This is a genomic window from Enterococcus sp. DIV2419, from assembly GCF_051711865.1.
GTDB classification, from domain to species: Bacteria; Bacillota; Bacilli; order Lactobacillales; family Enterococcaceae; genus Enterococcus; species Enterococcus faecalis.
Window position 1 is genome coordinate 1 of the sequence record NZ_JBIONS010000002.1, and the last position, 57,671, is coordinate 57,671.

Consider the following 57,671-nt stretch of genomic DNA (forward strand, 5'->3'; position numbering starts at 1 on the left):
TTAGCTGAAGAAGAAAAAGAATTATTAATTGCAACTGAAGATACAACTTTAAACTCTTATAACTATAATAGTGATAAAAGGAAACCGTATTCGATGCCAGTTTTAAATGGTAATCGAGGAACATTTACTAGTGATGAAACGCAAAAAACTGCATCAACGACAAAGCGTTATTTTGAATCAGTTTGTGCACCTTATGAAAAACTTAGTCTGGATTCATTTAAACAATGGATAAGAACTAATACTCCTAGTTTAGAAGATAATACATTTAAAGGCTGGAGTGCTTCTAAAAATTTGGATTCTATTACTAATATAGGAGATTTGTTTGATGTAACCTTCAAAGCAGAATGGTTGCCCAACGATTCAAGTACTACTAATGATAATGAAGTTAATCCAGTTGTAAGTGATTTTGGTATTGCTTATCAGCCGATAGCATTTAATATTCCTAACGAGACCTTAAATGAGGATGGAAATCAAGAAATAGTATTTAATAAAGCTGAAAGTTTTCATGTTGGTGTAAGAGATGATTCAAAAAGAAACTGGACTTTAACCGCCAAACTGACATGGTCAAATGACTATTTAAAAAATGCAACAATCAAAACTACTAATGCTACAGGAGAAGTGAAAAAAAATATAAGTACTGGTCAAGTACCTATTAAAGATAGTGATTTAGAAGAATGTAATAGTGAGGTTGTTGGAAGAACTAATGTGGAAATAGGTACTACTCCAGTAGAAATAATGAAATCTAATACTGCAAAAAAACATATTGGTGTATATGATTACGATTTGGGAGAAGTTAAGTTAAATATTCCAAATGTAGAAAATGTTCCAGCTTCTACGTATACAGGAACAGTAACATGGGATCTTCAAGTTGTTCCCGAATAATTATAGTCTTATAATTCAATAACAATCATTGCATAACAGATTATAGAGAAGCTTCTTCATATGCTTTTGAAGTATATGAAGAAGAGCTCTAATAAGCATTATTTTTATGTAATATTCTTGTAGGATGTAAACTAGACTTAAAGATATTTTTTTTAGTTAATAGTATTGTATTTAATAAAAAGAAATTGCTTTTTTTGTATTAAAAGGTTAAACTTTTTTGTATTGCTAGTGCGCTATCGCTATATTAATACGATATTTAGTAGAACAATGAGATTTCCATCATATTTTTCGATATATAGTAAAAAATATATTAGAAAGAATAATTGATCATAGTCGTTTATTAGTTGATAGAGTATTAAAGATTAAGGAGCATAAACGCTATGATTGAAAAATATATTGAAAAAGATGTAATGCGTCAGATAAAAGTAATGGAATACTTGTTTGAATTAAAAAAGATAAAAATACAAGATATAGCGGATATTTTAGAAGTTAGTAAAATAACAATTAAACGTGATATAGAAAATATTCTAGTACTAAATTCAAAAATAAATGTTATTTTTGAAAGCTCTTCAATAATTGAAGTTTCTTTTTGGAAGGGTGCAACGCGTTATGAATTAATTAGTACGATATATCAACAATCACATTTTTTAAGAGTATGTGCGTTTTATTTTATGGGTAAAACGAATTATATAAAAATTGTTGAACAAGAACATATTTCCGTAGCTAAAGCTTTTAATTTAAAAAGAAAAGTAGAAGACTTTTTAAAAGAAAACGATATTATGTCTGAAAATGGTCAATTTATAGATGACGAATTTAAATATAGGTTGATTTATTTAACTATCTGGATGCGCATTGATTTATTTGATTCTCAAATTGATCAAAGAACGTATCAAGAAGCCAATCGTATTGTTAAAATGTTTGTAAAAAAATTTTCTAACAATCTTAACTATAGAGAATATCATTTTTTTCAATTAGTTATTTATTTGTCGCTCAAAAGAAAAGATAAAAATTTGATCGTTTCAGATACAGACATGAGTTATGTTCATTCAGGTATATTATTTAATGAAGTAAAGACTCTGTTAAAACAATACGAAATGAATGAACATGAAATAGCATATATCGCTATGATGTATCGTTTGTTGAATCAGAACTTGATCAATTATCAGTACTTACTAATGTCATACAACCAATTAAGAAAAGATCGTATTGATAAAATTCCAGCTTTAGGTGAATTAATTCATCGTTTTGAACATCACTTCAAAAGAGAGCTTTTCAAAGAAATTATGTTTGAGAAACCTTTTTTAAGATTTGTTGTTTCAATATTTTTAAATAGACAAATGTTTTTGGTAGAAAAGCATTATTTTCTTGGAAAACAACAAAGAAAATTAGTAAATGAAGTTCGGCCAATAGTACTTGATTGGGCAGATTCATATAATTTACCTATTAATATTTCAGATATTACTTTAGAAAAATTTTGTTTGCAAGTTTCTCCATTATTGTTAACAAATAGTTTAAAAAAATGGAATATTTTTATTGTTGCAGAAGATGAGTTTGGGCATATTACTTATCGAGAATGGATTACCAAAAAATTGAATATGGATTATATCTCAATAGATAATATTCTTTATTATTCTTTAGATTCTTTACCTGTCTATATTGATATTGATAGTAGTATTGTTATTTGTGAACGTTCGCTAATGAATATATCAGATGAAATAGTTAGACAAGTTAAAACATTTCCTATTTCTTTGTTTTCTATTACAGAAGATTTACAAGAATTTTTTGAATATATTTTAAAGTCTTGATTTATAGATGTGATTAATTGTCTATAATAAAATTTAACTAAGGAGAAAAAAGTATCTTTATTGAATAAATATTTACAAGAGATAATTATGCCGATAACAATATTTTTTTATAAAAAATTTAATTGGTTATATTAATAATGAAGAATATTTTATTGAATAAAATTCTTGCTTTTTTATTTTAAATAATAAGGAGGAGAGTTTATTTGAGTAATAATAAACTGAAGAATTATTTATTTCCATTTATGTTTTTGTCAACTTTTTTGTTTTCTTTACCAGCATACGGTGAAGAAAAAACAAATTATTATTATTCAGAAACGCGAGCGCCTATTTTTTATGGAGCTAAAGAAGTGTATTTGAGAACTGGTGAAAAGTTTGACATTAAAGATTCTAAGTATCGTGTATTTGCTAATGATTTTGAAGATGGTGACGTAACAAACAAAATTCAAGTACAAAGTACTAATGTTAATATGAATGTTGCCGGAACCTATAAAGTAGTATATAAAGTTCAAGATTCTAATAATAATGAGCAAACATTTGAAACAAAAGTAGTGGTATCGGATACAGATGATTCAAGAGTAATTCGTAAAGTGTATAATAACTTTTCAACTTGGAATACTACATTACAAGGTGTTGCTAGAGCAGATCATCAAGATAGACAAATGCTAGGGATAGAAATTCCTGCAGGAAAAAAAGCAGAAGTAAAAGTAATTAAAGGCCCTAGTTTAAAAGTTAGTGTAGTAACAAATGATTCACATACGGATGGGACGACTGTGATGATTAATTCTAATAGTCATACATCTTTATCTAGTAAGTCAGGGAAATCTGTTCCTTTTGTTTATACACCGTTAAATACAAAAGAAGAAGCTGATCAAGAAAAGGATATTTTACTTGAGGTTAAACTAAAGGATGTTGATTCGGTCCCTTACTATCATCAAGGTGATAATGAACAACAATTTTTTTCAAAATGGAATGATTCTGTAGATCAGTATGGTGTTATTCAGGGAGATGCATTAACTGTATTAGTTCCTTATATGGATAGAAATAAGCTAGTGAATCATTGGAAAAAGTCATTTAAAACTTTAGATGATTTTTTGACATATTATAAAAAAGTTAGAGATCGTTGTGATGAAATGATTGGATTGGAACAAAAACCAGAAAATATACTTGATCAAGTAGTTAAAACAAGATTCTTTGTTCGTGCAAATGCTCATGGAGCAGGTGCTGCATACTATGGTACTGATCATATTGGTGTAAATAATCCTAGTGTTGCTTCTTTTTTTGAGCCTAACTGGGGTGGTTTACATGAAGTAGGACATGGATACCAAGGAGGACTGTCACAAGGATCAATGAACTTGGGAGAAGTTTCTAATAATTTCTTTGGTTATGCAATTCAACATGATAAGGATATATATGCTTGGAACGATTATTACTTGGACATTACTAGAGATGAACAAAAATATAATAATCAACGATTAAATGAAAAGAAGAAATTTAAAGATATTGATGTGTCAGGACAATTTTATATTTTAGAAAATTTACTTCAGTCGTTTGAATTTAAAGATACTATATTAGCTGATATGTATAAATGGTATCGAAGACAAAAATTAGAAGGAAATAACCCTCCTAATGAAGAAGCTTGGGTTAGAACATTTGCTAATAATGGCATAAATATTATTCCTTATTTTGATAGTTGGGGAATTAATATTTCTGATGTGTTAAGAGAAGAAATATTTAATATGAAGAATTTAAAAAATGTTTCAATACTAGGCGATGTGGTGACTGATCCTGTCAAACTAGAAGAAATCAAAAAAATAAAACAAAAAGATAAATATTCAGGTATTCTAACGGATGAATTAGCCGAATTTGGTCTAACTGGTTCATTAACTATTAAAATTGAAGATGAGACTTTCAAGTTATTAAATGGAAAAACTATTCAATTAACAGATAAAAATAATAATATTAAGAATATTCAGATTACAGATAAAGAAATGACACTAACAGATATTCCAATAGGAATATATAATATATTTGTTCCATATGTAGGAGAAAATTATTTTATTGAGCCTCAATGGACAACAATTTATCAAAATAAAAATACAGAAGTAAATATAGTGTATGAAAAAAGGTCAGACTTTGAATATAATGGAGACCAATTTTTTATTAGAGGGATCTATAATACAGATGGTATTAGAGGAGTATTAAATAAGAAGTTAACTAAGTTAACTATTACTCTTGGAGCAGCTAATTTAGGTAATCAATCATGGCCTGAAGGTCAATTGTATTCTAGTGTAAGTATTATTGATGGAACAACTAATGAAATAAAAAAATCATATGAAGTTACTGGAAATGGGTACTACAGCTATCTTGAACCTAACAATTTAAAACAAGAAATCTCTATAAAAATTGGTGATAAGGTAAAAATTTATCATGAGAAACCTGAGAATGTTAATATTGTTAGTGGAATTACCAATAAAATAGATCCTTTTAATTCTACTACTCAAAAAGATACTGAGTATATACTTACCTCTACTGGCTTTAAAAAAGTTTCTATAAATGAAGAAAGCTATAATGAAAATTTATATGCGTTGAAAAAAGAAAGAGCAATAAATGATCTAAGAGAAGCTATGAAAAAATTAACTAATGAAGAAATAGAAAACAAACTTGTCTTGATGAATTATAAGAATAACTTAATTCAATTATATAATTCATTACGGGAAGAAGATAGAAGTGAATTTACTGATTTTATTAATCGAATAAAAAAAGGTGGATCACCTAAAATAACTATTTTAAATGATAATATAGTTATTAAACCAGCCAAGTCTATAGATCTGTACTCTTTAATTACTGCAACTGATCCAGAAGATGGTCCAATTGAGATAAACTCAAATAGCACAGAGATTGAAACTGAGTTTAATGCTTCTCAAGTTGGAGATTATAAAGTTAAATATATTGTTAAGGACTCTGATAATAATAAAACTGAAGCAGAACTTACTATTCGTGTAAGTAATGATATAGAGCAAGACGGTTCAGAAGAAGAAAACCAAGAAACGGACTTTTCAAAAGCTTCTACCAATGTAAATGTGACACTATTAGATAATATTCGCACAAATCCTAATCCAGTAGGTCCTAATGGTAAGCCATACACTGACCCTTTGAATGATAATGAAAAAATAGAGTTAAATTCTAATTTTGGATTAGTATATATGCCAAAAGCTTTTGATTTCGGAAGTAAAGTTTTATCTGATGAATTAAGTTTACAAATGCAAGCAACTAAAAATACTAGTTTTGACATTGGAATAAAAGATAAAGATAAAATAAAGAAAAAATGGGAATTAGGAGCATCATTATCAACTGTATTAAGAGATACTACGGAGTCAGTTCCAGGATTTTATATTTCTACTACATCTTCATCTGATATTAAATTAAATGAAAATGATGGTGTGAATAATTTTAATAATAATGATTTGAAAGTAAATACTGATAGTTCTGTTGTAAGTAAGAATAATTTTAAGATTACTTCTTCTGAAAATATTTTAGTTAATACAACAGAGAATAAACAAAGATATTCTGTTTATAACGTAAATTTAGGGGACGTATTCTTTAATCATGATAGTCCTCAAGAACTTCCAGCTGGGAACTATTCAGGAAATATCAACTGGAATTTACGAATGGTTCCATAATAAATAATCATAATAAAGCATAGTCATTACACTAATAAGTGGCTATGCTTTATATAATAAAAAGACTTGTGTAACAAGATAAAAAAATTTGAAAGGAGAGAAACGACAAAGTTGTATGATGTCATCATTATCGGTGGGGGATTAGGCGGATTAACAGCAGGTGCAAGGTTATCTATGTCAGGGAAAAAAGTTTTATTATTGGAACAACATTTTATTGTTGGTGGATGTGCCACTGCTTTTAAGCGCAAAGAGTATATAATGGATGTTGGGTTACACGAAATAGATGGATTTAATGACAGTGATAAAATTAAAAATAATCTATTTAAAGAATTGGATATAGGTAACAAAATTAATATGATAAAAATTCCCGAATTATTTGAGATAGTATTACCCAATGGAAAAAAACTTAGACTACCTCATGGTAAAGAAAATATTGAACAGTTTTTATTAGAAAAATATCCTAAAGAAAAAAAAGGAATTACTAATTTTATAAAGACAATTGAAAGTGTTCAACATGAATTTTATAAGTTACCGAATGAGGGTGTGATTCGGAATTTTATGCTACCTATTTTTCCACTAAAATTTCCTAATATTTTTAAAACATCTAAACTAACGGTAGGAGAGTGGATGGATAAAAATATCTTTGATGAAGAATTAAAGTTAGTTTTAACTGCTAATTTAGGTTACTACTCTGATAATCCGTATAAGTTAAATATGACTTATTTTTCTGTGGCTTGTGCTGGCTATTTTTTAGGTGGTGCTTGGTATATAAAGGGTGGTGGACAAAAATTATCCAATACTTTGGCGAATATTATCGAAAATAATGGTGGACAAATTTTAACGAATAAGACGGTTAAAAGAATAATAGTAGATGATTCAAAAATAAAAGGTATTGAATTTATAGATACATGTAATGAACATTATGGAATAACAAAATGTTATAGTCAATGCGTTATTTCAAATATTTCTATAGAATCTACAGGAAAACTTTTACCCACGATGTGGGGAAATAAAATAGTTATTCCCTATAAAAATTTTACACCTGCAGCTAGTCTAATAACAATTTATCTAGGAATAAATGCTCCCAATTTGAAAAAATATGGTGTGAAATCTTATTCTACTTTTATTCAAGGAAAAAATATCTCTAGCTTGAAAGATATTATTAATAGTTACGGAAGCTACTTTGATAATGAAAATAAAGGTTTTGTATTAGTAGATTATGGTCAAATTGATAGTGGTCTAACTCCAAAAGATAAGTGCTTTGCATGTATTTGTACGACAGATAAATTAGGAAATTGGGAAGGAATGTCTAGAAATTTATATATAAAAGAAAAAGAACGTATTGCCCAAATATTAATTAAGAGATTAGAAAATCATTTTCCTAACATTTCCGAAGTTATCGACTATATTGAAGTAGGGACTGCTAAAACTATTCAAAACTATATTAAAACGCCTAATGGAACTCCATATGGATTTGATCAGTCTGTAGCTCAAAGTAATTTTAAAAGACCAAAGTTCAAATCTAAAATTTCAGGATTGTATTTTTGTGGAAGCTGGACATTTCCTGGTGGAGGATTTACAGGAGCAATTTTAAGTGGAGAATTATGTGCTCAAAGAATACTTCAAACGATGGAATGGGATTTGAAAAAGAAAGATAAAAAATTGTTGGCAGATCCAAGAAAGGTTAAATTAATTAGCAAAAAGGAAATTGCAAAAGATACAGTTCTACTTACATTTGAAAAACCAAAAGATTTTATATTTACATCTGGACAATATGTAGAATTACAAATAGAAAATGAAAAGTATCATGATAAGGACTTAATGCATAGAGCGTTATCTATTGTTAGTCATCCTAATGAAAATACTTTATCGTTCGCTATGAGACTAAGTTCATCTATTTATAAAACCAAAATAAAAGAAATGAAAAAAAATGATATAGTAACAATTTTTGGACCAATGGGTAATTTTGAAATAAAAAATTTCGATTCAAACATTATGTTCATTATATCAGGAATCGGTATTACACCTGTTATATCAATGTTAAAAGAGCTAGTTGAAAAGAATTTCCAAAATAAAGTGGTATTGATTTACACTAATAAATCTGAGAAACAAGTAGCATTTGATTGAATATGAAGATTTCTATTTCTTTTATAGATGATTTTCTGTCGACTATTTATTCGATAAAATATTACAGTCAGCACATTGAGAAATTAGTGTGTATTAACAGTATAATTTTACTGTTAAACAAAGAAACTGAATTGCTGGGAAACCCTAAAACAAGTGAAACGACAACGTAGTTTTGAAAAATAGGCAAGCGTGAACGTAGCGAAAGCAGAAAAAATTTGCTTGATAGCACAAGGTTAAATCCTAAATGCAAAAAACAATGGGCAATCAGCAGCCAAGCTCCGAACAGGAGAAGGTTCAACGACTATTCCTCTTGCGGGAAGTACACACAAGTGTGTGGAAGTGGTTTCGCCGTACTGGGTAAAGCCAACGGATAAGATATAGTCTGTGCTTACGTGAAAGCGTAAGAAGTTCATCAGAGAACTGCATAGGAAGTAACGATTCTGTGTGAACACATATTTCCAAACGACTATTAATTTATTTTTTATATTTAAGTTGTAAGAAATACAGGAACTTTTAATAGATATGAAAAAAAAACTAGATTTAAAATATGTAAAGATTTTAACACAAGAAACTCATAGTCAAATAATAAGCAAAAGTTTGATAGAAGCCTATATTCCTAAATCGTTCTTTAAACCAGATTGTTATATTGTTGGGAATAAGAACTTCAATAATTTAATGGGGAGGTACTTATATGAACTAAACATTCCATTAATTAAAATATTTAAAGATGATTTTTATTAGAGTACAGATTTAAAAAAATATAAATATGACATCTTTTTGTAATTTATTGTATAGTATTGGAGGAAATTTTATGTTAAGAATGTATAGCGATTATTGGAAAAATACTTTTAATTATAAAACTAGATCTAATGTTAAAGATCTTATGTGTGCTGCTTTTTTCAATCTATTAATTCTTATGGGAATTAATCTTATTGGGTTGTTAGGTCCAATTTCTTTAGAAAATATCATTGTTAATCTATTTTATTTAACTCTTTTAATTATGCTTTTCCCAACTGTGTCGCTTTTAATTAGAGTGTTTAAAAGTTAAAAAGTATTATAAATAATTGAATCTGAATATAGATATAAAAACGAAAACACAAGGTGAGCGTAAAGTCTAAAAATGTACTTTTTGTTAAATAATATTGGTAAAGAAAAATTGTAGAATCGCGTTTTGTCCAGAGGAGTTTCTCCTCTGGATTTTTTATTGCTTGTTTTTATTGTACAAAAATCCATAATTAAACTTATAAAAGTTACGAAAACCATAGACATTCTGCTTTAACACTTATGAGCAACATAAAAACATCTTGGTAAAACGTGTAGCCTTGTGTTAACTCAAGAATATAGGAAAGTATGCTGTTTGAGTTTTTTCCATTGTCGTTTTTGATCAAAATTAAATTTTTTAATAGGTAATTTTACCAAGTCATTCGATGGTTTCGAAAAGTCTGATCGATGTGTTGTAAGATATAGAAGTGATTAATGATGAACTTAGTATAAGGGAAGTATTTTTTCCCGCACAGACAGTGGTAAATGGCTTAAATAACTTTATAATGAGCTAGTGACTTTAATTCTACAGGATTTCAGGGTATTTTTGTAATTCACAAAAAAGAGATGTTGATAAAAATACAAACATAGGAAAGTGTAAATCCAATTTTTTTTCCTATCATCTAAAAATGATTTTGCATAACTATATCCAAGTTGTGTTTTCTTTTTGGAATAAGCAATAATGAGATTATTTTTACGATAATTGTGGTCAATTTAAGGTATAGAATAAACATGCCAATAATCAAGGGCAACTCTTCTTTTTATGATTTTTTTGGAAATAAGTTTCAAGCTGAGTTTGAGTGATTAAATTATTCTATATTTTAAAATTTGAAAATATTCATATGTAAAAATAAACAAAAATTAAAAATGATAACAGACTAGTTTATTAAATTTTATAAAAATACTAACGGATTAGTTTATTAAATTTTGTAAAAATAGATAATATATTTATTTTTTTGTATTTTTGAAGTAAATTCACTTATTTTATTATTTTAAATTTGACAAATTATACTGTTTTTAACAGATTGTCAATATTTATTTTTGTAAATTTTTATATCAGAGATTGTTTTTATTTAGAGTCATCTCTATTTGTTTTCGTATAAGATGTAATTGTAAAGTTAAGTGATAAGTATCACTTGGCTAAAAAAATTCTATTGAAAGGAAGTAAGGTAAAAAATGAAAAGTATTCGATTACTTGGAACAACATTATTAGTTTCAACAACATTATTAGGAGCAGGAGGTGCATTTGCGCAAACTTCAGTTGATCAAACAACGCCAGATCCAGCTGCAGCTCAAACACCAATTACTGCAGAATTAACAATTAATCAAACTCCAGATGCACCAACATTGCCAAGTGGAGTAGATGGCGGCGGAGATAAAGGAACTGAAATTAGTGGCGTTTATGGGATTGCATATGTACCAAATACATTAAGTGGCCGTGCTACTTTAAAAGAATCAGGAGAACAACGAGTAGATTTAGCTAATAATTCTGCAACTAAATACAATGTAGGTATCCAAGACAAAACACGTAAAAATAATCAAAAATGGTCATTGAAAGCACAATTGGTATGGACAAATGATTCAAATGGATATATGAAAGGTACTAAAATTACTGCTACAGGTGGTAATGTAAAAGAAAATAAAGGAGGGGTTTTAAGCGATCTTACAAAAGGTCAAGTTACTACAACTGCAACTACTTTAAATATTGAGCAAAGTTCTCAAGTTGAAGTAATGAAAGCTGTTTCAGGAAAAACAATGAATGGTGTATACAACTACCAATTCACAGACCCTAAATTAGTTATTCCAGAAGTATCTACAGTAGCTGCAGGAACATATAGTGGGAACATCAACTGGAATTTAGAAGATACTCCAAGTGTTTAACATAAAATAATAAACTTATCACAAAGAAAGAGGGAGTTCTCTTTCTTTGTGATAAGAATACATATGAGTTTTAATATAAAAATATTCTACAAGAAAGGGTGAAAAATACAATGAAACGATGGATAGCGTATGGGGTAATAGCATTTTTAACGTTATTTGCTAACGCGTATGGTGTTCATGCGGAAGAAAACTCTACTGATTTGATGGGAGGATATACGATTGAAGGGGTACCGAATGAACGTCAAATTGATAAAAATGTAAGCTATTTTTATTTGGATGAACAACCTGGAGCACAAGATCAAATCAAAGTGAAGTTGATTAATGATTCTTCGATAGAGAAGATACTAGATATAAAAGTAACCAATGCAAATACAAATTTAAATGGTTTGGTAGATTATACAGGAACGCTGAAAGATCATACAAGTTTAAAAGTACCATTGACATCAATTGTTAAACCGCAAGTAGCAGAAGTAAAAGTAGCTCCCAAAAGTGAAGTTGAAACTACTTTAGATGTACAAATGCCTAAAGAAAAACAAGAAGGAATTATTTTAGGTGGTATTGTTGTTTCAGAAAAACAAAATGAAGCGAAAAAAAATCAAAGTGTAGCGGTGGGAAATACGTATAGTTATACATTAGGTGTTTTATTAACAAATGATCCATCGATAGAAATCAAACAAAATAAATCCGTTGAATTAGAAAGTGTAGGTGCAATTCTTTCAGATGGAAAGAAAGTGGTTCAAGCAAATATTTTAAATCCAAATCCGTACTTATTTGGAGAAGCAATTGTTTCGGGAAAAATTATGAATGAAAAAGAAACAGAAACAATTCAGGAAACGAAAAAAGAAAATGTAAAAATGGCGCCTCAATCTGTATATCCTTTCCAATTTGATTGGAAAAAAGAAGAATTAAAACCAGGATCATATGTATTTGAAGGAAAAGTAAAAACAAACGATAATGAATGGACGTTTAAAAAGAAATTTATGATTACTTCAGAAAAAGCAAAAGAAATCAATACTAAATCGGTATTTAAAGTTTATATTCCCAACTGGATAACTTATAGCGTATATATATTAGTCGTTATTAGTGTAGTAGGTACAATTTATATCATTGTACGGAGAAAACAAATAAAAACGAAATGAACATTAATGAATTGGTAATTGAATGTATGGTATATAATATAGCAGTATTGGGAGCTGGAGTGATTCATGCGATAGTGAAACAGATACAGGCAAATCGGGATTAATAATTAAGTTAACTCAACCTATAGTATTAGCTTACCAACTGTTAAGAATAATTAGTAGTGTAAATGCTATTACTCGAAGCGATGTTAACATAAGTGCAGTTGTGTAGCCAATCAAGTTGTAGGTGAAAAAGTATTTTTGCAAAGATTACTTAGTGTGAATGGAGAAAATAATCTCATATATTCTATTTAGGAAGAATTTTACTTGGAGTTAGTATATGTCCCTGTTTCTATAAAAAACAAAGAAAAGGAAGCGAAAGAATAATGTATAACTTACCAATTTGTTTATTAGTAGTAGGAATTAGTCTATTAGTGTTAAATAGTTTGCTTTTTTTCAACGACTACAAAACAACGTTTACGAAATCAATCAAAAAAAGTTATCTATACGTAAATGGTATCATGCTTATTTCTTCTGTAGGGGTGATTGTGCTAAGTATTGTATATATTTTTATGATTAACAGTCAACTGAACTAAAAAAATGGTTAAGAACTAGTCAATTTTCATGTAGCTGTTTATTTAATGGAAATTGACTAGTAAGAAATAGCATATAGTCTGAGACCTATTTATTAATAATATTATTTATAAATTGTACTTCGATTCACCTTTAACATGCGACATAACTTTGAAATCAAGTATTCTGTTTGTAGAAGATAAAAGGCTTTTAATTAGTGATAGAGTAGGATGTGAATACACAAACTATTTTTTAAGATAAAGTTTTTCTTTATAAAGCTTTCAGATATATTTGATTGTATGGAGTTCACTGAATTTTATTCCACTTCAGAACGTAGTTTAATTTTATTGCGAGATAGTTATCTGTAGAACATTACATTTGTATAAACTAGACAGAGTTTTCCCTCCATGATAAAGATTGATAGATTTTTTTGAAATTTCATCATATTTTTATGATTTATATAAATAAGTTGACCTTCATTTTATGTCTACTTATAGCTTGTATACCATTAATGAACCTTTTTAGTATGTATTAAATATGGTTAGAATAATGATGGAGTTTTTAAGAAAGAAAAGAAGTAGAATTTCAATTTTCTAAAAAATGTTTATTCAAAAGAGGGAGAATAGTAGTGTTAGTAAATTGCTTAAACACAATTTTTTTAGTACTAAAAGTTATTGGCGTATTGTTATTAGGAATATTATCTTTTCTATTAGTTTATCAGTATAACAAAAGATAGAATAGTTATTTATAAACCTATGTAATTACATAGATTGAAATTTACTTTGGCAAAATAAAATATGCAATTGGCATTAGATAATAAAAAAATATGTCAAAAATTTTAACAAGCATTAAAAATAAGATACTGGAGGAAGCAATGTGAAAAAAAGTAAAATACTATCCACGTTATTAGTAGTTAGTCAAGTATTTGGATATACGCCTGCTGTTTTTGCAAGAGAAGAATCTGTGTCAACGCCTCTTTCTACAGAATCTATGACAATAAAAAAAGAAGCTAATGAAGATCAAGCAGAAGGGAATGCTGATTCTAGTATAGAATCAGCACCAGAAGCCCCTCCTACAGATTCTTCAATAGGAGAAGAACAACCTGATATGCCTGAAAAACCGGAAGAACCAGAAATATCTATAGATTCAAATTCAAGCAATCCTGAGACAGAATCAGCAGAATCAGAACAAAAACCGGAAGAAAGTCAATCTGAGAAAGATTCAAAGCCAACGGATTCCTCAACAACAGAAATGCCTGCGAGCCAACAAAACCTAGCAACACAATCTTTTACTTCTACTAATACAGAAGTAAGCACAACAAATCAAGGAACAACCTCTGTTGTAGAAGAAGAATACCATCAAGCGTCTTCAGAACCTATTCAAGGGTTAGTATCAGAAAGTACACTTTCTTTTGATGGAACTATTCGTTTTGAAAGAAATGAAAGTGTAGAACAATTTATTCAAAAGATTGGTGAAGTAGCAAGAAAAGTTGGTCAAGAAAATGATTTATATGCTTCCGTAATGATTGCGCAAGCGATTTTAGAATCTGCTAGTGGTCAAAGTTTATTATCAAATACACCATATTATAATTTATTTGGGATTAAAGGAACACATAATGGAAAAGGAGTTTCTTTTGCAACACAAGAAGATTTAGGTAATGGAATACTTTATACTACCCAAGCTACTTTTAGACAATATCCAAGCTACGAAGAAAGCCTAAAAGACTATGCTAAACTCTTGAAAGAAGGACTAGTTGGGAATAATACTTATTATGAAGGTGTTTGGAAAAAGAATGCAAAAACGTATCAAGAAGCTACTCGTTATTTAACCGGGCGTTATGCGACAGATAGTCAATATGACCAAAAATTAAATAGCTTGATTGAAACCTATGAGTTAACGATGTATGATCATCCGAAAGCAACGGTAGAAATGACAGAATCTAATTTTCCTGCATATAACGGTGAAAACTATGATACATCAAATATTTATGCTTGGGGAAATTGTACGCAATATGTCTATAATCGAATTACTCAATTAGGTAAACACATTGATTTAACTATGGGAAACGGAAAAGATTGGGGAGTGACAGGTCAAGAACGAGGTTATGTAGTTAGTCGTACACCACAAGCTGGAACAGCTGTTTCTTTCCCTGCAGGTGTGTTGGGTGCAGACCCAATCTATGGCCATGTAGCATTTGTTGAGAAGGTGAATCAAGATGGATCTATTTACATTTCTGAAATGAATGTGCAAGGCTTAAATGTCGTATCTACTCGTACTATTGCAGCAAATCAAACTAGTATGTTGAGTTATATCACACCAAAATAATTGTGAAAAAACAACCTTATGATTAATCAAATAAGGTTGTTTTTTTGTAATGAAGTTGAAGTAGAGCTGAATTAAAAAATGATGCATTTTACGAACAGTTTAAGGTAACTACATTTACTGAAAAGGATGTGAATATAAGATGAATAGGCGTTTGGTTGTGGTAATGATTTTATGTGGCATGTTGATGCAATTTTTACCATTACTGATTAAATTAGGCATATTCTTTTTGTTGTTTATCTATTTGTTTACTACATGGGATGAGTATAGGTATCAATGTTCAGTTAGAGAAGATAACCTTATTTTAGTAAAAAAAGAATGTGTATATAAAATGAATAGACGATTAGTTGTGGTAATGATTTTATGTGGCATGTTGATGCAATTTTTACCGTTATTGATTAAATTAGGGATATTCTTTTTGTTATTTATCTATTTGTTTACCACATGGGATGAGTATAGGTATCAATATTCGGTGAGAGAAAGAAAGGTTAAAAATGTTCAGAAATAGAATAAAAGATTAAATAAAGAGGAAGTATTTGAATGTAAGCGCCTTTCTTTTAAGATACAAGTTAGGGATTTTGTAGTATATCAAGATAAGCTCCCAGAAAATTTAATGGTTCATCGTTCAGCTACATTTTATGGGAAATAAATTAGATGTATGAATCGTTTCATTATGTAAAAGATGTATTTCTTATTGTACGAGAATTTAAATAATTTAGATAAAAAGATTATCAGAAAGAAAGAGTGAGAAAAGCATGTTTATATACGGCCGTGAATGTGGCAATACATTTGGTTGTACGTATTTTTTACAAATTCGGAACGTAGAATTAATAGTAACATTGATATGGAAGGATGATTCTTTTGTATATAATGAGAAAGAAGTAAAAGAAACAATTAATCAAATACAAGGGATAACAGATATGTTGAGAATGGCAATCTATCAATATATTGAACAAACAAATAAATTACTTTATATTTCATATAAAGAAAAAATGCAAAATAATTAAGTTAAATTGAAATTGAGAAACCAAGTAATCTTCATAGAAAAAGATATTTGGTTTCTCAATTGTAATGTATTGTTAGTTAAACTATTTATCCGTTTTAGGAATATTATCCATAAAAAGTAAAAACTATATTTTCGGAGATAACATTTTTATCCGTTTATTTTTTTCTTTTTACAAAAGTAACATTTAAGTATAGAATGTTTAGAGTTTCTTTTATAAGCTTAGTATAGGACTTATTGATTTCTCCTTAGAATGGGTTCGGCGACTTTAATTCTACAAGATTTCGAGGTGTTTTTTTGTGAATCAAAAGGACGTTGGGAAACCAGCAACATTAGAAAGTATTTTGTTGTTTTCTTAATAACTAATTATAATTATCACTCAATTTTTTTATCAATAATTGAACGTAAGACTTTTTCTCTTAAATCCAATGAATTAATCTTGTTATTTTGTTCATATTCATGTACTAACAAATCACAAATATAAAGTTGTACCAGTTAAGCAACCTCTTATTAGAAAACGAACTGAATGGAGAACTAGAGTTGATTCAGCAAAAACTGAAAACATTGTTACCGGACGCAACACTTGCGGAATTTTCTTATGAAGATGTTCGAGGGGAAATAGAAGCAATTAAAACCAGTCAATCTCTGTTAGAGAATAAATTGGAACGAACGCGAAATGAAATCAATCAACTTCATGAAATTCAAGCTGTACAAAAAAAGAAACCGCAAACCAAAATAATGTCAAACCAAAATTATAAAAACAACTGTTAAGGTATGAAAGGAGAGTTTTATGCTTATTTTGAAACGAGGATTGTCTGTAGTGTTATTTTTCCCCTGTTTTATTCTACGTCTTTTTTTGTTACATTGGACTATTAACGATTCTTACTAGTGGTTTTACTACCACTTTAATACTAATCGTTGCTCGAATTTTGGCTTTTATTTGGATTGATCGTTCTATTTTTCCATTATCTAGCTGCGTGGAACGAATACTTAGGCAGTTGGTTTCTGGATTTTTCTAATTGGTTGAGCAGGGTGCCAAGTAAACTTTGGAATGAATAGCTTATCTTATGTTTAAGAAGTATTGAATAAAAAATGTACTACGTTTTATGTTATAATAGAGGTGATAGTAAAGTTTAATGACGGTGGCTATCCAATCCGAAAGTGAGGTGGTGCGTATGTGCGTACTTCCAAAATCTCAAGAAAGGGGAAGCCTTTTGTCTGCATTAGAAACAATTCAGCTGATATTAAGCTTTGGTATGTTTACCATCGCATTGATTAAGTTGATTGTGGATTTGCTTAAAAATGACAAAAAGAAATAACCGTCTACTTTAGCAGGCTGACGATTATTTCTAAAATCTGTTAAAACTTGCCACCGTCTTTAGCGGTGCTATCATGAGGGCGTATGACTAGTACGTCCTCTTTACATGTTTATTATAACACATTCTCTACAAGAAGAAAGGCGGAAGCCTTTCTTTTTTTTCAGCGCGCCTTAACGGCGGTGGCGGTGGGAGTTTGGCGCGCTGAAAAAAACGCTCTTTTCTTGATTTCTAATCAAGAAGATACTCGATAAAAGCGAGTATCAGGTTTGTCTTATATTATGATGATAAGGCGTGCTGTAAATTCTCTTGCCATTGTCTGACTGCTTGCTTTATCTTTTCTGGTACTTCCTGACGGTTACGTTTTCCTTGTATTTGTGTAACCTGTTGATTTCGGGACTCTAATGTGAAGTAAGGCAAATTTGGCTCTTCTTTTTTCCGGATAAATACAATCGTTGTTGCCCCCTGTCTATGTTGCTCTAGATATGCAGAGATGCAATCAAAATAGTCAGGTTTAAGTATGGATATTCCATTAATTTTTTAAAAAATAATGGAAAGAAAGAGTTGTTTATCAGATTTGATAACTACACAACGAGCAAAAAACGAGATGTCTTTGAACATATAAATTTATATTTTTAATTAGCAGAGATCACATTTATTACTGATTATGCGCTGCAAGATAACTTTGTGGTCTTGGAAATAAAATAAGGAGGTTAAGTAATGAAATCAGAATTGAATTCATTAAATGAAGAAAGAGGGTACAATGGCTCAATTATAATTGCTACTCCTGATGTACCATTGGAATGGCCGAGTACCATTCTACTTAACACAAAGGGAACACATAAAGGTAGTAGAGGGAATAAAGTATCTTTAACCTTTGATACAATGGAATTAGTTCAATGGTTACGGAAAACGGCGGATGAATTAGAGATTACGCATAACAAGCAATTAAATGAAATGAAGTAGTAAAAAGTAAGAAGTAATGGAGAATACAAATGGATGAAAAAAGAAAAGCTAAAATTCAACGGTTGTTAGCACTAGCGAACGATGCGAACGATGAAGAATCAATGACAGCTTTAGCAAAGGCCCAGGAATTGATTCTAGCCTATGGGATTGATGAAGAAGAAGTGTTTCATTATCAGCAACACCAAAGGCAAGAAAAGGTTATAGATAAAGTGATTTACAAAGGAAGACCGCATAAATGGGTCTACAGACTAGCTGGGATCATTGCAAAGAATTTTCGTGTGAAGAATTACTATCAAAGTTCTCCAGATATAGAATTACACTACGTAGGTTTAACAACAGATGTAGCGATTGCAGAAATTACATTTTTATATGCAAAAGTTACACAGCAATTTTTTTAGTGTGATGGTCATGATGAGAAATACCATATAAGGATAAATATGGATTATTTAAGGAATATAGATTGGTGAAGAAAAGTTGGTTAAATATACTAAATAGTAGTAAGAAACACGAATTTCTATTCAACTTTAAAACGACCGAGTAAACTATTTTAGTGTACTAGGATTAACCACTTATGATTTTTCAAGCATAAAACTATAGGTTAGTAAAATTACGTCTAACCGTGTTTCAAATTCTGTTAGTAATCGACAGGTTGTGAAATAAAAAGAGTTATATTTTCAAGAATTTCTTGACGGTAGATACGAATCAGTTCCTTTATAAGTCTAGCAAACTAGTTTTACCATTTTAGAGATAATTGCTTCTATAAATTTGAGTACCAAAGTAAAAATCCATGTTTCTGAAACGCGTATAAATACTAGATATCAAACGTTTTGCACATGGATAAATAAACAAAGAGAGGAGGTGAAAAAATGAAGTTAAATAATGTATTATTTAATAAAAAAATGTATATGGGTGTAGCTTTTGTATTAGTAGCTTTTGCAATTAGTCTGACTCAACCACATTTAACATCAACATTAGGAATTTCAGCTTATGCAGCTAAAAAAGTAATTGATATTATTTCTGCTGCTAGTTCTGTTGCGGCTGTAGTAGGAATAATTGCAGCTGTTGTTGGTGGAGGTGGTATTGGTGTAGCAGTTCTAGCTACAGCAAAAGCTTTGGTAAAAAAATATGGAAAAGCATATGCTGCTGCATGGTAAAAATTATATTATTAACGGACAGCTTTTAAAGCTGTCCGTTAATAATATAGGAGGTAATAACCAATGGTAAATATTTATTTGAAAATTTTCAAAAGAAAATTAAGGATTGTAGAAAACTTTCACATTTTTAAATTATTTTTTTTAATCATGTATGTGTGTACGTGTACGTTATTATTATTAATAATCAATTTAAATAATTTGTTACTTCCTATTATCTTAATAAATTTTTTGCTGTTAAACTATAATTTGCCAAAAATAGAGTTAGAGTTAAATCAAATGACAAGTTATAACTATTTTTACTCAGATAAGGTATTTATCAAATATATACTTTTCTTGATTAATAAAAACAATCCCTTTTTTCAATGGTTTTCTTAATAAATTTATTTAATATAATATTAAATATAACTAATGGACTTTTAGTAATCAACATACTTACAGCATTCTTTTTACAATTAATACTTTTTTTAATACAACTATTAGCAAAACGTATGTATAAGATTTTTACATCAATTATTCTTATTATCTTATTGCTAGGTTTACTGTTTAGTAAAGGATTTATAACTTCAGTTCTTTCATTTTTATTAGTAATTTTCCTGTTATTATTTGTGTATTTTGATGTTTTTGTAAGGAGAAAATTCAAAAGTTTTGATCTTAAATATGTTAGGAATAATGCCAAAATAACGATGTCAAAAATTTTTACTTCTAAAAATATGTATAATCAGTTATTTATAACTTATTTGAGTAGAGTTTCTATTAAAGAATACTTTGAATATCTATTTATTTGTTGTTTGTTAATTATGTATTCCAGTTTTTTTAATTTTATTTTCGATAACACTGGTTTGTTGATCTTTTTTAGTTTAATAGATATGGAATTACTTTCAGACAGGCATTTTAAATATTTGAGTAAAACCAGTGCAGAATTTTATTTTTTAAGTAATTCACCAGTTCAGAAAAATAAAACATATTTTTTATCGAATTATTTCCATAAGTTTTTAATTTTTGTAATGATAGGTATGGTTTCTTTAATTTTTAGCATGGATCGAAAGTTGACAGTTATTTTGATTAATTTTATATATTTATCCATAGTAATTTTCTGCATTAGTTTTTTATACTATAAATTAAAAAATAAAGGAATATTCACAAGGAAAAAAGAAAATAATTTAGTTGTTCAATATATTCTAATTATCTTTATTCTGTTATCTTTAATGGCAAAAACGTATATTATTAAATCTTTATAGAAGGTAGATAAAAATGAAGAAAGAAAATGAATTTAATTTAAAAGGATATTTCCTATTTTTTTTAATAGCTTCACTTTACCTTGTGTCAGTTTATTTTATATTTGATCAATTTGACATACCGTCAGAAGTTAATGGAATTAGTATTAAAAGTATAGATTATGGAGTTAGGTATGCGTTGAAAATTATTTTTAATAACACCAAAAATTTTTTGCAATATATACTTTTATTTCCAATTGTACCTTTACTAATTTTATATGAGTTATTCATGATATCTTTTCAAACGTGGATTTCTGTTAACAATGTAGGTGGATTTGAGACATTTCAATTATTGTATAAACACGGAATTATAGAACTACCTAACATGTTTTTGTATATGTTTTTATCTTTAAACTGTTGTACTATATTTTTTAAAAATTTTAGTATAATCGATGTTCTCGACTTTATTAAACAAAATAAAAAAACATATGTGTTCAGCTATATGTTGATTTGCATTTCAGGAATAATAGAAGGGATGATAGGGTGAAATCAGTTATTGAATTAGAAAACGTTGGTAAAATGTATAAAGAAAAGAATATTTTTAGTGATATCAGTATAAAGTTTTTGAACAGTATGTATTTTTTTAGAGGAAGTAACGGAAGTGGAAAAAGTGTTTTTTTAAGATGTTTAGGAAATATAGAAAATTTTTCAACAGGGACTTTTAAACATAACAATAAAAGAAATTTATTTCTTACAGACCAGTCTTTATGTCACTACTACCTAACAATAATAGAAAATATAGAGTTATTTTTTTCAATTCATGGTCTAGAGCTTACTCCACAAAAATTAGAGCAGATCAAAAGTCTTTACAATGAAGAAAAACAACTAACTACTTTGGCAGAAAATGCCTCGTTAGGGATGTTGTTGAAAGCAGCGTGCACATTGCTTTTTGAGAACGGCCATTGGGATTTAGTTATTTTAGATGAAACATTTTCAAGTATTGATAAACAGAGTAGAACTATTTTATTAGAACAGTGTCATCAACTAATTTTAGATGGAACTTGTGTTGTTTTAGTATCACATAACGAATTAGAATTAGAATACAAATATAATTATTTTACTATAAACTTAGATAAGTCAGGTGAGCGGATTGAATACAAAGAAAAATAACTGGTTGATACTTGCATTTTTTATACCATATCTTGTAACAAATGTTTTTTTGTTTTTAACTCTAATAGGAAAAGATAATAAATTATTGGAAATGATTGCAGAATCATCAAAACTATTAAATATCTCTGATGAAAAATTTAATTTATTTATGATAGTTTTGGTTGTAATAGTTAACTTATTTATCTTTTTTGTTACATTCATAATTTTAAAAATTGTTTTACTTATTCTTGGATTTAAAAAAAATTATGATCAAGATATATTTATAAGTCTCTTATTGTCAATAAGCTTAGTTAATCTACTTGCTATTTTTGCAGCTCAAATAATAAATATTAACAGAGTACCACTATCAATTAGTACTTCTACTATTGAAGTGATAGTCTTTTTATTGTTATTTTACAACAATACTAAAGATATAAAAGCAACTAAATTTTTGTTTTATGGCAAATTAGTACTGCTATTAATAAATATAGGATCATTAATAATTTTAAAGTAAATTATTAATGATTCTTACTCAAAATGAATGGGGAATATTAATGGAAATCTATAGTAAATATATTAAAAAAATAAGAATATGGAATTTAATTACTCTTGTATTAGCTTCAATTGGAACAATTTTTTCAATTATTGGACTACCTGCCGCATTAAGTCCAGATAAAACACTCTACAAGGACTTAGGATTAGAGGGGATGAGTATTTATAATCAATTAAACAGTATGCCAGTAAAAGTGTTTACAGTTTTAAATGTTCTTTTTACAATTGCTTTTGTGATTTTATTTTTTATTTCACATAGAAAGATAAAAAAAGATCAAATTCCACTAAAATATCCTTATTATTTAAATTTGGGATGGACTGTCGTGTCCATTATATTTTCTTTATTAACAACACCTAGTTTTACAAATACTTCAGAAACGCAATCTATGGGACTAATTATCGGAATTACAACTACTATTTTCACATTAGTGTTCAAACTACCGATAATTATGGTTTTAGTTTACCTATTCAAAGTAAATACAGGGGAGAATGATATTGAAAAAGTTAACTAAAAAACAACAAATTTCTTTAACGATTATAGGCTGTCTTGTTGGAGTATTATTAATCAGCGCGACCCTTATTTATAAGTTGAACGCCACTGAACCAAAAGAAGAAGAGGCCTATCAAATTATCAAGGTAAAAAAGAGTGATCCCTTGGTTTTAAAAGGAATTGTTCAACCTAAAACAACTAGTTATTTAAATTTTGATCAATCCCTTGGGAAAATTAATACTATTTCCGTGAAAAATGGTCAAGAAATCAATGAAAATGATGTAGTGGCTACTTATCAAAATACAACTGTTGAAGATCAAGCGGAAGAACAAACTCAATCTCTAGAAAAGTTGAATCTGGCAGTTACAAATGCTCAAATAAATTTAGATAATGCAACACAAAAACAACAAGAATTAGAAAATCGCTTAACCATTGCTAAAAATGAACAAGCCACCATTGTAAATAAAAAAATGGATGATGAAATGAAAAAAGCCGAAAAAACTGAATCTGATAGTAAAATTGAAACCATACAACAAGCGTTAGATTCACAAAAAGAGGCGGTTTTACAAGCAAAACAAGCGTTAGATGCGGCGAATGTTGATTTATCCAGTGCCAATAATACTATTGAACAAACAAAAAAGAAAATCACCACTACCGTAACAGCACCATTCAAAGGAATTGTCTATATTAACGATAAAGGGAAAGTAGACGCAACAGTACCATATGCGACTATTGTGAGTCCAGATACAGTTATAAAAGGTTCTGTCACAGAATATGATTATAATAAAGTAAAAGTGGGTCAACCTGTAACGATTAGTCAAATCAATGAAGAAAAAGCAACAGACGGAATAATTACTGAAATTAACGCACTGCCTGAAGAGATGGCTGTCAGTCCACAAAATACATCATCAACTAAAAATAGTACAATTTCAACATTCTCCTTTATAATTAGCCCTAAAGAACCTATTCATTATGGTTATAATGTCCAAATCAGTGTTCCAATGAATAATTTAGGGTTGGCTAAAAAGAATACAGTTAAAGAAAATAATAATGAGGTATTCGTTTTTACTTATAGAGATGGAAAAGTCGTTAAACAGAAAATAGAAGTAAAAGAAGATAATGATAAATACGTAGTAAAGACTGGACTTAAAGAAAATGATTCAATTATTGAAAACCCAGATACTAGTCTGAAAGATGGTCAAAAAGTGACGGTGAAACATGATTGAACTCAATAAGATAAATAAATACTATGCAAATGAAGAGGAGTCACTTCATGTATTAAAAGATATTCATTTATCCATCAAAAAAGGGGAAATGATAGCGATCATGGGCCCTTCAGGATCTGGCAAATCGACATTAATTAATCTTTTGGGATTTATCGATCGTAAATTTGAGGGAGAATACTTGTTTGAAGGCAGATCTTTGGTTAATACAGCAGATGACATTCTTTCTAAAATCAGAAATCAAACAGTAGGTTTTATTTTCCAAAACTTTAGTTTGATTGAGAGTAACACAGTTTATGAAAATGTAGAATTACCTCTTCTTTATAATGGGGTGTCTCCTTTTAAAACGAAGGAAAAAGTTTTTTCCGTATTGGATAGAGTTGGTTTAAAAGGAAAAGAATATAAATATCCAAAGCAGTTGTCTGGTGGCCAACAGCAGCGGGTGGCCATTGCCCGAGCATTGATTAATCACCCTAAGTTTATTATAGCAGATGAACCGACAGGTGCTTTAGATACACACACCTCAGAGGAGATTATGCAGCTTTTTACTACTTTAAATAAAGAAGATGACGTAACGCTTATTATGGTTACGCACAACCCTGAAGTCGTCCCTTATTGTCACCGGTTGATTACTATTAGAGACGGTGCGATTATTGAAGATAAGGAGTTGGTGCAATGAATCTTTATGTAAACATGCGTTCTGCTTGGAAAGCAATAAAAAATAATCGAAAACGTAGTGTATTAACCATGATAGGAATTATTATAGGAATATCGTCTGTTATTACAATTTTAGCTATTGGAAGAGGGTTCGAGAAAGATACTGTAAAAAATCTTACTAAGAGTGATTCTAAGAATGTGGAAATTCAATTAAATTTTACACCGAGTGATACGTCCTTATATGATACAAATACAAAATTCTTTCAAGATGTAGACTTATCTACAGTAAGAAATGTAGAAGGGATAAAAAAAGCTGACTATTCTAAAATTGATGAAGAGCAAATTTACAAAGATTTGTCTATTAGAGGAAATAAAAAAAATAAACAGATTAAACTTATAGATTCTGAAGGAAAAAAAGTTTCTATTGGCAGGAATTTAACAGGTCAAGATAGTGAATTATTAAATAAAGTAGCAACAATTGATTCAGTTACAGCCAAAGAGTTATTTAATACACCAGAACGAGCATTGGGTAAAGGAATTGAAATTGAGCAAGAATTATTTAGAGTAGTAGGGGTTTTTCCTGGAGAAGAGCAAGATAATTTGTTTTCCTTGTCAAATACAAATATTGAAATTCCAAAAGATACGTATCACTATTATTTTAAATCAGATAAGAATACCTCTTCTCTAACATTAACTTTAGAAGAAGGAGTTAAACCCGATAAGGTGACTTCAAAAGTAATAAAACAATTAAAAGATAAGGGTAGTTTGAGACATCTGGGAGAATATGAAGTATTAGATACAGCAATGTTGACGAAAGGAATTGGTCAGATTCTCAGTACAATTACTTATTTTATAACAGCTGTAGCAGGAATATCATTGTTTATTGCGGGGGTAGGAGTCATGAATATGATGTACATCTCAGTATCTGAGCGAACAAAAGAAATTGGTATAAGAAGAGCATTAGGAGCTACTCGAAAATCTATTATGTTACAATTCCTTTTAGAAGGTTTAATTTTAACTATTTCAGGAGGAATAATTGGCTATTTATTAGGAATGGTTTTTGCTTATGGTATTGGCTCTTTGATAAAGGTTCACGTATCAGTTGATTTATTTACTATTATACTAGCAGTTGGTGTCTCTTCAGTTATTGGTCTAGTTTTCTCTGTAATGCCTGCATCAGAAGCAGCAAAAAAAGATTTAATTGATATACTAAGGTAAGTTAAAAAAAGGGAATGAAATATATGGTTTCATGGATTTTAACTGCATTTGAATTTTACGATGGATATTCTCATGGTGGAGAAGTGTCAGACCACTGATAAATAGCTGTAAATTTTGGAATTAAGTGGCTTTTTATAATCTCATTAGAGACTGTAAAAGGCCATTTTTAATTATAATACTTTGACAAATATGCAGAACTTAATAGTTTGGATAATGAATCGTGAATTCTATAGAAACAAAAAAGAGGTATGAAAATGCTATGCTTAGATCAAATATTATGTAAAATATAGGTGTATCTGTATCTTCCTATATAAAATAAACTTTTGTTTAATGGGATTAATAATAGTAAAATTAACATGTAAACTAAATATAAAAAAACATGATAGAGGAGAAGTTGTATTTATGGAGGGAACCTTTATTTATCGTTGTACACCTTATAGAGATTTAAAGAAATGAGACGCAACTTATTCATATACAGTTAAAAAAGAGACTTATTGGGTAAGATCCTCTTTCATCAGTATTGTACGTGAACTACCTAAAAATTTTATACAAGTATCAAAAAATACAGCTGTAAATATATTCCAAATAATACAGATAGAACCAGCTATGAACGGAAATTTAATACTTAGGTTAATCACAGAAGAAAAAATGGTTGTTACTCGCAGATACATCAAGAAGTTAAAAATTAAACTTGAACAGATGATATAAAACCGAATGTGTAGCTATATTTACCGAATGTGTTAATTTTTGTTTTTTTAACAAAAATAATTTATATAATTTAGTTATAAAATTACTTGGGGGTTTTTTATATGACTGGATTATTCTTACAGATAATGGGACATACACCAATTTGGGTTTGGGTAATACTTGTTATTCTAATAAAACGGGGGATGACATTAATGAGGGACAGCAAGGTTTCATTGGGTAAATCATTAATTATGCCTACAATTTTTATCATATGGGGGATAGATAAAATAGTCACTAAATTTGACTTTCCAATACAATTATCGCTTATCTATATAATATTTATGATATTAGGAGCTATCGTAAGTTTATTTTTGTATCGTAACAAAGTATATTACACAGAAAATGGCTATCTTATGCAGGGAGGCAGTACAATTCCTATAATAATTATGCTCACAAACTTTATAGTTAAGTATTGTTTGAATGTTTTATTAGCAACTCAGCCTATGCTTTACGGAAATTTTCTATTTAATTTAATTTATGGACTGATTAGTGGGTTTACAGTTGGTTTGTTTTTCGGAGGGATCATTAAAACAATTAAACAAAATTATCAAATAAGACTTTAGAAAGAGTGAGAATTCGTGGAACTGTCAAAACGTGTTGTATCTGGCCTAGGAATTGGCTCGTTTGTCTATTTATTCATATTGTTGATGAGTAGTGAAAAGGTAACAAATGCTAATTCTATTATCTTTGTATTTGTTATTTCTATAATTATAGGTATAACAACCTTAATTTTTGATATAGATAAGTTTAGTTATTTAACCTGCTTAATTATTCACTATTTAATAGTCAATGTAGTTGTGGTAGTGGGAAGTTTCTTTCTCATATCAGTAGAAAGTTATATAAAACTTCTTACCAGTATATTGGTTATCTACGCATTATCTTATTTGGTAACATATCTTAAAATGAGAGTTACCTCAAGAGAGTTAGATAGTTTAATAAAAATTATTCAAAGTAGGGATAAAAATGAATAATCAACTACAAAAAATGGTATCAATTTGGAAAGTAGAAAGAAGATTAAAAAGCAAAAATTACGTAACGTATCCACAATCGCAAGGTAGTTTCCCTAAAGGCAGAACATCCACTTTTTTATTCGAGGCGTACAAGCCGTACTACAGGAGGGCATGAATGGATAATTAATTTTTATATGATTGGAAAACCAGTTAAGAAAAATAGCAATTAAAAAAACAGTTTACTAAGAAAGCTGCACTTGAAAAAGAAATAACGTCTGAATTAGCATCAAGAGAAGACCTAAAAAAAGTTGGCAAATGAATTATCAAAAAAGTGTCCACCATATTTATAGCAGGCTAGATTTTCCAAGTCTAGTTTTAATTTTTAATCATGGGAAAACACCACGCTACTTAGTTACTGAATTACTATTTTTTAAATAGAATACATGTGGTTAGTAATTCCAGAAAATTGTAAGAATTATAGCAATTGGATTTTTAGAAATGTCATTGCTAATGATTCATAAATTGGGATTAAATACTTCAGTTGGCGAAGCTTTCCCAGACACGTTCCTAACAAAATATTTTGTTAGGTTTTGACTTTTGACATATATCAAGGTGTAAGTTCGCATTAAATCATTTTATGATTTTTGCTGACGGTTGAACTATTCATATCTGACAACGAAATAAACATAGTTTCAAATTGACAAGGAGAAATTAAATGTCTATTAAAAAGTAGATATTCCTACCTATGAAATACAGTTAAATTTTGAATATGACGGTCGCTACCTACAAGGAACTAGAGAAATATTGGAATTTGGCGGTTCTTTTGATAACGACTATCACTAATACGATGTTTTGGTTAGAGAAGAAAACATGTTATACAAACATACTACTAAAGAAGATATTTTCGAATAAGAGAGGTTGTGTCAAATGTTTACATCAAGAAATAAAATTAAAGAAGAACAACAATTTATATAATTTTGTATTAGATTCAAACATTACTGACAGAGAGCGCAAGATAGGTTTAATAGCAAAGAAAGATTTTGAAAAAGGTAAATATTCCTTATCAGTGATTAATAAGACTTCCTCAAGTCTTCAACAGGAGGCACTAAAGAACGGCTTATCTGATGAAGTATCTGCTGTTTATAAAACGCTTATCCCAATTATTACCAAACTTTCTCCTATTGGACTAAACAGGGGCAATATGATGCTTAACCAAAATTACTTAAATAATTAATAAAGGCTTTCATAGGTGAAATATTTTCTTAAATCTTTTATGAGGAATTTTTTGTCATTGGAGAATTTTTTTACAGAAACATAATCAAAGTCACTTAAAAGTTAAAATATAATCTCATTGTGCTATTCTAGTTATCCCTACTTACAAAAACGAATTGCCCCTGTCATCGATCAGACCAACAAGCATCAACAAAAAACTTGCCAAGAAAAATCTTTGACAAGTCTTTTAGAAGCCTAACTATCGGGTATACATAATCTATTTTTTATGCTCACTAATGTAGTAAACTACAAACACACTGATTCTACCGTTAATAGTAGCAATTGTTGATATCCATACAGTTGTATACATAAGAAACCTATTCTTTAAATTAAATCCATCTCCTATAGTTCTTCCTTTTCCCGTAAGAAAAAACGAACGAAATCATTATTACTTTTTGTAGCAATCGCATTAGCGGGTAATACTGTCAAAATAAAGAACAATAATCCTATAGCGTATGCCAAGAAGATGAATAGTGCGCTACCGTTATTGTGTTGTAGAACACTAGTCGCTTCTGTATAGCTAGAAGCAATAGATATGACCCATAATACTAAAAATCCACGGCCTCTTAAGCCAGCATCGCGATAACGTCGTACCGCCATCGCGAGACTTGGCAGAAATAACGCTAACCAAGCAATAACCAATATCATCAATGGAATAATAAAACTTCCAAGTATAGAGGTAAACACATCAGATTCGTTTGCGCCTCCAGATATACTCATTGCTGAACCTATCGCTAAATAGACAAAGAATATGATTGGAATAAAGGAGAGAATTGTTAAAATTAATGTCATCCACCAATAACCTGCTCGAGTCGTTCTTCCCTTAAAATCAATATATCCAATAAAAAAGTCCTTAAATGCTCGTCCAAAACTAACTTTCCCAGGAACTTCATTTATTTTCCCCATACAGAAACCCTCTTTCTTTTTGTATTTAATTAATCTTATCAAAATTAAGAATTAAAAGGGAGGATTATGGCTTAAAATCCTGATATCCAAAGAGATTTCTATCATAACTTAATAGTTTTGGACTTTATCCAAATTTTGGTATCTTTTTGAATACAGATAGTAAGACAGTGAAGACAACAGATAGCAAAGCGAATATTACAACATACATGCCAATATGCCCTTGTAGACCGATTGTTTCTCTCAACATTCTTATGCTATATGTCATTGGTAACCAAGGGCTTATCATTTGATAAATTCCTGGAGATAATTGTATCGGATAGGTACCTGCGCTCGTTGATAGCTGCAATACGAGTATAACTATCATAATGAATTCTCCAACTTTTCCTAACCATGATAAGAAAAATGTATTAATGGCCATAAATGCACAACTAATTAATACCACAGATAATAACATCCTAATTCCATAATTTGCACGTAGTCCTAATACATAAACAGCCCCGTATACAATGAACGCCTGTGCCACAGCAATTACACCATTTATACCTATTTTAGATAACATGAAATCTTTACCTGAGGTACGCTCAGAGTTAGAAAAACCTATTCCGATAACTACATTGCTAGCTAATGCCCCAATGAATAAAGCGACACAAATCATGTAAGGAGTCATACCAAACCCATTTACAGGAGCATTATCTTTATCCGTATGTCTTGTTTTTATAGGAGAAGCTATTCTTTTAGCATTTTTATCATTTAAACTATTTTTTGCTAATTTATGATCTGCTTTTTCTAATGATGATGATAATTTTCCTGTACCTGTATTAAGATCTTCTGCTCCTTTTGACAAACTATCAGCCCCATTAGATAACTTTTGAGTTCCGGATGATAATTTGTTAGCTCCATCGGACAACTTGTCTGATCCTGATGATAAAGGTGCATTGTTTGCTTGCAATTTAGATATCCCAGATACTAGACTTGTCCCACCATCTTTTAATTTCTCTAACCCAGAACTTAATGCTAAACTACCATTTTGCAGTTTATAAATTCCCGTTTTGGCTTGAACACTTCCTTTTTGTAGATTGGTTAACCCATTAGTTAAGTTTTGGCTGCCCGTATGAAGCTTATCTAACCCATTACTTAATTTTTGACTACCTACTTGCAATTCTTGTGATTTTTTCGAAATATCAGAAGCTCCAGAATTTACTTTATCAATGCCTGTCGAAAATTTATTGAACCCATCAGTTAAATTTTTAGCTCCAATATTAAATTGATTTTGGAAGTCGCTTAGCCCAGAGTTTAATTGATTCATTCCGGGAAGAATCCTTTGATTTAAAGTATCATTTATCTCATAAGTGCCTTCAGATAGACGTGTTATTATTCCACTAGAAGGTGGTAATAGTTGTCTAGAAGTCTGAGCTAATTTTTGAGATTGTTGATTCAATAAATTTAATTGGGTTGAAACATCTTTTAAATCCATTTCAACCGTTACCAAGTCTGGTACCGCTGTTTGATTAGAAATAGCATTTTCTAATTGCCCAACTAATTCAGGATGTTCTTTCATTAGAATTTTATATGCATCCGTTTGTTGAATTGCAGTGAGTTGCTTAGGAACCAAATTTGTCAAAATAGATTGAGTGTCTTTGAGATCATTCTCTATTTTGTTACTAATACTTGGATCTGAAACCTCTTCTTGAAGTTTTTGATTTAATTCATTCAGTCCAGCTGATAGTTGTTTTATGTTTTGTTTGTCACTTTCTGATATATTTGTTTTTTCTTTCATTTCTGATAAGCCACCAATCAGTTGATTAGTAGCATTTTTAAATTGTGTAATGACTTTTGAACTATCAGAGATTTTTTCTATCCCTGTTGATATATCTTTGGATTTATCCGCTAATTCCTGAGTTCCAGTTGAAAGCCTTGAGGTTCCATTAGAAAATTGAGTAACCCCATCGTATAGTTGTTTCCCTCCATTAGCTGCATTACTTACTCCATCGGATAATTTTTGACTTCCATCACTGGCGCTCCCTATCCCTTTAGTTAATTTTTGTCCACCATCAGCTAATTGATTGATACCATTATTAAGTTTTTTACTACCATCAGCTGCATTATTTACTCCACCAGATAATTTTTTAGTTCCATTTGAAACTTGGTTTACTCCAGATACGTATTGTTTTAATCCAATGTCTAACTTATCTGAACCGTCTTTAAATGTTAGACTTGATGAGGCTAATATTTCTAGATTATTTGCTAACGTATCTGTACCCTTTTTTAAAGAAGACGAACCGCTTGCTAGTTTATCAGAGCCATTAGCTATCTGAGTAATTCCTTTTTTCATATTATCAATATTATTAAATATTTTTTTAGTATAAGTTTTTGTGATGTTTTCTGATATTTTTGATTTTAGCTCCTTAATAGCACCTTCACTCATTTTTGCTGAAATATAATTATGGCCTCGAGTTGTTTTATAATCCACTTCGGCCGATTTTGGATTGTTTTCTATTAAACTTGCTGCATTCTTGGAGAAATCTTTAGGAAAAGTAATGACCATGTAGTATTTCCCGTCTCTAAGCCCTTTATCGGCTAATGTCTTATCCATAAAATGATAATCTAGATCTTTTGATTTTTTCATTTCAGTTATGACATCTTTACCTATTCGAAAACTAAGGTTATTACTTTTATACTCTTTGTCTAAATTAACAACAGCTACCGGTAACTTGTTTAAATTTCCATATGGATCCCACATAGAGCCCAAAAAAATAAAATTGTAAATTGCTGGAACTAGAGCTAGAGCAACAAGAATCCCCCAGAAAAACTTATTCCTGATTATTGCTTTCCATTCTGCTATTAACATATTAACATTATCCTTCCTTCTTACATCCAGTATTCATATAGTGATTCTGAAAACTAATCAAAAAATGATAAAACAAAGAAAAAAACGAGGTGGTCGATATATTTAATTTATTTGATGAGATTAAGCAATTAGTCTATTTTCATAGGTATCCTATACTAGATATCTCAAATTCATAGAATTATCAAAAGCCGAAGTTCTTGCTTCGGCTTTTGGTAATTCTATTTATGCTCAGTAACCGTTTTAAAAATTGTATGGATATCTTCAAATTGAAGAGGTATCGGTGAGTGTTTTAATAATCGTTCTTGATTATCCATCACAGATTGTGAAAACTCAAGACACTCTTGTTTCGTTAAAGGATAAGATTCTTTATCAGAAAGTACGTTCATAATTAAATCATCTAACGCATATAACCAATCAAGACCGTCTGACAAATCAGCATTCCCCTTCATCACACCGCTCAATTCGGATAAGTCTACCCCTAACTGATGATACTGTTTTAAAGTAGGTACTAAACAAAGTGCAATGCAACGTCCGTGGGGCAAATGAAATTTTGCACCAATTGGATAAGCCAGCGCATGTACAGGACCACACCCCGCATTAGAAAAGGCTACGCCTGCCATTGTACTTGCGCTAAGACAAGAATTTAGCGATTTCAAGTCAGGAACGTCATGTGTGACGGCAACTTTTTCCAATTCGATAAGTAACCGTTGAATGGCCTCTTTAGAAAAGGTCCGACTAAAGACTGTCGCTTGTGGCGACAAGAAGGACTCTACTGCATGACTCAATGCATCGATAGCACTTGCAATAAAGACTGGATAAGGCATTCCTTTGGCAAGTTCTGGAATCAACACGACCCGTTTAGCATAAAAAGCGTCTGAAACCAATCCGATTTTTGTACCTAAAGCTTCTCGACTAAAAACAGAGACGTTCGTCACTTCGCTTCCTGTCCCTGACGTTGTCGGCAAGATTACCAAGTCACGCATCGCAGGAGTTTCAAGCTTAATCATTGCCTGAATGTCATCAAACGATTGAGCTGTTTTATAAACAAGACATTTCGAAACATCAATAACAGAGCCCCCACCAATGGCAAAGATACGTGTGATTTGACGGTCTTGTAAATCAAGCAAAATTTGATTTAACGCAACATCTGTCGGTTCTGCCTTAAAATAATCCTCTAAATACAAGAACTGAGCAACTTTATTTTTATACAGTCCATCAAACGCATCAATAATGTAACGATTGGTGACGATTAAATCACCCAAAACAAAAGGTATCACTTTAAGAAAATCAGATACGTGATCCAAAAGGGTCACAGAAGGTTTAAACTCAAATTGTTTTACCATAAATAACACTCCTATAAACTAATTGTCAAATGGCCCAACAAATCAATCAATTCATCATTAGCGGCATAATCTACCGGGCAAATCACCATATTGACGGCTTCTTGATCTAAACAATGAGAAAGTGTTTCAACCAAATGATCACGTGAGTTAATTAAATGTGCATTCGCCCCAAAGCTTTCCGCATATTTCACGAAATCAGGGTTATCAAAATCAACTTCTGAATGATGACCCAATTCCATGTTCATTTTCCACTTGATCAAACCATAAGCTTTATCGACCCAAACCAAAATAGTCATTGGTATTTTATAGCGAATCGCGGTTTCAATCTCTTGTGAGTTCATCATAAAGCTACCATCACCCATTGTCGCTAAAATATGTTTACCAGGACAAGCCAATTTGGCGCCAATCGCACCAGGCAATGTCCAGGACATGGTTGATAAACCATTGTCAATCATGCAAGTATTAGGTTCATATGTTGGATAAAGTCGAGCCATCCACATTTTCAAAGCCCCCGTATCACACAAAACAATGGTATCTTTATCACTTGCTTCACGAATCGCAGTCACCATTTGTTGTGGACTTAGTGGAGCAAGTGTTTCTTCTTGACCGACTTTTAATTCATTCTGAATATAATCTTTAATTTCACCTAAATTATTGGTGTTTTTGTAACCATTCAAAGCGTCATCTAGAGCATTCACTGCTTGAGCAATATTACAATTCATTGAAACGGTGGTTGGATAGTATTCATCCACACAATTATCAAAAGTATTAATGTTAATAATTAATTTGTCTTTATTTGGATTGATTTTTTGAGCTTTAAATTCAGAGAATTCGTAACCAATGGCAACAATCACATCTGCTTTGTCAAAAGCGAAGTTTTCATAGTCGTGAGCCATAAAACCAACGACCCCGAGTGAACAATCGCTCCGATCATCGATTACTCCTTTAGCCATAAAAGTTGTGGCAACAGGAAGATGTGTGTGTGTAATAAGTTCACGAAATTTTTCAGTTGCATTTTCACGAATGATACCCATCCCAGCTAGCACGATAGGGTATTTTGCATTTTTGATCAATTCACTGGCAATAAGAATATCTTCTGCTCGCGCATCAGCTGGAACAGACAATTTTGTTTGATATTCAAGTGATGTGGTCACCGGATGTTTTTCAACATCTTGGGGAATAGCCACATAAGTAGGTCCGGGGCGTCCTGAAATTGATTCAAAGAAGGCTTCATTAATGGTTTCGTTTGTTGAATTAGCAGTGTATAAGATTTCAGAAAATTTTGTTACCGGCTTAAACATTGCTTTCAGATCAATCACTTGGTGTGATTCCTTGTAGATACGGTCTAATCCACCTTGTGCAGTAATGGCTATCAGTGGTGAAGAATTCGTCATGGAATCAGCCACCCCGAGCAATAAATTAATCGCACCAGGTCCTAAAGTTGCAGTACAAACACCAGGTTGTCCAGTCAAACGACCGTAAACAGAAGCCATAAATGAAGCTCCTTGTTCATGGCGAACTAGAATAAATTCAATTTTTTTTGAACGATTAATTGCATCAACAAAAGGAATATTTTCCTCACCTGGAATACCAAAGACATATTTAATGCCACGATCTTCTAGGATTTTAACTACTGCGTTGGCAACGTTAGGATTTTTAATTTCTTTTTTCATTATAATAGCCTCTTTTTATATTATTTTTTTTGTTCTTATCTCAAAGTCCACGTACAATAATCAAAACTCCGATAAAGGCTAAAGATAAGATAGTTGTTAAGAACAAAGTTGAAGATGTTTCTCTAGCTTTACAATCATATTGGTTGGCAAAAATAGTTGAGATGACCGCTGTTGGAAGGGAAAAACTGATTAAGACCATGTTAATCATATTTTCACTGATTCCGCTTATACTCATAAGAATCCATAATACACAAGGAATTACAACAACTTTTATAAGTGACGACAACCAAACGTGAAGTGAAAAACTTGGTTTTTCAGACTGCAAAATAACCCCAGCAGCAAATAAAGCTAGCCCACCAGTTGCCTTACCGAGTACTTTAAAGGTATTTCCCCAAGCGAGATCCAAATGGACTCCACACAGAAGGAGGACTAATGCTAATATTGGAGCCCAAACTACAGGCTTTTTTAAAGCCCCTATAATTTTGAATCTTAAACTGTTGGAGTGACCATCACTAGACTCTCCAAAAGATAATAGAACTGCTGATGCAGGGACTAGCACGATGTTGATAATCAATGCACCAATAGAAATCAAAATTGCACTGTTAGTAGGGAATAAAGCTCCTAACACAGAAGGGCCGACAAACGGGATGGAAGGGCAACCAATAAGTAAGGCGAGAATAACCGCTTCGATAGACGATTGTTTAAAGAGGAATCTAGCAATAAGGTAAACTAAGAAGAATACAACTACTAGACCAATAAGCATCCACAATACCACAGGCCCGTTCTGAATGAATTGTGATTTCTTAGAACTTAAAATACCTCCAAATAAACTCATGGGCAGACTATACGTCATAATCAGTTTAGTGAACCTTTTGGAATCCGCAGACGTAAAATCGCCACGATGTCCACTATAATACCCTAAAGCCATTGTTACGATTATTGGAAGTAATGCACTAATTAATGTTTCTAGCACTTAATTTTTTCTCCTTTCTAAAAATAATTAGTTAAAAAAGTCAATAAAAAAATATGTTTATTTTGACAAATATTATTGTACAATTTAGAAAAATTGAAGTAAAATAACAATAAAAACAAAGAATTATTCAAAAATTGAATAATTCATCATACACAAAAGGACTCTTTTCAATTATGCAATTAAACGACTTAGAAAATTTCATTATCATTTGTGAAAGTAAAACCTTATATCAAGCAGCCCAAGAAAACTTTACCAGTCAACCTGCGCTCACTCGTAGTTTGCACCGTTTAGAAACCCAACTTGATTGTACGCTCGTGTCAAGAAAACGCGGACAAAAGAAACTCATTTTGACTCAAGACGGCCGTTGGCTCTATCAGGAAGCTAAATCCATTCGCGCTCAGATTGAAAAGATTTATGGTCATATGAAAACCAAAACAAAAAGGCCAGCCATTTTCATCTCTAATTTATGTTCTGCATATACGATTCAAGAAGAATTAAGTCAATTGGTAAAATACGGTACCATACAACAGCAAGGCGTACCTAATCAAAATCAATGGCAATCCTTTCAAAAATCCAATTGTGAGCTTGGGTTTATTGAGACTAGTTGTAAAGAGTGGATTGATACCATTGATAAAAAAAAATACCAAGTTCTCGCCTTTCGACAAGATAAAATCGGAATCGCTATTAATAATCAACACCCACTCATAAAAAAAAACAAGCCGATCACTCAAAATGATCTATTACCTTATTCCTTGATGTGTTTGACGTCTAATTATCCAACAGGGAGAATTGGGTTAAAATTTAAAAATCAAACCCATTTTAGCCTAAACAACATACAAATGATCAATGATTTGCAAACCATCAAAACACTTGTATCACATACGGATAATTTCATCCTCATCACAGAAAATAAAATTGGAAATCGCTCAGATTTGTCTTTTTTAGAATTGGAAGATTACAATGAATTTATTTATACGTATATTGTAGTAAAAATAAATAAAGTGGACGAACAAACATTAACTCAAATTAAAAATATCTTTGTTAATCAAAAGCAGATCCAGCACACTGTGAGATGGCAACATGTAAAAGGTAACCAAAGTTAGTGAACCTAATTCAAGAAAATAGATACAGCTTAGGGTCACCAGAACATCCGTACAGAAAATCTGATTATTAACTGAATCGGTAAAGGAACAATTAGAAATATCAAATCCACATTTAGAAAACAGATTGATTAATTTTCAAAAAGTTTATCATTTTCAAAATTTTTCGGGGTAAATGTGCAATAAAATATACTTCTAAAGTAAGAGCTGGCGAGATTGTTATTTTATAACGATCAAACAAGTTATAACTATTGCTCTTGTCGAGTATAGGTAGTCCTACTGACAAGCACCATGTAGAACAGCCTCTATGAAATCACTATCGGATATTTTCCAATCAATCGAGAAAAAGTAGTTCTAAAATAAAAAGATAAAGACTAGAACAAAAAATATTAAAAAATGGAGATCTATGTCAAAGATTGTCACACGCATGGAGGAAATGGAAGTTGGAAACATAAGGGATATCCAATGGCATAATCAACGATAAAATAGTAATCATTCCGATAAAGTACAGTAACAAAGAACCTATAACTGGGAATTTATTAATCCTTGTATGAATTGATAGAGATTTTCGGAGAGTAAATAAATTTGAAGAGAAGAATGATGAATAGTAAATTAAAAAAAGTAAAGAAGTAAATAATGCGATTGAGGAACTAGCTTCGTAAATACTAGCCATCAAAGGTTGTGAGAGTTTCGGCAATATTTAATTGATATTTACTAATAAGCTATTTAGTAAGAATGACTATGAAAATTTCTAATGCCATATCAATAATAGTTATTATTGATATGGATGCTATTCACGGGGGACATGGAATATAGAAACGGAGTAGTGCAGTAGCACAAAAACATAAGAAACACTGATTTAACAGAACTATAACAACAAGGCCTGATGATTTGTAATTTATCGCTAGTTGTTCATTTTTATACTAATATTTTTTGTAAGGATAATTATAATCATCCCTATTTACAGATCTAGGTATGAAGAATACTATTGCTAATAACAAAATTTAATTAGTTGAAATACAGTCAAGCAAATTAGTAAAAAAGGTAGTCAGTTAGCTTTCGCTAGCTGACTACCTTTTTGTTGATTGAAACCTACCCTTTTGAAAAGTTTTGTTAAGAAATATTATTTGTTGACAGTGGATTATTCTGATAGATTTCAAAGGAAAGTATACTCTTTTTCTTTTGGAATGCAAGTGCTACTTATAAAAAATGTTAAACTCTAATTAGTTTAAAAAGAATTAAGCAGTTACTTGAATATGATTCAAAAAAATATAAAAACCTTCGTGTCTGACAAACTATTATTTTTTTAAACTATTGTGTGAATAAAGACAAAGTCTGATGTTTAAAACTATATATAGGTATTTGTGCTATTGTATACTCATTTAAAAGTTAACTTTAACACTTAAAAATAATTAGTGACACTAATTTTTATAACATATAAAGAAATGGCGATGAAAATATTTTTACTGACAAAATTCACCTTATCCATGTTCAAATCATCTATTGCAAGTACTACTATATTTGACTACCCATGTAATAACTTATTTGATGTAAAACAAAAAATAAGTTACTCAAGAAAAGTTGACACGGAAAAGGAAAACTCTATTTTGTGTTTTCGTTGACGAGTTCATCTTTAAAATATACTGAATGGAAGAAATACCTACTAAAGGTTCTTGAGGACAAAGATTCATATAATACTCGTAAATATATTTGTGAACAATTCTTTCTGCTTGAATAAACGAGTGAAAGATGCGCCATTTTAACTCCTCAAACTTAATAATGCTAAAAATTATTCAGTCACCGCGTTATTCCAACAACTTTCCTTGCGGGATATACTTTGAGTCTATTTTAAAGACTCAATATTATGGACTACCTTTTTCTCGTAATTTGACTTCCTTGATAGCTATGGAATAAAACAAGTTCTCCAGGCAAAATTAACTGTACTTGATCAATAACTTCTATTACCGCTTCTACTTCACAAGTCAATACCGTTTTGTAGCTAATTATTACTCGCGGAGCTAGTTCTAGTGCTACACATAAATAAACCTTTCCGTAATATCGCACACTGTATGAGGTATTTCCTGTAGGCTATTTTAGACTTCAAACTATCTAACTAGCTTGTTTTCAAGGGATTTATGAGATTTATTCTTCTTATTATAGGTTATAATAACTTTAGAAATAAGCCCATGGGATTTAAGAAAATATTTAACAAATTTTTGGAATAGCTCGTGTCTTTGATTGATTAGATAGTCATAAATTTTTTAATTGAACTTAAAGAATGTATCGATGACAAGGGCTCTAAGTTTATTATATTTTTTCTACTTAGGTGTAGGTTTACGTTGGGTAAAGCGATAGGATCATTGTCGGGGTAAGTTTATGCACTGGCATAGCCATTTAATCCCAAATTATTGATGGAGAAGGTGAATGAGCGTAAATCTTACAGGTTTTGGTTCTTGTCAAAGAAGGCGGTCGCTTTTGATAGGAAGTCATTTCCCTTTTTAAACAGTTTATTCTACCTTTCAAGTTTTCGCTGTCGTTGCTCTAAATCAGCATATGTATCTGTACGCTGGACTTCATAAGTATCTATCCATTATTAACAGCTTAGTGTGACTATTAAAACCATGCTAGCTGTTTTTAATTTACTCAATTATTTATCAGATGCTAAAGATAAGTAAGTATGAAAAGAAGATAAACTATATAAAATTATACAAATATTATAATTTATTCGTAAATTATTTCATTAGCAGAAAATTCACCTAGTTTATACAAGAAATAAGATTTCTAAGAAAAGAATATTTTACTATAATTTAAATTTTAAATTATGGATTTAAAATGAAATAGTCTTCTGTCAAACAAGTTTATTAATTTATTATATCTCTTCTGCTTTTTTATCACAAACTGTTCCATTAATAAATACAAGCTAAATATTCCGTAGAGTAATATTTAACTTGATTTTAAATCGTTATTAATTGATGTAGATATTTTGTATTATGCTAATGTATTAAAAAATAAGTATAAAAGGAGAGCTGCATAAATGAGTACTGATTCTAAAAAAGAGCATAATCAGATTACGTCTTTACAATTATTTTCTATGACAACATCTATGGTTATGACAGTTTATGGTTTTGCTGCTTTTGCAAAACAAGGTCCGCATGCTTTTTTCTTTCTATTTTTAGCCGCGGTGTTATGGTTTTTACCAGTGATACTATCTTCTGGAGAAATGGCATCTATTGATGGATGGGAGAAGGGTGGGGTATTCACTTGGGTTTCGGGCACATTAGGTGAAAAAAATGGTTGGTTAGCCTTGTTTTACCAATGGGTTCATATAACTGTAGGGATAAATACAATGATGTATTTTATCATAGGTTGTTTTGCTGCTTCTTTGAATATCCCGGTTATTGATTCAAATCCTTTAATAAAGTTTATAGTGATGATGGTTATTCTTTGGGGACTAATTTTTCTTCAACAACATGGTACAAAAGTTACGGGGCAAATTGCTCAGTGGTGTTTTACCATAGGTGTCATAATTCCAGTACTAATTCTTTTAGTAATGTTTATTATTTACTTAGCACAAGGTCATAGCCATTACGTAACTATTAACTGGCATACAATTATGCCACACAGTTTTGGAATACACACACTAGTTGGATTTGTTCCTTTTATATTAGCGTTTGCTGGTGCTGAGGGATCTGCCCCTCATGTTAAAAATCTAAAAAATCCAAAAGCTTATCCTAAAGTTATGCTTGCCTTAGGAATATGTGCAGTAATTTCAGATATCGTTGGCTCAATGGCCATAGCTATGACTATTCCCAATGACCATATTGTTCTTAGTAATGGGATTGTATTTGCATTTGGAGGACTTTTAGATAAAATAGCAAGCCATGGAGTTATATTAGAGAAAATTTCGGGTATCCTTTTAGCCATTGGCGTATTAGGTGAAATAAGTAGTTGGGTAGTTGGCCCAAACACGGGAATGTATGAGGCTGCTAAAAAAGGTTTTTTACCTAAAAAGTTCTCTAAATTAAATGATTATGGAATTCCAACTAATGTTATGATTTTGCAGGGAACGATTGTTTCTATTATGGGGGCTTTACTGACATTTGGAGCTGGAGGTTCAAAAGATAATTTATCTTTCCGAACTGCTATGAGTCTTACTGTAGCAATATATACTTTAATGTATATGATGATGTTTATCAGTTATATTGTTCTTCAAACAAAAAGAGGAAAGAATTTAGTACCTACTTATAATTTTACTAAATATAAAATTATAAAAATTATTGTAGGTTTCTTAGGATTTATCCTATCACTATTAGGATTTGTAGTTTCGTTTGTACCCGCTAGTGAATTACCAACAAGTGAAAAACAAGCGTACTTAATGATGCTATTGGTTGCATTTATAATTGTTTTAATTGTTCCATTTGCAATGTATAAAAAACATGAAGAATGGAAGAAATAAATAAAAAAAATAACAGAGGAGATATAAACAATGACAAAAAAAAATGATTTGAATGAATATCAAGAATATTTAGAAGATTCTTTTTTAGGAAGTAAAGGATCGCAAAGACTACTACCAAATACTAAAATGCCAGAAACTCCTATGTATGCTAACTTAGCTAGAGATTTAATTGAACATTTTAGATTGAACGAGGCAAAAGCTAATCAAAATTTAGCAACATTTTGTACTACTCAAATGGAGAAGCAAGCGGACGAATTAATTTTAAATAGCTTAAATACCAACGCTATCGATAAATCAGAATATCCTAAAACATCAGCTATGGAAAATTCATGTATTAGTATGATTGCACACCTGTGGAATGTTGGTGATGATAAAGAAATTTTTAAAGATTTTATTGGGACTTCTACTGTAGGTTCTTCAGAAGGGTGTATGCTAGGCGGGTTAGCTCTACTTAAATCTTGGAGAAAACGAGCTGCTGATGTTGGAATTGATGTTGATAATATGAAAGATCATAAGCCAAATTTAGTTATAATGTCAGGATATCAAGTAGTATGGGAAAAATTCTGTGTATATTGGGATGTTGAATTACGGTCAATACCAGTGTCTAAAGATCATATGTCCCTAGATACAGACTCAGTCATGTCTTATGTTGATGAAAATACTATTGGAATTGTAGGCGTTCATGGAATTACCTATACTGGAGCAGTAGATGATATTCAAAAGCTAGATGATTTGGTTTCTGAGTACAATAAAAATTCAAAATTAGATCTTCGTATACACGTAGATGCAGCATTTGGAGGCCTGTTTTCACCATTTATGGATGGATTTAAACCTTGGGACTTCAGACTGAAAAACGTAGTTTCAATTAATGTTTCGGGTCACAAGTATGGAATGGTCTATCCTGGAATTGGATGGGTAATATGGAGAGAAAACAATCTTGATCTTTTACCTGAAAGCATGAGATTTGAAGTTGCATATTTAGGAGATAAAGTAGACTCTATCGCAATCAATTTCTCTCATAGCGGAGCACATATTGTAGCACAGTACTATAATTTTATTAGATTTGGCTTTTATGGATATAAAAAAATTATGGAAGGTGTTAGAAAAGTCTCAATAGCTTTAGCTGACGAAATTTCTAGTACTGGCTTCTTTGAAATTATTAATGACGGTTCACAGCTACCAATTGTTTGTTGGAAGCTAAACGATGAAATAAAAACTGATTGGTCTTTATATGATTTAGAATCAGTACTTGCAAAACATGGATGGCAAGTACCTGCTTATCCATTACCTAAAAATAGAGAAAATACAACTATTAGTAGAATTGTTGTTCGACCATCAATGACTATGACCGTTTGTGGAGATTTCATTGATGATTTGAAATTAAGTATAAAAGAGTTGGAAACAAGCCGCTTAGTGCGACCAAATCAATCTATTATTTAGCCATTAAATATTCGTATAAAAGCACTACATTATGCCTTGTTATTGTCTTAGTGTAGTGCTTTTCTATCTTAAATTAATATCTATTTCTTTGTCTTATTTGTTTTTTTGATTCATTATAGCTATAAATTTATTTCTAAAAAATGATGATTATTGTGATTTTAGGAAAAGTATTATCGAAATAGCTTTTTCATACCTGTAGCTGTTACTTATTGGAATGAAAAAAATATATGGAAGAGGCATTCTGCAGGTTAATATAGTAATAGATTATAATTATCAACGAGCGCGGGTACTTATTCGCTACCATTGTGTCCAAGAATTTATTAAATAATAAGCCCTTGGTTACCAATGACATATAGTATAAGAATGTTGAGAGAGACTATTGGTCTACAGGAACATGTTGGCGTATATGTTTTAATATTTGCTCTGCTATCTGTATAAAAAAGATACCAAAATTTGAATGAGGTATTATTAGTTTTTAATTAAATTTCGAAAGCAATAAACAATAATATCTATCAGTCCATTCAATTATGTTAATTGGGTTCATTGATAATAGAAGAAGCACTTTTATAAATTAATAATAATTAATTATTTTTGAAAAAAATAAAATAGAAACTTTTAAGAACGTAGGTGACTATTTTAGAATCGTAGAATTAATATTATTTAGATATTCTGAAAGTGGAATAGGTACTAAAGCAACCAGTGTTTAATGGGTTATACCAGAAGATTCTAAATAAGAGAATCACGAAAACATATTTTTTAACATAAATTTAAACCTAGATAGTTTGATTAAATTAGGAGTATAAAATAATGAATTTATATGATATATTATTTTACTGTAAAATTTGTGAAGGTGTTAATTTTTTGAGGATTTCCGAAGAAGAACACATGTCACAATCTGCAGTATCAAAGTTAATAAACAGATTAGAAACTTATACAGGAAAAAAACTAATTAATAGACATCAAGGTAAACCGACTTTTTCAATAACAGAAGACGGGAAAGTCTTTTTAGAATTTTCTCTTAAAATAAAAAAAATTATAGAGGAAATGAATGAGTATTATTCAATAAAATGCCACAATAAGATAACTATACTAGTATCAGATTTAGTCATGACATATTTAATTCCCTTACTTTATGAAGAGTACTCCAAAAACTGTATTTTTTTACTTGATGAATCGATAGAAAACAATATAAAATATATAAAAATATTAGAAAGTGATAAAAAATTAGAAAATTTTGTAGATACTATAATAATAGAGTTGTATAAAGAAGAGCTTTTTTTGATATCTTCCATAGATAATAAATTTATTTATACAAATAACATGGAAAACTTAACTTATTTAACAAGTAAAAAAGGTAGCGTTCTAAATAATTGTGTTAATACATTTATTGAAAAAAATAACATAAAAACAAAGAATATTAACATTATTTCTGATATACAAGCTATTAAAAATATAGTAGCTCTTAGCGAAAAAGTAACTCTGCTACCTCACAGCATGATAGATAAGCGTGATGATCTTAAACAAACAACATTAGATAAAAAACAGTTTCTTTATTACTATTTAATCATTAATAAAGAATTATATAAAAGAAAAGAAGAAAAAGATATATTTGTTTCGCTAAAAAATTTCTATATGAGATATTTCAAAAATAGCTAGTTTAAGTATTCTATACAAAATAACACATAGCATAAGAATATATTTAAATAAGTTATTAATAAACTTAAGGAAATTAACATTATAAGGGAGCTGTATCAATTGAAGAAAAACAAGGTAAGTATTACTGGCAATGTTCGAGTTAGATATGCACCAAGCCCAACAGGTTTTTTGCATTTAGGAAATGCACAATCTGCATTATTTAATTATTTATTCGCAAAACATTACAATGGTACTTGGGTACTACGGATTGAAGATACTGACCTAAAGAGAAATGTTCTACATGGAGAAGAAAGTCAGATGGAGAATCTCCACTGGCTAGGTATCGATTGGGATGAAGGTCCAGATAAACCTAAAGTTGAATTTGCTCCTTATCATCAAAAAGACCGTGTAAACTTATATCACAAATATGTGCAACAACTTTTGGATAATGGTCTTGCATATCGAGACTATTCAACGAAAGAGGAGCTAAAAGAATTACATGACCAACAAGTTGATGCTAAAATTGCTCCTCATTACGACGGACGCTGGTATGGTGCTTCTGAAGAACAAATAAAGCAAGCTGAAGCTGAAGGACGCAAATCGACAGTTCGCCTACATTTACCACCAAATTATATTTATTGTTGGAATGATATGATTAAGGGACGTGTCGAATTTAACTCAGATAATATTGGTGGGGATTTTATCATTGAAAAAAGTAACGGTATGGCAACCTATAATTTTGCAGTTGTTATTGATGACTATCTAATGAAAATAACACATGTTTTACGTGGTGATGATCACATTGCCAATACGCCAAAACAGATTGCTGTATACGAAGCTTTGAGGCTTTCACAACCTTTTTTTGGGCACATTTCACTAATCTATAGCATGAATACTCATAAAAAGTTGAGTAAACGTGATAAAAATACATTACAATTTATCAGTCAATATCGCAAATATGGGTATTTAAATGAGGCACTATTAAACTTTATTGCCTTCCTTGGCTGGTCACCAGTTGGAGAAAAGGAATTGTTTAATCGAGAAGAATTGATTGAAGCTTACGATATAAATAGAATGTCTGCGTCCCCTGCTTATTTTGATCAAAAGAAACTGGACTGGATAAACGCAGAATATATTAAAAAGACTTCAATTGAAGATTTAACATGTCGGATACTGCTTTTAGTGAATGCCGAAGAAACTTATACTGCTAAACAATTGAAAAAATTTGAAATTGAAAATGATTCTAATTTTGTTAAAAAAGTAGTAAATATCTATCATACAGAAGCAAAGTCTTTAATGACTTTTATGGAAAAAATTTTGTTTATTAAAACCATTGAACAAGCTTCTTTTACTTATTCTGATTTAGAAGATTTTGATAAAGATAGTGTTAAACAAATTTTAAATATAATGATAACAGAGTTAAACGAAATGAAAGAGATAGTGGACTATTCAGAAATTATTCGTACCATTCAAAAGGCAACTGGACAGAAGGGCCGAAATATATATATGCCGTTAAATATTGTATTTACTGATAGAAAGTCTGCACCGAAGATCACTGAAATACTGTCTGTAATGCCACTAGAAACAGTAAAGCATTTAATATATAAAGCGTTAAGCTTTCTGAGCAACAACTAAGAAATATATAGATTCATGAGTATGTTTCATAATAATCTTTATCTTACATTGTAGATATTTAAGATAGTGTTTAAAACTATTTCATTCACTAAGTGTTTGAAAAGCTTTAGAAGGAAATGCTATAATAAAAATTAGATATGTGGATTTAGTGTGGATGCAAAAAATCTAAGTGAAGTTACTCTATTTTCTCACTAAGTTTTGCATAAGCTTAATGAGAAATAGATAGAGAAGTTAGGATCCGATTCAAAATAAATAACGATATAAAGAGGAAAGCAATGAAGAATAATTTTCACGAAGATAGATTAGTTGGATTATTACTTACTTTTCTTGGTGGAATGATTGATTATTACACTTATGTGCATTACAAGACATTTGCATCAGCTCAAACAGGAAATTTAATTATAGCAATTAGTCAACTACGAGATCATCAATGGGATTTTGCGATTAAAAAAATACTTTCAATCACATTCTTTTTTAGTGGTGTATTTGTTGCCCAGGTTCTAATAGATTTGTGTAGAAAAAAGAAAGTATATTATTGGCGGATATTTATACTTTATTTTGAAGCTTTAATTTTTTTTGTAGCTAGTTTAAAATTTCCACAACCCTATGAAACTACTATTATTATTTCTATTTCCTTTATTTCGGCTATTAGATGGGTATCCTTCGATAGGATTAATGGCCTCACTTATACTAATTTGTTTACTACGGGTAATATAAAGGGGCTATCTACTAATTTATATTGTTATCTACGTTCTAAGGATGATACTTCTAAAAATAAATTATTACACTTTTTTTTGGTAGTTACATCATTTACGACTGGTATAATTAGTTCACTATTTTTATATGAAATAATTTTTACTAACACTGTTTTAGTAATTTCGTCAGTTTTCTTGTGTTTAGCTATTTTTGAAACTTTTTATATTGGATATTTTTACAAGAAAGGAAAGTTCAAATACTAGCGATAAATGTTGTAAGTTCTGTTTTAGAGTAAAAATAATTGTTTGAAGATAGATAGGATTTCTCCAAGCAGGTAATTTATTAGAATTGAAATGTTAAGCAGTATCCAGCAGAAAAAATTTATTATTATTTTAAGTAGAATAATTTTGAAAATAGAATTCCTGAGTACGGAGCTAATACTATTACAAAATACCAAAAAACAGCAAAATATTGTGATTCTTTGTCAATAATTTGATAAAGAAAAATTGTAGGATAGTGTCAAGTTCAGAGGAGAAAATCCTCTGGACTTTTTTATTTAGTTTGTATTTCTTGTCCTTGTTTGACCAAAATCTGTGGTTGTGGAGGCTTATTGGTCTGTTTGTACTGATTATTTTTTTACTTTTAGTTTATATATTTTTAACTCACAAGAAAAAGAAGAGAAAGAAGGATACGAATGCTTAAAAAAAGTGTTTTTATTGGGGTTATCATGGTTTTGTTGTTTTCTTTTTTCTCACCCATAATAAGTGTGCAGGTAGTGTCAACAACAAAGGAGAATGCACCTAATATTACGCAAACAACTGAAGAATCAAGTATAGAGACTACAACACCCTCTTCGGAGAGCAGTTTATCTTCGGAAATAAACGCTAATACGGCAACATCAGAACAAACGAGCCATTCTATTACAGAAGATGCTGGAAAAAGCTAGGAAACTTCTTTTGATGCTCCTCCGGTTCAAACGGAGAGCACAACTGGTTCGATAACGGATGAAGAGGGTGTCAAAACTAGGCGTGTATCTGATTTAGCAAAACCAGATACGGGAATGATTTATACACCGGAAAAAAGTCCAGAAGGAGATCCATTAAAAGGTGGCACCCTTGCCATAAATCAGAAATTTTCTGTTCCAGGAACAGAAGTAGCTTATAATGCTTTTTTGAGGTATCATATCGGTTTTAAAATTACTTGGACTGTTCCAGAAGGAATGACTCCCCAACAATTTATAAATGCACTAGATATGAATAATACACGCATTTGGCTAGGGAATAATAAATTAACAATTAGTCGAGATTCATTTAAGCTTAATGCTGAGGGGAAAATTGAATATGAAGCCAATAGCATTTCATTTGATCTATTCTCAATTATCAGTTATTTATGGTCGTTAGTGTTTGGGAAAGGGACTGCTGAAATATGGTCGTACTTGCATCTAGATGTTAATAAGCTTTCTGAAAATAATCCTAATGATTTTAGCAAAAACAAAATTGTAACCAAAGGGAAGCTTCTCCCCAATAAAAACAATCAGTTAAGGCCATCCGTTGCTTTTTATAATCGAAAAGGCAAGAACACACGTACTAACACACTAACCCTGTCTACATGGAGTAACTACATTTCGCCATGGAATGCTGCAAAAGCAAGCAGTGAGGAAAATGGGAAAAACGATGAAACGCAAGCAAACGGCTCCACTGATGTCCAAGGGGTAAGTCGTGTTTTGAAAGGGAACGATTATAAAAACAGAAAAGTCGAAACACCGATTACGGAAAAGATCAATCCGTCAGAGTATATTCGAGTAGTCAACTTATTTACTAAACAAGTGGTTCCAAATGTACCCGTAACGATAGATTCCCCGGCTGTTAAAGATGACATTGATAAAAAAGGAGATACGAGCTTCTTAAACCGGTCAACGACCTATTACTATAGAGGTAACCAGTTTCTCAGTCCGGCTCCAATTCACTTCTTACAAAAGAGCCATTTAAAGTTAGTTGTGAAAGGAGGGGGGAGTTACTCTGAAAAAGAGGAAATACCAGTAAAAGGAATGGTAGAAACGGAAGGGGAAGTGGTTCACTATTTTTACCGTGTTGATCAAGGAGAGGAGCTTCCTTTAGAGAATAGAAGCAACCAACATAACCAACTTGATGCTATAGTAACAGATCTTACTGCTGGAGATCACAAAATCACTATTAAAGCAGTGAATGAGTTTGGACTATACAATACAACAGAGGTACGCGTTACTGTTTATTCAGGTCAATTATCGTTGTATTCTGTCCCGAATCGAATAAATTTTGGTGAGACTAAGAAATCTTCAGAAGCAATCACTTTGTCAGGAATGTCTGAAGGAAATCTTATAGTATCGGATACACGTCCAAAAAATAAAAAAAACAAATTGGGTCTTAAATTTGAGAAGCTCAGGAAGTTTGGTAGGAAAACGGACATCTTTAATATACATCAACAGAAAAGATAAACAGTTGACGATTAATCAGGAAGACCAACCTATTGAGGAGAATCTCCCAGATAAACCTGATAAAGATAATCTCTCTGAAGGCTGGCAGAATAAGACCCGTGGCCTCTTTCTAACCATTCCGCCTGAAGAGCAAAAAATAGGCGAATACTCGTGGGTACTGACGTGGACGTTGCAAAATACCCCACACCCTCAATAATTATCAGTCTCTTTACTTTAACTATGGTATAAGCACTCATCAATGAGTGAATACAAATAAATCACATTCCACAAGGAGGAAATTATATGAAATTAGCAACATTAGGATTAGCGACAGCGTCTGTAGCGTTACTAGGTGTCTTAGCAGCCCCTGCGGTGCATGCAGCAGAAGTTCCAGGTGAAGCTAAAGACACACAAACAGATGTTATCAGCTAAAATATAATATTACTATTAGTGATGTTGCGCTATCATTAGGTTTTTCAGATGCGTCTCATTTCTCGAAATTTTTTTAAAAATAACAGGAACGTCTCCTAAAAATGTCAGATGTCTGTTGAATCAAAAATCACATTAAGTCTAGGCTAAAAAATATTTTTTACTCTCAATAGAGATGAAGCATTTTAAAAGTATTGTGGTTACAAATAAAATAGTATATATTTTTTCGTTAAGAAAAATAATAAAAATATAGATAACATTATGAAGTGGAGATATTTTCAACTAAATAGAGTATTTAGTTTTGGAAAGTAACGATTAATTGTTAGTGTAGCCAGATTTGTTCTTAAAGCTGACTACACTGATAGTTATAGAAAGAAGGATAGAGAAAATATGAAATTTTATTTCTTCATTATTAAGAAATAAAGTGTATAAACAGCGATAACTAAGATTCGGTGATTCATCAGAATACATAACGATATATTCTTAATCTGCTTTTGTTTTTTTAACGTTATTAGATGGTAATGTCGATACTACAGAACTTCCTTGTTTTCTTGATTTTGTGGTTAACATATAATCTACTTTGAATAGGTATAAAATAATAAAGGAAGTGTTTACTTTGGGTAAAAAAGTAGTCATTTTAGGGAATGGCTTTGACTTATCTAGTGGATTGGAACCGAAGTATAGTGATTTTTTTAATGAATTAATGCAAAACTGCAAGATCTCATAAAAAGAGCATTTAAGAATTTTAAAATTGAGCTTTACGATAAACTTTATTATAAAACTCTTTTAAATGTCAGATAACCAGAAGCTCAAATTGATGCTATTAGTGTAATAAACGAATATGGATTAGATTGAATATACAATAAACTTCCAAAAAGTAATTTAACTTTTTGCGATTTGATATTTTGTTTATTTGACGATGATAGTAACTATTTACAGTGGCAGGATTTAGAAAGAAGAATCTTAGAATCTTTAAATACTCCAGAAGAAGGGTTAGTAGGTGTTCTGAATTTAAACATGATTTTATCCTTCAAATTAATTCGAGGAACAATGCTAAATAATAGGGAGAAATATAGTGTATTTAAGGAATTTGAGTGACGGTAAATAGTTGATGAATATATACTTTTTTAGTAGAAGAAAAATACTAATAGGAGGTATAATATTGAAAAAGAGAATATGTATTACTACTGGGGTTGCAATGTTATTAGGATTATCACCGATATTAACAACAGGGGCTACAGTATACGCAAATGAGGAGAGTAACTATGTACAAGTAAATTCTACAACAAAAGAGTTAGAGCAACGGATGGAGGCGCTAGCCAATCAATACAAAGGAGTTTCTCTATTTGAAACCGAATTCAATAAAGAAAATATGACTCCTATTCAATTAGAATTATATAACAAAGTTTTAGATCTACAATATGATATTGCTTTACAAAATGGAAGTACAAATGGAATGTCTAGAGAGCAATATAAACAATATCTATCAAACGCTATGCAAGGTTTTATAATACAACCTAGAAATTCTGGACATGGTTTGATTTCTGTTGACGTCTTAGGAACAGTTTTAGATACTGCGCTTAATGTTGTATTAATTATCGGAGGTTTTGGGTCAGTGTCTGCAATGGTTAAAGCATTGGGTCAAGAAGGTGCAAAGAAATTTGTAAAAAAAGAAATGATTCCAGTAATTATTAAAGAAAGCGAGAAGCTAGGAATAAAAGGCGCGAAAAACTATTTACAAGATAAAGCAGTTGGATTAATTATTAGTGCGATTCTAAGTCCTGGAAAGCAGGCTGCAAAATTATTAGATTCTATTGACAAAATACCCAATAATGGCTACATTGAATTAACTTAATAGAGTTTACGAAAGGATTGAAAAAGATGTACCTTGTAATAGGGTTAATCCTAATAATCTTTATAGTCTCAGTTTTTATTGCTACTATAGGGATTTTGAATGAAAAAATAAAGAATAAATTCTACTTATTTGTTAAATTTTCGTTTAATATTTCTATTGCTTGTATTTTTTTAGGTGGTATATCTTTTCTTTATGCTTACTTTGTTTTTGACGAGTTTAAAAATTTTAAAATTATCTTGATATCCATATTTTTATTTGTAATCTCTTACAAAGGTTATATGGATAAAAAAAATATTTTCCATGAAGATGTATGATACTAGACTTAATTAGTAAGAAGGAGACATATTGATGGTTCAACTAATTTCTATTATTCTTGCGTTTTTGATTATATACACTTTATTTAAAACAAGAGAAACAAGTAATTCTTCAAGAAAATTAAGAATGTTAGTGTACACTTTTTGGCGGATAATTTTTCTATTAGGTTTAGTAAGTGTCGTACTAGGAACCTATGGACTGTTGAATTCTTATAACGTTAGTGAAAATTGGCGTATAAATATGTCCTCTATTTTAGTCGTGTTGTCTGGATTTTTACTAGTTGTACTCTCTTATGTTGGCATTTCAAGACTTAAAAGGAATGTTAGGTGAACTAAATGAAGAAAGTTATCTCTACTATACTTATAGTGCTTTTTATGGGTCCAGGTTATGTGGTGAATGCTGCTCCTGAAATGAAGAGTTTGGCTAATTTCGAAACGAACGAACAACATTATGATTTACAGGGGATAGAGCATTCTTTTGCTAAAGTGTTAAACTTTAAAACAAGTAGAAAAGATATTACAGCAAAAACGATACTAAAATTTGTATATCCAAAAAAGACAGACAAAGAATTTAATAATGCTTCTGCGTCTATTAAAGATTGCATTCGCTATGCCACTTCTATTGGGGTAAATATGGAATGGCTTGATGCAACGAAGAATGAACTTAATTTCAACCAAGTGAAGAGTGAGCTTGATAAAGATCATCCAGTATTACTATGTTATAAACCAAACAAAACCGATTGGATGGAACCTTATTTATTAGCTGTAGCGCATGGATACGTATACGTTGCTCCAGATGGTGAAAATATTAAAGAACCATTTATGAGTACAAGTATCTGGATGTCGAACTATATCTATCCTTCTGGCCTGACTACGTTGACGAATAAAAATAAGTTAACTGTTACAGATTTTTCAGTGAATAATACACCGCAAAAAGATTATACATTTATAGGTATGATTATTCTTAAGTAAGAGAGGTTGAAAGGACCGTGAAAAAATACATTTTAGGGATAGGCTTGTTTTTAACAAGCCTTTTGTTTGGAATTAATGCTTCAGCAATGGATAGTGATAATCCTCCACTGTTCATTCAAACAAAAGAAGTACCTTCAGAATTGAGGATGCATGCACAGCAAGATTGGCAATTTTATTTTGAGAACTTGTCTGTAGTGGAAAATACAGAACCTTTAAGTACAGATTATTTTTATTTGGGGCAGCCATTTACTTTAACTAATGAAACAGATACTCAAACAGCCTATTTTCCTATTATCGATAAAGAATCTGGGCTTATTCATGATTTATTAGAAGTTTCTTTAATGAACAATACGCCATCGCTAACGATTTCTAGTCAGTTTGTTGAGCTGTTAAATAGACTAACACCTACAGCAGAAGGTACCAGCTTTTCTTTGAACCTTGATAGCGAGAGCCACCAACTTCTGTCTGCAGAAGAACCAACTCGTGAACAAGCAGTTGATATTAAGCAATCGGTAGACGACTTTAATAGAAAGAAACGTTCTGTACCTGATGATACGGTTCCAGAGTATAATCGAAATATTATCCCTAATTGGATGATTACAGAAACGCAAGGATTAGAACCATGGTGTGCATTTTATACGTTATCTACAATGATTAATTCGATTGAAGGGAAAGCCATAACCAATGCAAAAACGCTCATCAAAAAAGCTTTTCCTACTGCCTCAGAAGCAGAATTAGTAGATGGGAAGTATATTACAAGTAAACCTTTTGCACATACCGTTCAAACTATGCAAAAGGAATATGGTTATACTTTGGATATAAAAAATAGTCGATTGACACCAGCGGAAGTTCAAACACAAATTGATAAAAAGGCTCCAGTGTATGTTCATTTAGACAACGTTACTCAGAATTATAATCCTGCAAAATCACATGGAGTTACTGTCATCGGTTATATTATAGCCAAAAATAATACGTTAGATTCTTATTACTACTTTTGGAATCCTTGGTGGCAAAAAGTGATGTTAACTAATCAAAAAGATATGAGTAACTGGAAATTAAATGATAATGTTTATTCATGGAAGTATTCTGGTATTAATTTTAGAAAAGAACCAATAAATTATGCAATGAAAGGTAAAATTGCTACTTTATTATCAAGAGCTACTTACTATCAAACTGGAGAAAAAATTCCTACTGATTTAAGAAATAAAGAGTACATTATCAAGGATGTAAAAAGCGTTTCACAATCGAGTTCTAAGCTGGCTTATTATTTAGAGGGGATAAATAAGTGGGTATTAGAGCAGGATGTAAAAGAGTTTCCTACGCCACTGCTTAATAAAAAAGTAACTTTATTATCAAAAGCTAGTCAATATCAAACTGGAGAAGCAATTCCAACTAATGTAAGAAATAAACAATATACCGCTCTAAAAGTGAAACCTTTTAGACGCTCTAATTCAAAATTAGCCTATTTTCTTTCAGGAATTAACAAATGGGTATTAGAACAAGACATTCAGTAGCCATTCATGACAGAAGTAATTCTCAATATCAAAATCGGTGGATTATGAGACTGGAACATAAGTACCAAATAGAAAAGAGGAATCCTTTAAAATAAGGGTTCCTCTTTTCTGTTAATTCGTCTCAATTTCAACTATAAGTTTGAACAATTGCAACAGTTAATCGACCACTGATTAACTATTTTTCAATTAAGACACTTGATAAATATCCAGTTGTTTATCGCCGACTGGCTCAAAGAGATAGATTTGTAAAGAAGTGATTTGTGCTTCCTAATCCTTTTATAGCATTTTATAAGTAAGTAGACAAATATTTTACTAAAGATAAATAATAAAAGTTTAGGAGTGAAAAAATAGATACTAGATTACTAGAAAATAAAGAGACAAATAATGTGATTGGGGGACTAACCACTAAAATAGTGACCACCAAAGGTTACGAAAATATTGGATATAATTACTTAATATTTGCTAGTAAATTACTTATTAAGAATAGCTAGGAAAAGTCCCAATGCCATATAAGTAGTAATTATTATTGATAAGGATGCTAAAATAATAATAAGCGAATGAAGAATATGTGACTCTTTAAAATGTTTTATTGATAGAAAAATTAAAGTGGCACAAAATATAACAAATACTAACCAACATAACAAAAAACCACCAGTAACACGTATCACTTCAAAAAATAGATCCATATTATTCAGCTCCTAGATATTTTCTTTAATTATATCATATATAGAAAATAATGATTATTATATCATTTAACTTAGAAATCCTTTAAAAGGCTTCAAGACTATGGTAAAGCGAATAAGGAAGCGTTTACAAAAATATTTAAAAGAAAGAAGTATATGAAAAAAGTGTTATTGGGGATTATTTTTCAGCTGAGTGTTGGATTATTCTTTATAGCTCCGTCAAAAGCAATTGCTGATGAAATAGACGTCTGGACAAATACAATTTATCAGGAGTCGAACTAGATAATTTTGAAGCAAGAGAACAAGCAGCTAGACAAAAGAGAGATATTGGTTTAGATGAGAGTGCTATTAAGAAGGAATACACAGATTTAATAAAAAAAGGTGAAACCTTGATAAAATAGTAATAGGCAACAACTAACTCCTCAATATTAATATAATAGTGCCAATTAAAATACATAAATTAATCCCTAAATTGTTAGTTGTTACCTTCATAATAAATAGAATTGTGAAATTTATTGTCTAAGGTGAATAGTTATGAAAAGAGAGTACGATTATCATAAAATTTAAAAACAAGTGTTTACCAATGGCTGTGAACTAGAATCCAAAATACGTACTACGTGAACAATGTGTAGTATGTATTTTGGTGTTTTCTTAATAACTAATTTTGAATAATCATTCAATTCTTTTATCAATAATTGAACGTAAGACTTTTTCTCTTAAATCCAATGAATTAATCTTGTTATTTTGTTCATATTCATGTACTAACAAATCACAAATATAAAGTTGTGAAATTTTTCCAGCTAAAGAACCACCATTTAAAAATTCTTCGATTGCTGTTTGTAAAACTAAATCTGCAGATTTTCCTATCGGTGAATGAATATAATTTGTTATAGCAAGTATTTTTGCTCCATTATTTTTTGCAATTTTTAATGAGTCATAAGTATCTTTTGTTTTTCCAGATAAAGAAAAGATAATAACTAAATCTCTATCTGTTAACAAAGAAGCAACTTGAGCTTGATAATGAGGATCTAATACAGCTTTAGCTTGTATTCCTACCCTCAAAAACATACTTTCCAAATCAAGACTAGTATTTCCACTAGATCCTACACCAAAAATATATAGGCTGCTTGCTTGATTAATAAGTTGGATTGCTTTTGTTAATTTTTCTTCATTAATTAAACAAGAAGTAGACTGAAGTACTTCAATCAAACTTTTAGCAACTTCATCGTGGTATTTACCACTAGATGGTTGTTCTTTTTTTTTGCTAAAATCTTCTTTAGCAATTTCAATTTTTAGATCAGAAAAACCAGAAAATCCAAGTTTTTGACAAAAGCGAATAATTGTTGCATCGCCAACATTCGCTTTTATTTTAATATCATTCATAGTGCTGTAAATAATAGATTCTCC

Annotated in this window: 42 protein-coding genes and 8 pseudogenes (1 of these 50 running past the window's edge); 41 read left to right on the forward strand and 9 right to left on the reverse strand. The window is 30.5% G+C overall.

Annotated elements, in window-relative coordinates; all coding sequences use genetic code 11:
- The 10 genes from IGI97_RS13050 to IGI97_RS13095 form a co-directional block, all read left to right on the forward strand.
- Positions 1-882, forward strand: an 882-nt coding sequence (locus IGI97_RS13050) for a WxL domain-containing protein (RefSeq protein ID WP_438791811.1), incomplete at its 5' end; no start/stop codon positions are given.
- A gap of 380 nt (positions 883-1,262) precedes the next feature.
- Positions 1,263-2,687, forward strand: a complete 1,425-nt coding sequence (locus tag IGI97_RS13055; protein ID WP_438738908.1) for a helix-turn-helix domain-containing protein — start codon at positions 1,263-1,265, stop codon at positions 2,685-2,687.
- A 203-nt stretch (positions 2,688-2,890) separates the two neighbouring features.
- Positions 2,891-6,367 (forward strand): immunoglobulin-like domain-containing protein, encoded by a 3,477-nt coding sequence (locus IGI97_RS13060; RefSeq protein ID WP_438738906.1) that lies wholly within the window; start codon positions 2,891-2,893, stop codon positions 6,365-6,367.
- Positions 6,368-6,478: 111 nt separating this feature from the next.
- Positions 6,479-8,494 carry an FAD-dependent oxidoreductase gene (locus IGI97_RS13065; protein ID WP_438738904.1) on the forward strand — a complete coding sequence of 672 codons (2,016 nt, stop codon included), beginning with the start codon at positions 6,479-6,481 and terminating at the stop codon, positions 8,492-8,494.
- Positions 8,495-9,305: 811 nt separating this feature from the next.
- A complete protein-coding gene (locus IGI97_RS13070; RefSeq protein ID WP_438738902.1) occupies positions 9,306-9,542 on the forward strand; it encodes a hypothetical protein in 237 nt (78 codons plus the stop codon).
- A 1,169-nt stretch (positions 9,543-10,711) separates the two neighbouring features.
- Positions 10,712-11,416 carry a WxL domain-containing protein gene (locus tag IGI97_RS13075; protein WP_438738900.1) on the forward strand — a complete coding sequence of 235 codons (705 nt, stop codon included), beginning with the start codon at positions 10,712-10,714 and terminating at the stop codon, positions 11,414-11,416.
- A gap of 110 nt (positions 11,417-11,526) precedes the next feature.
- The gene (locus IGI97_RS13080) at positions 11,527-12,555 is read left to right on the forward strand and encodes a DUF916 and DUF3324 domain-containing protein (protein WP_438738898.1); all 1,029 of its coding nucleotides are present in this window, start codon (positions 11,527-11,529) and stop codon (positions 12,553-12,555) included.
- 365 nt (positions 12,556-12,920) lie between these two features.
- The gene (locus tag IGI97_RS13085) at positions 12,921-13,130 is read left to right on the forward strand and encodes a hypothetical protein (RefSeq protein WP_438738896.1); all 210 of its coding nucleotides are present in this window, start codon (positions 12,921-12,923) and stop codon (positions 13,128-13,130) included.
- Positions 13,131-13,983: 853 nt separating this feature from the next.
- On the forward strand, positions 13,984-15,432 hold the full coding sequence (locus IGI97_RS13090; RefSeq protein WP_438738894.1) for a glucosaminidase domain-containing protein: 1,449 nt from the start codon (positions 13,984-13,986) through the stop codon (positions 15,430-15,432).
- A gap of 752 nt (positions 15,433-16,184) precedes the next feature.
- Positions 16,185-16,436 (forward strand): hypothetical protein, encoded by a 252-nt coding sequence (locus IGI97_RS13095; RefSeq protein ID WP_438738892.1) that lies wholly within the window; start codon positions 16,185-16,187, stop codon positions 16,434-16,436.
- Between the two features lie 371 nt (positions 16,437-16,807).
- Here IGI97_RS13095 and IGI97_RS13100 read toward each other — a convergent pair.
- Positions 16,808-16,921 (reverse strand): annotated as a pseudogene (locus tag IGI97_RS13100) (MurR/RpiR family transcriptional regulator); the annotation flags it as partial.
- Here IGI97_RS13100 and IGI97_RS13105 point away from each other — a divergent pair.
- The 3 genes and pseudogenes from IGI97_RS13105 to pepG1 all read left to right on the forward strand — a co-directional run.
- A pseudogene (locus IGI97_RS13105) lies at positions 16,913-17,190 on the forward strand (helical hairpin domain-containing protein); the annotation flags it as partial. The pseudogenes IGI97_RS13100 and IGI97_RS13105 sit on opposite strands and share 9 nt — an antisense overlap.
- 32 nt (positions 17,191-17,222) lie before the next feature.
- Positions 17,223-17,491, forward strand: a pseudogene (locus IGI97_RS13110) (PcfH protein).
- A 116-nt stretch (positions 17,492-17,607) separates the two neighbouring features.
- Positions 17,608-17,751, forward strand: coding sequence for a type I toxin-antitoxin system toxin PepG1 (gene pepG1, locus IGI97_RS13115; RefSeq protein ID WP_021164449.1), 144 nt, complete (start codon positions 17,608-17,610; stop codon positions 17,749-17,751).
- A gap of 276 nt (positions 17,752-18,027) precedes the next feature.
- On the opposite strand, the pseudogene IGI97_RS13120 reads toward pepG1, so the two are convergent.
- Positions 18,028-18,234: pseudogene (locus IGI97_RS13120) on the reverse strand (PcfJ domain-containing protein); the annotation flags it as partial.
- On the opposite strand from IGI97_RS13120, the pseudogene IGI97_RS13125 reads away from it, so the two are divergent.
- The 15 genes and pseudogenes from IGI97_RS13125 to IGI97_RS13195 form a co-directional block, all read left to right on the forward strand.
- Positions 18,232-18,387, forward strand: a pseudogene (locus IGI97_RS13125) (PcfU); the annotation flags it as partial. The pseudogenes IGI97_RS13120 and IGI97_RS13125 sit on opposite strands and share 3 nt — an antisense overlap.
- Positions 18,388-18,468: 81 nt before the next feature.
- A complete protein-coding gene (locus tag IGI97_RS13130) occupies positions 18,469-18,714 on the forward strand; it encodes a hypothetical protein (RefSeq protein WP_033598584.1) in 246 nt (81 codons plus the stop codon).
- A gap of 29 nt (positions 18,715-18,743) precedes the next feature.
- Positions 18,744-19,106: pseudogene (locus IGI97_RS13135) on the forward strand (DUF2786 domain-containing protein); the annotation flags it as partial.
- Positions 19,107-19,580: 474 nt separating this feature from the next.
- Positions 19,581-19,868 (forward strand): uberolysin/carnocyclin family circular bacteriocin, encoded by a 288-nt coding sequence (locus tag IGI97_RS13140; protein ID WP_010709549.1) that lies wholly within the window; start codon positions 19,581-19,583, stop codon positions 19,866-19,868.
- Positions 19,869-21,119: 1,251 nt separating this feature from the next.
- The gene (locus IGI97_RS13145; protein WP_010777735.1) at positions 21,120-21,629 is read left to right on the forward strand and encodes a stage II sporulation protein M; all 510 of its coding nucleotides are present in this window, start codon (positions 21,120-21,122) and stop codon (positions 21,627-21,629) included.
- Positions 21,626-22,252: an ABC transporter ATP-binding protein gene (locus IGI97_RS13150; RefSeq protein WP_438738888.1), complete on the forward strand. Its 627-nt coding sequence runs from the start codon at positions 21,626-21,628 to the stop codon at positions 22,250-22,252. The genes IGI97_RS13145 and IGI97_RS13150 overlap by 4 nt, the downstream gene beginning before the upstream one ends.
- On the forward strand, positions 22,224-22,745 hold the full coding sequence (locus tag IGI97_RS13155) for a hypothetical protein (RefSeq protein WP_033598581.1): 522 nt from the start codon (positions 22,224-22,226) through the stop codon (positions 22,743-22,745). The genes IGI97_RS13150 and IGI97_RS13155 overlap by 29 nt, the downstream gene beginning before the upstream one ends.
- 40 nt (positions 22,746-22,785) lie before the next feature.
- Positions 22,786-23,295, forward strand: coding sequence for a hypothetical protein (locus IGI97_RS13160; RefSeq protein WP_010709544.1), 510 nt, complete (start codon positions 22,786-22,788; stop codon positions 23,293-23,295).
- A complete protein-coding gene (locus tag IGI97_RS13165; protein WP_438738885.1) occupies positions 23,273-24,499 on the forward strand; it encodes an efflux RND transporter periplasmic adaptor subunit in 1,227 nt (408 codons plus the stop codon). The genes IGI97_RS13160 and IGI97_RS13165 overlap by 23 nt, the downstream gene beginning before the upstream one ends.
- Positions 24,492-25,175: an ABC transporter ATP-binding protein gene (locus IGI97_RS13170; RefSeq protein ID WP_032490246.1), complete on the forward strand. Its 684-nt coding sequence runs from the start codon at positions 24,492-24,494 to the stop codon at positions 25,173-25,175. Before IGI97_RS13165 ends, IGI97_RS13170 begins: the two co-directional genes overlap by 8 nt.
- Positions 25,172-26,371, forward strand: coding sequence for an ABC transporter permease (locus IGI97_RS13175; RefSeq protein ID WP_033598575.1), 1,200 nt, complete (start codon positions 25,172-25,174; stop codon positions 26,369-26,371). Before IGI97_RS13170 ends, IGI97_RS13175 begins: the two co-directional genes overlap by 4 nt.
- Before the next feature lie 483 nt (positions 26,372-26,854).
- Positions 26,855-27,079: pseudogene (locus tag IGI97_RS13180) on the forward strand (LytTR family DNA-binding domain-containing protein); the annotation flags it as partial.
- A gap of 101 nt (positions 27,080-27,180) precedes the next feature.
- Positions 27,181-27,681: a DUF6622 family protein gene (locus IGI97_RS13185; RefSeq protein WP_033598573.1), complete on the forward strand. Its 501-nt coding sequence runs from the start codon at positions 27,181-27,183 to the stop codon at positions 27,679-27,681.
- A 15-nt stretch (positions 27,682-27,696) separates the two neighbouring features.
- Entirely contained in the window at positions 27,697-28,089 is a 393-nt protein-coding gene (locus tag IGI97_RS13190) for a DUF3021 family protein (protein WP_349581894.1), read from the forward strand.
- An 826-nt stretch (positions 28,090-28,915) separates the two neighbouring features.
- Positions 28,916-29,302, forward strand: a complete 387-nt coding sequence (locus tag IGI97_RS13195) for a bacteriocin immunity protein (protein WP_080280360.1) — start codon at positions 28,916-28,918, stop codon at positions 29,300-29,302.
- A gap of 380 nt (positions 29,303-29,682) precedes the next feature.
- Here the strand turns inward: IGI97_RS13195 and IGI97_RS13200 are convergent, their stop codons facing one another.
- The 5 genes from IGI97_RS13200 to IGI97_RS13220 all read right to left on the reverse strand — a co-directional run bounded on the left by IGI97_RS13200 (position 29,683) and on the right by IGI97_RS13220 (position 37,083).
- A complete protein-coding gene (locus IGI97_RS13200; RefSeq protein WP_438738882.1) occupies positions 29,683-30,246 on the reverse strand; it encodes a DUF805 domain-containing protein in 564 nt (187 codons plus the stop codon).
- A gap of 124 nt (positions 30,247-30,370) precedes the next feature.
- Positions 30,371-33,094: a YhgE/Pip family protein gene (locus IGI97_RS13205; RefSeq protein ID WP_438738880.1), complete on the reverse strand. Its 2,724-nt coding sequence runs from the start codon at positions 33,092-33,094 to the stop codon at positions 30,371-30,373.
- Positions 33,095-33,312: 218 nt separating this feature from the next.
- Positions 33,313-34,437, reverse strand: a complete 1,125-nt coding sequence (locus tag IGI97_RS13210) for an iron-containing alcohol dehydrogenase (RefSeq protein WP_033598569.1) — start codon at positions 34,435-34,437, stop codon at positions 33,313-33,315.
- 11 nt (positions 34,438-34,448) lie between these two features.
- Positions 34,449-36,110: an acetolactate synthase large subunit gene (locus tag IGI97_RS13215; RefSeq protein WP_033598568.1), complete on the reverse strand. Its 1,662-nt coding sequence runs from the start codon at positions 36,108-36,110 to the stop codon at positions 34,449-34,451.
- A gap of 40 nt (positions 36,111-36,150) precedes the next feature.
- Positions 36,151-37,083, reverse strand: a complete 933-nt coding sequence (locus tag IGI97_RS13220) for an AEC family transporter (RefSeq protein WP_104845331.1) — start codon at positions 37,081-37,083, stop codon at positions 36,151-36,153.
- A gap of 173 nt (positions 37,084-37,256) precedes the next feature.
- Between IGI97_RS13220 and IGI97_RS13225 the strand changes: the two genes are divergently transcribed.
- The 10 genes from IGI97_RS13225 (at position 37,257) to IGI97_RS13270 (ending at position 50,929) form a co-directional block, all read left to right on the forward strand.
- Positions 37,257-38,186: a LysR family transcriptional regulator gene (locus IGI97_RS13225; protein WP_438738876.1), complete on the forward strand. Its 930-nt coding sequence runs from the start codon at positions 37,257-37,259 to the stop codon at positions 38,184-38,186.
- A gap of 3,031 nt (positions 38,187-41,217) precedes the next feature.
- Positions 41,218-42,639, forward strand: a complete 1,422-nt coding sequence (locus IGI97_RS13230) for an amino acid permease (RefSeq protein WP_033598565.1) — start codon at positions 41,218-41,220, stop codon at positions 42,637-42,639.
- Positions 42,640-42,669: 30 nt separating this feature from the next.
- Positions 42,670-44,079: a glutamate decarboxylase gene (locus IGI97_RS13235; RefSeq protein ID WP_438738873.1), complete on the forward strand. Its 1,410-nt coding sequence runs from the start codon at positions 42,670-42,672 to the stop codon at positions 44,077-44,079.
- An 807-nt stretch (positions 44,080-44,886) separates the two neighbouring features.
- Positions 44,887-45,735, forward strand: coding sequence for a LysR family transcriptional regulator (locus tag IGI97_RS13240; RefSeq protein WP_202584263.1), 849 nt, complete (start codon positions 44,887-44,889; stop codon positions 45,733-45,735).
- 99 nt (positions 45,736-45,834) lie between these two features.
- Positions 45,835-47,349: a glutamate--tRNA ligase gene (gene gltX / locus IGI97_RS13245; protein ID WP_033598559.1), complete on the forward strand. Its 1,515-nt coding sequence runs from the start codon at positions 45,835-45,837 to the stop codon at positions 47,347-47,349.
- 275 nt (positions 47,350-47,624) lie between these two features.
- Entirely contained in the window at positions 47,625-48,308 is a 684-nt protein-coding gene (locus IGI97_RS13250; protein WP_438738871.1) for a YoaK family protein, read from the forward strand.
- 431 nt (positions 48,309-48,739) lie between these two features.
- Positions 48,740-48,991 carry a hypothetical protein gene (locus IGI97_RS13255; RefSeq protein ID WP_438738869.1) on the forward strand — a complete coding sequence of 84 codons (252 nt, stop codon included), beginning with the start codon at positions 48,740-48,742 and terminating at the stop codon, positions 48,989-48,991.
- 114 nt (positions 48,992-49,105) lie between these two features.
- A complete protein-coding gene (locus tag IGI97_RS13260; RefSeq protein WP_438738867.1) occupies positions 49,106-50,518 on the forward strand; it encodes a hypothetical protein in 1,413 nt (470 codons plus the stop codon).
- A 4-nt stretch (positions 50,519-50,522) separates the two neighbouring features.
- Positions 50,523-50,714: a hypothetical protein gene (locus IGI97_RS13265; RefSeq protein WP_438738865.1), complete on the forward strand. Its 192-nt coding sequence runs from the start codon at positions 50,523-50,525 to the stop codon at positions 50,712-50,714.
- A gap of 86 nt (positions 50,715-50,800) precedes the next feature.
- Positions 50,801-50,929 carry a hypothetical protein gene (locus tag IGI97_RS13270; RefSeq protein WP_438738863.1) on the forward strand — a complete coding sequence of 43 codons (129 nt, stop codon included), beginning with the start codon at positions 50,801-50,803 and terminating at the stop codon, positions 50,927-50,929.
- A 483-nt stretch (positions 50,930-51,412) separates the two neighbouring features.
- Here IGI97_RS13270 and IGI97_RS13275 read toward each other — a convergent pair.
- A pseudogene (locus tag IGI97_RS13275) lies at positions 51,413-51,496 on the reverse strand (type II toxin-antitoxin system PemI/MazE family antitoxin); the annotation flags it as partial.
- A 592-nt stretch (positions 51,497-52,088) separates the two neighbouring features.
- Between IGI97_RS13275 and IGI97_RS13280 the strand changes: the two are divergent.
- The 3 genes from IGI97_RS13280 (at position 52,089) to IGI97_RS13290 (ending at position 55,581) form a co-directional block, all read left to right on the forward strand.
- Entirely contained in the window at positions 52,089-52,781 is a 693-nt protein-coding gene (locus IGI97_RS13280) for a hypothetical protein (protein ID WP_349581885.1), read from the forward strand.
- Positions 52,782-53,431: 650 nt separating this feature from the next.
- Complete coding sequence (locus IGI97_RS13285; RefSeq protein ID WP_438738860.1) at positions 53,432-54,067, forward strand: C47 family peptidase; 636 nt, start codon at positions 53,432-53,434, stop codon at positions 54,065-54,067.
- A 17-nt stretch (positions 54,068-54,084) separates the two neighbouring features.
- On the forward strand, positions 54,085-55,581 hold the full coding sequence (locus IGI97_RS13290) for a C47 family peptidase (RefSeq protein WP_438738859.1): 1,497 nt from the start codon (positions 54,085-54,087) through the stop codon (positions 55,579-55,581).
- A gap of 1,355 nt (positions 55,582-56,936) precedes the next feature.
- Here IGI97_RS13290 and IGI97_RS13295 read toward each other — a convergent pair.
- A protein-coding gene (locus IGI97_RS13295; RefSeq protein ID WP_023895262.1) for a MurR/RpiR family transcriptional regulator crosses the window boundary here: on the reverse strand, positions 56,937-57,671 show its 3' portion. The gene runs 84 nt beyond the window's last position; the window shows 735 of its 819 coding nt (coding positions 85-819); its start codon lies beyond the right edge, outside the window; the stop codon is at positions 56,937-56,939.

What these genes read in the sequence shown, in the direction of transcription:
- IGI97_RS13055 (WP_438738908.1), top strand. Translation starts at nt 1,263, where the DNA reads ATGATTGAAAAATATATTGAAAAAGATGTAATGCGTCAGATAAAAGTA.
- IGI97_RS13070 (WP_438738902.1), top strand. Translation starts at nt 9,306, where the DNA reads ATGTTAAGAATGTATAGCGATTATTGGAAAAATACTTTTAATTATAAA.
- IGI97_RS13075 (WP_438738900.1), top strand. Translation starts at nt 10,712, where the DNA reads ATGAAAAGTATTCGATTACTTGGAACAACATTATTAGTTTCAACAACA.
- IGI97_RS13080 (WP_438738898.1), top strand. Translation starts at nt 11,527, where the DNA reads ATGAAACGATGGATAGCGTATGGGGTAATAGCATTTTTAACGTTATTT.
- IGI97_RS13085 (WP_438738896.1), top strand. Translation starts at nt 12,921, where the DNA reads ATGTATAACTTACCAATTTGTTTATTAGTAGTAGGAATTAGTCTATTA.
- IGI97_RS13095 (WP_438738892.1), top strand. Translation starts at nt 16,185, where the DNA reads ATGTTTATATACGGCCGTGAATGTGGCAATACATTTGGTTGTACGTAT.
- pepG1 (WP_021164449.1), top strand. Translation starts at nt 17,608, where the DNA reads ATGTGCGTACTTCCAAAATCTCAAGAAAGGGGAAGCCTTTTGTCTGCA.
- IGI97_RS13130 (WP_033598584.1), top strand. Translation starts at nt 18,469, where the DNA reads ATGAAATCAGAATTGAATTCATTAAATGAAGAAAGAGGGTACAATGGC.
- IGI97_RS13140 (WP_010709549.1), top strand. Translation starts at nt 19,581, where the DNA reads ATGAAGTTAAATAATGTATTATTTAATAAAAAAATGTATATGGGTGTA.
- IGI97_RS13145 (WP_010777735.1), top strand. Translation starts at nt 21,120, where the DNA reads ATGAAGAAAGAAAATGAATTTAATTTAAAAGGATATTTCCTATTTTTT.
- IGI97_RS13160 (WP_010709544.1), top strand. Translation starts at nt 22,786, where the DNA reads ATGGAAATCTATAGTAAATATATTAAAAAAATAAGAATATGGAATTTA.
- IGI97_RS13165 (WP_438738885.1), top strand. Translation starts at nt 23,273, where the DNA reads ATGATATTGAAAAAGTTAACTAAAAAACAACAAATTTCTTTAACGATT.
- IGI97_RS13170 (WP_032490246.1), top strand. Translation starts at nt 24,492, where the DNA reads ATGATTGAACTCAATAAGATAAATAAATACTATGCAAATGAAGAGGAG.
- IGI97_RS13175 (WP_033598575.1), top strand. Translation starts at nt 25,172, where the DNA reads ATGAATCTTTATGTAAACATGCGTTCTGCTTGGAAAGCAATAAAAAAT.
- IGI97_RS13185 (WP_033598573.1), top strand. Translation starts at nt 27,181, where the DNA reads ATGACTGGATTATTCTTACAGATAATGGGACATACACCAATTTGGGTT.
- IGI97_RS13195 (WP_080280360.1), top strand. Translation starts at nt 28,916, where the DNA reads ATGTTTTGGTTAGAGAAGAAAACATGTTATACAAACATACTACTAAAG.
- IGI97_RS13200 (WP_438738882.1), bottom strand. Translation starts at nt 30,246, where the DNA reads ATGGGGAAAATAAATGAAGTTCCTGGGAAAGTTAGTTTTGGACGAGCA.
- IGI97_RS13205 (WP_438738880.1), bottom strand. Translation starts at nt 33,094, where the DNA reads ATGTTAATAGCAGAATGGAAAGCAATAATCAGGAATAAGTTTTTCTGG.
- IGI97_RS13210 (WP_033598569.1), bottom strand. Translation starts at nt 34,437, where the DNA reads ATGGTAAAACAATTTGAGTTTAAACCTTCTGTGACCCTTTTGGATCAC.
- IGI97_RS13215 (WP_033598568.1), bottom strand. Translation starts at nt 36,110, where the DNA reads ATGAAAAAAGAAATTAAAAATCCTAACGTTGCCAACGCAGTAGTTAAA.
- IGI97_RS13225 (WP_438738876.1), top strand. Translation starts at nt 37,257, where the DNA reads ATGCAATTAAACGACTTAGAAAATTTCATTATCATTTGTGAAAGTAAA.
- IGI97_RS13230 (WP_033598565.1), top strand. Translation starts at nt 41,218, where the DNA reads ATGAGTACTGATTCTAAAAAAGAGCATAATCAGATTACGTCTTTACAA.
- IGI97_RS13235 (WP_438738873.1), top strand. Translation starts at nt 42,670, where the DNA reads ATGACAAAAAAAAATGATTTGAATGAATATCAAGAATATTTAGAAGAT.
- IGI97_RS13240 (WP_202584263.1), top strand. Translation starts at nt 44,887, where the DNA reads ATGAATTTATATGATATATTATTTTACTGTAAAATTTGTGAAGGTGTT.
- IGI97_RS13250 (WP_438738871.1), top strand. Translation starts at nt 47,625, where the DNA reads ATGAAGAATAATTTTCACGAAGATAGATTAGTTGGATTATTACTTACT.
- IGI97_RS13255 (WP_438738869.1), top strand. Translation starts at nt 48,740, where the DNA reads ATGCTTAAAAAAAGTGTTTTTATTGGGGTTATCATGGTTTTGTTGTTT.
- IGI97_RS13260 (WP_438738867.1), top strand. Translation starts at nt 49,106, where the DNA reads ATGATTTATACACCGGAAAAAAGTCCAGAAGGAGATCCATTAAAAGGT.
- IGI97_RS13270 (WP_438738863.1), top strand. Translation starts at nt 50,801, where the DNA reads ATGAAATTAGCAACATTAGGATTAGCGACAGCGTCTGTAGCGTTACTA.
- IGI97_RS13285 (WP_438738860.1), top strand. Translation starts at nt 53,432, where the DNA reads ATGAAGAAAGTTATCTCTACTATACTTATAGTGCTTTTTATGGGTCCA.